This window comes from Brucella pseudogrignonensis, from assembly GCF_002252525.1.
GTDB lineage: Bacteria > Pseudomonadota > Alphaproteobacteria > Rhizobiales > Rhizobiaceae > Brucella > Brucella pseudogrignonensis.
Window position 1 is genome coordinate 1 of the sequence record NZ_NNRM01000003.1, and the last position, 57,507, is coordinate 57,507.

The window sequence follows — 57,507 nt, forward strand, 5'->3', positions numbered from 1 at the left end:
ATTGTTATCATTTGCAAGTCGCACTTCAAACTAGAACCCACCTAAACCGAACACTTCGATTGCATAAGATAGATTATGGAACGCAACTCTGTGATTTGGAGCCAGCATACGCCGATATTATCGGCGCTGAGCGATATATAAATGTCCTGGAACTGGCGAACCTTGCTCGCTACGGACGACAATATCCTCACAACGTATGCATTCCATGCCATGCGCAGATAAAAGCGCACGCACATAGGATTGTGCATGAGCAAAGCGCTGATAATCACCCACCATGAAATCACGTCCAGCAAAACGCTCGTCAGGCTGCGTTTCACTGGAGAAGCCGAAATAGCCTCCGGCTTGCAGATGATTGGCTACGCCTGAAAAGAACTGATCCAGCCCGCCCATATAAGGCAGCACGTCAGTCGCAACGATCAGATCCCAATTGTCTTCTTCAGTGGTCTCAAGAAAGCGAACAGCTTCTCCGACGAACAGCGCGTCGTAATCGCCTTTTTCATACGACACTTCGATCATGTTTTCAGAAATGTCGACGCCCGTTTTGTGGTCTGCCATGTCGTCCAGCGCATCGGCAGAAAGGCCAGTACCGCAGCCAAGATCAAGCATACGCTCAGCCTGAAACTCTTCGTCCATTTCAAGAAGCATTTCGCGCAGCTGCAATGGCACATCGTAACCAAGCTGATCGACAAGGATCGTGTCAAACATCTCGGCGTGTTGATCAAACAGCGTTGCAACATAAGCGTCTGGCGCTTTTGGCGGCACGTTTCCGCGCCCCATGCTGGCAAGACGCACAGCAGCGCCACCATGGTCTTCCGGGTCGAGTTCCAGAACGGCCTGATATGCCTTTTCAGCGGCATCCAGATCACCGGCTTTTTCCAGCGCAAGCGCATGGTTGTAAGCCTCGGCCAAAGCCTCCTGATCAAATGAATCCGTCGTGCCGGATTTGCCGTTCTGCTTGGACATATCAATTGCCTTTTCTTGAGCCCTTAGTGAACGCGGATAGCCACTAGAAAGCAAATAACTGGGTTAGGGCCGTCTGCTCCATAAAAGGAAAGGGCGAGGCGAAACCACTCGCCTGCCCTCCTACCCTCATATGAGGATCACAGCAAGAACCAGTTCTATTCAGCTGCTGCACTCGCCGTATTTGCAGCAGGCTTATGATCGGCAAGTTTACGCGCAATCACTGCGCAAGCCATCAGCTGGATTTGGTGGAAAAGCATCAGCGGCAACACCACGCTACCGACATTTGCGCCTGCAAATATAGCGCTGGCCATCGGCGCACCGCTGGCAAGGCTCTTCTTGGAGCCACAGAACATGATCGTGATACGGTCGGCGTGATTAAAGCCCAGCGCCTTGCTGCCATACCAGGTCGCCAACATGACAATCACCAGAAGCAGAATATTCACGCCGATCATTACACCGAGATCGTTCCAGGAAACTGTATGCCACAGACCTTCGACAATCGCTTCACTGAACGCCAGATAGACAACCATCAGGATAGAGCCCCGATCGACAAATCCGAGCGATTTGTTGTGACGACGCATGAAATTACCGATCCATGGCTGCAAAATTTGCCCAAGAACAAACGGTGCCAGCAATTGAAGCAGAATAGATTCAAGCGCATCGACAGAAATACCGCCGCCACCTTTCACTGCGAAAAGCAGGCCGACAAGCAATGGCGTCAGGAACATACCGAAAATGTTGGATGCAGATGCCGAAACAATGGCAGCGGAAACATTACCGCCTGCCATCGAGGTAAAGGCGATTGACGATTGAACCGTAGAAGGCAGAACGCAGAGATAGAGAATGCCGAGATAGAACGGCGATTGCGCCAGTCCCGGAATTGTCCAGCCTGCGGCCAGTCCCAAAATCGGGAACAGGACAAATGTCGAGCATACGACCGCCAAATGCAGTCGCCAGTGCGTAACACCCGCAACAACCGCTTCACGCGACAAACGTGCGCCATGCAGGAAGAACAGAAGCCCCACAGCGATTTTAGTAGCAATCCCGAACCATTCAGCGAAATCGCCCTGCACCGGAAGAAATGACGCAAGCAAAATGGTTGCAATCAACATGCAAGTGAACTTATCGGGCAGAAAACGCATTATCTCGGTAGTCCTTCATTACTTCGGGCCGTAAACCGGCCAGCCATCCCTCCAGTTGTAATAGTCCAATCAGACTTTGGTACAATACTTAAGGATAGGTGGCGCATATAGCCGGTTCACTTTTCCGGGAGAACAGGACTGAAATACAACAGCCCTACTCTACGGCTTTATTCATATCCGTTTGGATTTTTAGACTGCCAGTTCCACATGTCCTGACACATTTCACGAAGGTCTTTTTCAGCGGTCCAGCCCAGAAAATCACGCGCGAAAGCAGGATCGGCATAGCATTCGGCAATATCACCTGGGCGGCGCGGCGCGATCTCGTATTTGATCTCACGGTTTGACACATGCTCGAAAGCCTTGACCACATCAAGAACGCTGTAGCCCTGCCCTGTACCCAGATTGACTGAAAAGCACTTCGGTTCATCAAGCTTTTTAAGCGCTTTCAGATGCCCGGCTGCAAGATCAACAACATGGATATAATCGCGGACACCTGTGCCATCCGGCGTATCATAATCATTGCCCCAGATGTTGAGCTTCTCGCGACGGCCCGTCGCAACCTGCGCGATGATTGGCATCAGATTGTTTGGGATACCCTTTGGATCTTCCCCAATCAGACCGCTTTCATGTGCGCCGACTGGATTGAAATAGCGCAGGATCGCAATTTTCCAGCTGTTATCGCTGTTATAGAGATCGCGCAGCATATCTTCGATGACGAGCTTCGTGCGGCCATAAGGATTTGTTGCGGACAGTGGCTGGTCTTCGGTGATGGGGAGTTTTTCCGGATCGCCATAAACCGTGGCCGAAGAGCTGAAAACCAGCGTTTTGACGCCTGTGGTTTCCATCGCCTGCAACAAGCGTAGCGTACCTAGCACATTGCAATCATAGTAATGCAGCGGCTTTTCGCTCGACTCACCTACGGCTTTCAGCCCGGCAAAATGAATAACAGCCGTGCATTTGTGACGTGTAATGATCTGTTCCAGCAGGGTACGGTCGCGAATATCACCTGGTTCGCGAATTGGCGCACGCCCCGTAATCTTTTCCACGCGATGGAGGGCTTCCGGATTACTATTATCAAAATTATCGACCACAACCACGTCGTGGCCAGCCTCAATCAGCTGTACGCATGTATGAGAACCGATATATCCGGCACCACCGGTTACGAGAATCGTCATTCTTTAATTACCTGCTTGTTGAACATACTGGCCCGATGTGCGATCCCAAGGGCGTTTTCCAACTGACTATGCAAAAACCATAGCGGACTGCAACCCAAACCCTTCGATTCTCGCAGATTGCCTCAACAATGCGACATCAATTTAATGGAGCGAAGATGGAACCCTCCCGCAATATCGACCGTCTTCTCGAAATCATGGTCGCTCTGCGCGATCCTGAAACCGGCTGCCCATGGGATGTCGAGCAGACCTCAAAATCCATCGCACCTTATACGCTTGAAGAAGTCTATGAGGTTCTGGATGCCATTGAACGTGACGATGTGGATGATCTGCGAGAAGAGCTTGGCGATCTTTTGCTACAAGTCGTATTTCACGCACGTATGTCGGAAGAACAGGGAAAGTTCGGTTTTGGTGATGTCGTGGAAGCCATCACGCACAAAATGATCCGCCGTCATCCGCATGTCTTTGGCGATACTGAGGCCAGAAGCGCTGGCATGGCGAAGGGCTCGTGGAATCGCATCAAGGCGGAAGAGAAGGCCGAGCGTGCAGAACGCCGCGCTAAACTTGGTTTGGAAACTGTTGAGAAAACACGTTATCTCGATGATATTCCAAACGCCTTCCCTGCCCTTCTACGCGCGCTGAAACTCCAGCAGAAAGCCGCCAAGGTGGGGTTCGACTGGTCGGAAGCAGCGCCGATTCTCGACAAGATCGCTGAAGAAACTGCCGAGCTCAAAGAAGCAATGGCCGCTGAAGACAAAGCTAATATCGCCGAAGAATACGGTGATCTGCTTTTCGCGATGGTCAATCTCGGTCGACATCTGGAAATAGATGCCGAAACAGCCCTGATCGCGGCGAATGACAAATTCAAGCGCCGCTTTGATTTCATTGAGAAATCCTTGAAGGATACAGGCAGCAGTCTTGAGGCCGCAGAACTCGACGAGATGGAAAATATCTGGATCGAAGCAAAGAAAAAGGGGCTGTAATCAGCCCCCTCAAATCTGCAGCATAATTTTATGTCTATCTTTGCGCGCCTAGCAGGGTGATCGGCGCTCTAATCTTCCCACCTCGGTCGGAACATCTGATAGACGTCCTCGGTCGTCGCATAATCCATATAGCCAAGCCGTGTGACGGGCTTGGCTTTTCTTATGTCAAACAGTCCATCAGTCAGCACGCTTTCATCGATGTGAACGCCGACAACTTCACCGATGACCATATAATTGTCGGTCGGCCGGCCCTCTTTGTCCTGTAGACGTTTGGTCTCGACTGCAACGCATTCGAGTGCTGCATAGGCTTCTTTCACATATGGCGCTGCAATGACCTTGCTGTGGGCAATACCAAGGCCTGCATATTCAAACTCGCTCACACTGCGTGGCGCATTGACCGAAGAAGCATTCATCTTCTCTTTCAGATGGTCACTGACCAGACTGGCGGTAAACTCACCCGTTTCCTCGATGAATGTCACGCTATCTTTCACACCTGAAGACGAAAACATCACCATAGGTGGCGTATCGCAGACGGCATTGAAAAACGAGTACGGAGCCAGATTGACGCTTCCTGATGCCGAACGCGTACCGATCCAGCCAATCGGACGCGGAGCGACAATTGCCTTGAACGGATTGTGGGGCAGTCCGTGACCATCTTCTGGCTTATAAAACATCTTGTTTTCCGTAGTTTATCAGAGAAAACTAACCTAGTTTATTCAGTCCAAGGTCCACTATAAACGGAAACGATCTTTTCCATATCGGCGCGCGGACGCTCAGGCATCTTGTTTTCTGCTGTCCCGATATGCACGAAACCGGCAACCCGTTCATTCGGAGCAATCCCCAGATAAGCGCGTGCAGGCGCATCGTTGGAATACCAATTGGTGATCCAGTTGGTGGCATAACCAAGCGCATTTGCTGCGGTGCAAAGGTTCATTGCAGCAGCGCCTGCCGACAGAAACTGCTCCCATTCCGGAATGCGCTCGTGAGCGACCGGCGAAGAAACCACACCGATTACCAGTGGTGCGCGCGCAAAACGCGCCCTCTCCTGATCCTTGCGACTGTCCGGCAATGGGCCTTCCCGCTCTTCTGCGCGCTTGGCGAGATATTCACCAACCTTGTGACGAACATCACCACGATAAAGAATGAAACGCCAAGGTGTCAGACGACCATGATCCGGCACGCGTGCTGCCACTTTCAGCAATTCGTCCAGTTCAGCGCCTTCGGGTGCTGGTTCTGAAATAGCCGAAATAGGTGTGGAGCTGCGCTGAGCCAGAAAATCAAACACCGGATGTGTCACGGGGGGAAACCTCATCGCTAAAATCTGCATATGTCACTCCACTTAAAGCATAATGCGACCAGAGTGAAATGGAGATCGCCAAGAATATGCTGGAAATGGAATGGGACTGCTTCTCACCTGTCATTGTTGGCCTGTAAAGCCAAGAATCTGTGACAACGCATGGAGCGCCCATATAAATTGCCATGTCTATGGTCGATTTGGCCTTGAATTCGCCACCCGCTTGGGGTCAAAACATGTCCATGTCAGATACTATGGGTCTGTTTCGAGCAAACAGTGCAAAATCATCGCGCAGCAAGTCACTTGCCGCGACCCTTTCTTTTGTCCTGATTGCTTCGTCTGCTCTAGCGCAAGGCCCCGGTGGCCCGGGCGGACCAGGTGGTCCCGGCGGCGGAATGGGCGGGGGATTTGGCGGTGGTCCGCAGGGAGGTCCCGGCGGCGGCTTCAAATTACCGAATTTCCAGCTTGAGCCACCAGCACCGGCACCAGCTGCCCCACCTGCCATGCAGGCCCCTTCCGGCGGAAATGGATCAGTTCAGATTAACAGCACTAGCGGCTTGCCAAATTTTCCAGAGCCAAAGCTTAATTTGCCAACGCTCAGCCCCTACGCAAGCCCAATAAGCCCTGAAAACAATCCTCTTGTGAAAACAAGCGAACTGGATCTCAAGGCACGTCTCAAACAAGACGGTCCGGATATTTCGACCGGGCTTGTCTGGCGCGTCTTCGCACCTGAGGTTGGGGCAGACGGACAACTCGCGCTCATCGCTTCTTCAAAGGGCGGCAGCACAGTTTTCAATCTTCCTGAAGGTAGTTATCTCGTACACGCCGCCTATGGCCGTGCGGGAGCAACCAAGCGCATCACACTGACCAATGCCAGCCGCCATGAAGTAATGACCCTCGATGCAGGCGGCATGAAGCTCAGTGCAGTTCTGCCAGATGAAGGCAAAATCAAAAGCGACCTGGTGCGATTCTCGATTTATGCCGACGAAGACAACAATGACCGCTCGCTCATCGTGCCGGATGTAAAACCAGACACGATCATCCGTCTGAACAGCGGCACCTATCATGTCGTTTCCAACTACGGTTCTGCAAATGCCATCATTCGCGCAGATATTCGCGTCGAAGCAGGCAAACTGACGGAAGCCACCGTTCAGCATCGTGCGGCCGAAGTTGTGCTGAAGCTTGTTCGCGAAAAAGGTGGCGAAGCGCTCGCCGATACCTCCTGGTCAATCTTGAACGCTTCCGGTGACGTCGTTCGCGAAAGCGCCGGCGCCTATTCTTCACTCGTTCTCATCGAGGGTGACTATGTCGCCGTCGCCAAGAATAAGGACCGGATTTATCAGCGTGACTTCAAGGTTTCATCGGGCAAAAATGAAGATGTCGAGGTCGTCACAAGCAAGGAATTCGAAGCATCCGACGACACTGTAGATTGATTTCTCACCCATCTATAGCGCATTGCTTCCCTACGCCTGTCAAATTCAGCCCGTAAGAATTATCGTTCTGCGTATGGATGCATAAAAAAACCGCGCCTAAGCGCGGTTTTATTTGATTATTTCTTCAGACGAAGAAGATCTGGCGGTGTCGCCTCTTCCGTCAGACGAGCAATAGCTTCGTCCAGCGTCATGGCTTCCTGATCGCGGGATCCGAGACGGCGCATATTGACCGTCTTTTCCTCTGCTTCACGCATACCGCAGACGAGAATGACCGGAACCTTCTGCAACGAATGTTCGCGAACCTTGTAGTTGATCTTCTCGTTACGAACGTCAGTCACGACCTGGAGGCCAGCAGCCTTGAGCTTTGCTGCAACTTCAGCAGCATAACCATCGGCTTCCGAGGTAATCGTCGCAACGACAACCTGAATCGGAGCAAACCACAGCGGCATGTGACCGGCGAAGTTTTCGATCAGAATGCCAAGGAAGCGTTCCATCGAACCGCAGATCGCGCGATGGATCATCACCGGCTGCGTCTTTTCCGAATTGCTGTCGATATAGAATGCGCCGAAACGTTCCGGCAGGTTGAAGTCAACCTGTGTCGTTCCGCACTGCCATTCACGGCCGATCGCATCCTTCAGCGTGTATTCGAACTTAGGACCGTAGAACGCACCTTCGCCGGGCAGAATACCGGTCTTGATGTCTTCCGACTGTTCCGCGATTTGCTCCAGAACCGTCATCATCACGCTTTCAGCGCGATCCCACAATTCATCCGAACCCACACGCTTTTCAGGGCGGGTTGAAAGCTTGATCGTGATCCCTTTAAAGCCGAAATCCTTATAGACCGACAGGATAAGATCATTGATGCGAAGGCATTCGGCAGCCATCTGCTCTTCGGTGCAGAACACATGCGCGTCGTCCTGCGTGAAGCCACGCACACGCATCAGACCATGCAATGCGCCCGATGGTTCGTAACGATGCACATTACCAAATTCTGCAAGCTTTATAGGCAGATCGCGGTAAGACTTAAGACCATGCTTAAATATCTGAACGTGACCTGGGCAGTTCATCGGCTTCAACGCGAACACGCGATCATCGTCGGTATCGTCACCGGCAACAGTCACCTTGAACATGTTGTCGCGATACCAGCCCCAGTGACCGGATGTCTCCCAAAGGGACTTGTCCAGAACCTGTGGTGCATTGACTTCCTGATAGCCGTGGCTGTCGAGACGACGACGCATATAGGCGACCAACGTCTGGAACATGCGCCAACCCTTGGCGTGCCAGAAAACAACGCCCGGACCTTCTTCCTGAAAATGGAACAGGTCCATTTCACGACCCAAACGGCGGTGATCGCGCTTCTCAGCTTCTTCAAGCATATGAAGATAAGCGTTGAGATCGGCATCATTGGCAAATGCCGTGCCGTAGATTCGGGTCAGCATCGGGTTGTTGGCATCACCGCGCCAGTAAGCGCCGGCAACCTTCATCAGCTTGAATGAATTGCCGATCTGGCCAGTGGACGCCATATGCGGGCCACGGCAAAGATCGAACCATTCGCCCTGATTGTAGATTTTCAGGTCCTGACCTTCAGGGATCGCATCAACGAGTTCGACCTTATAGCTCTCGCCTTTATCGGCAAAAACCTGCTTGGTCTTCTCACGCGACCATACCTGCTTGGTGAACGGCTTATTGCGCTGAATGATTTCGCGCATCTTCTTTTCGATCACCGGCAGATCATCGGGCGTAAAAGGCTCATTACGTGCAAAGTCGTAATAGAAACCGTTCTCGATGACTGGGCCGATTGTTACCTGCGTTCCCGGAAAGAGTTCCTGCACAGCTTCAGCGAGAACGTGAGCCGTGTCGTGACGGATCAGTTCCAGCGCGCGCGGGTCTTCGCGGGTCAGAATTTCGATTGCACCGGAAGCGCCAAGCGGATCGGAGAGATCGCGCACGGTACCGTCAACGGCGTAAGCCACGGCCTTCTTTGCAAGTGATTTGGAGATTGATTCAGCTAATTCGGCACCGGTTGTTGCGGCATCATATTCGCGCACCGAGCCATCAGGAAACTGCATAGATACATTCGACATCATTTTCTTCCTTATCCAGTCCCGCCAACGATTGCGGGTGGTTTTGCATGAAACGATCCTGCTCAAGCTGTCAGAACCGCCTATATGTTGCTTGCACAACAGGAATTATAGCAGTCCAGCAAAAGCGCAAAGCGGTTCTGCGTCGGATACTGCGTAGAAACAAACAGTTACAGCGGCTCCAAAGATTCAGTCTTAACTGGAGCCGCTGTAACGTTTGGGTATTAATCTTTTTTGATTAATAGGTAAAGCAAAAGCGCCGTGGCAAACTGCATCACGGCGCCTTCGGCATTCTGGAAACTGGATGAACTCAGTTGCGGATGGCGAGGCAGGGAACGCCCTGCTGCTTGAGCTTCGCACAAGTCTTTTCAGCTGCATCCGAATCCTTAAATCCGGAGAAGCGAACGCGGTACATCTTGCGACCACGCGGAGCGGTCGAAATCTCAGCCTTTGTACCCGGCACCAGGCTGCTTACAACCGGCAAATACTTGGCTTGCAGCTCGTCTGCGCCCTTGCGGGATGGCGTTACACCAACCTGAACACGCCATGCAGACATGGCAGACTTCACCAGAAAGCCGCCGTCGCCCTGCTCGATCTTGTTGTCGTCGATCATATCGGCAACAGCATCAACCTTTGGCTTCTGTGGCTTAAGCGGCGAGATAACGGGCAAAGGTGTCTGAACCGAAGCTGTAACGATTTCGTCTGTGGACTTTCCAGCGCCTTCCGTGCCGAAGCGCGTCAGGAGTTTCGCCATGCGGTCATCACGCTCGCGCGATGAGCCAGCGCCAAGCACAACGCCCACGAGATGCTTGTCATTGATGATTGCCGACGAAACGAGGTTATAGCCGGAAACATCTGTATAGCCGGTCTTGATGCCGTCTACGCCCTGATAGCGATACATCAGATTGTTGTGGCCGTTGAACGGACGGCCTTTATAGGTAAAGGAGCGCTCCGAAAACAGCGCATACTCTTTTGGAAAATCGCGACGCAGCGACATGCCAAGCACGGCCATATCGCGCGCGGTTGTCAGCTGGGTCATCTTCGCCGTCAAACCCGATGGATTAGCGAAATAAGTGCTTTTCATGCCGAGGTTTCGGGCTCTTTGCGTCATCAGGCGGCCAAAGCCCGCTTCCGATCCACCGAGATATTCGCCAACAACCGTTGCGGCATCATTTGCCGAAACGATAACCATACCCATGACGGCATCACGAACTGAAATTGTTTCGCCTGCTTTCAGATACAGCTTCATTCTGACTTTGGCAGATGCGTTCTTGGAGATCGGCATTTGATCATCCCAATTCAGCCTGCCAGTCTTGAGAGCCTCAAAGGTCAGATAGAGCGTCATCATCTTGGCCAATGAAGCAGGCGCGTGCTGCTCGGTTGCATCGTCTTGTCCCAAAACGACGCCAGTATCGGCATCAAAAACCACCCATGAAACATTCGCCATGGCGTTGGTAGCGCAGAAGATGCTGGCACCAAGCGCAACACCGGCAATCAGCTGGGAGGTGCGGGACAACGATTTATGCATATTGGCTCACATGAAAAGAAAACTAGATGCAAATGAAGCCGAATTGCGGCGCGAAAAAGACGCCGGGCCGACCTGATTTCCTTTTCCCGATAAAACAGAATTATCATTAACGAATTCTAATCAACGGGCAATAAACTAACAGATTTGTTGCAATCTTTTAAAAACAAACACTTAGCTTGTGGGTGACGAGACCCGCCAGTAGCGCCAAGGCAAATACCAGCGATAATAAGCCGACAATTCTCGCGGAACAGGATCGAATCCGTGAGTTCCCATGGGGCCGCAACGCATTATCCGGAACAGTCCCATCCAGCTGCCGTTCCACAATCCGTAACGGGCCACAGATTCGTAGGTATATTCAGAACAGGTCGGCATATGTCGGCAGGAATTGCCGATAAAGGAGGACAGCGTGAGCTGATAAAGCCTTATCAGACTGGTGCCGAGCACCCTGCCCGGCGTTTTGCGCCATGGATCGGTAAAATTGCGGGTCTGGCGCTTTCCGGTTGCCGTCGCACCGCCCGAATGATCTTTCCCGCAACTGCACATATGCTATCCTAAGCCGCCTGCACCTTTTCTTCGATCTGGCGAATGCAATCGATAACCGCGTCGAATGTCAGAAGCGTCGATGCATGACGGGCTTTATATTCACGAACCGGTTCAAAATATTTGAGATCGTCAAAACGGCCTTCCGGCGCAGGGCCGTTTTCCTTGAGCATCTTATACATCGAATCGCGCACGGCGCGCAGCTCTTCCGACGTGCAGCCAACCACATTGCGCGCCATGACCGACGATGAAGCCTGTCCCAATGCGCAGGCCTTCACCTCATGCGCGAAGTCTGTAACCACGCCGTCTGACATGCGCAGATAGACCGTAACTTTGGACCCACATAATTTGGAGTGAACAGTTGCGACCGCATCGGGGTCAGCAATTCGTCCGAGTCTTTCAATATTCCCTGCAAATTCAAGGATACGTTTGTTATAAACATCGTCGATCATTGAGGGAAACCTTCCGCTTTTCCGGAGAAAAATGTAAAATTGTCGTCCGGTTACGGTTTGAAGTTGCAATTTCCTGTCTATATAATAGGCAAGTAGCGACTGCGCCATGGGTAGATTATCACATGGTGATGAGTAGCCGCGGAAATGCCCGTCCGGCAGCTTGGTGTTGCCGGATCAATACATCGCACGCTCGCAAATCAGACTATGGGGCGCATCGTTGTATTGTCCGTTTAACTCGTCTCCTCCTTGAAGGAGACTACTGGAGAATACTGATGGACGCTCGCATCCTCAAGATTGATGACGAATCCAATCCGTCTGCAGACCTGCCACGGCCAACTCAGGCCGACGCAGAAGCTGCTGTGCGCACTCTTCTTCTTTGGGCAGGAGACAATCCTGACCGCGAAGGCCTGCTGGATACACCAAAGCGCGTTGCCAAATCCTACAGCGAACTTTTCGGCGGCTATGCCGAAAGCCCGGAGGATGTGCTTGGCACCACTTTTGAAGAAGTATCCGGCTATAATGACATGGTGCTGGTGAAGGACATTTCCTTCTTCTCGCATTGTGAACATCATATGGTTCCGATCATCGGCAAAGCGCATGTCGCTTATCTGCCAGATGGTAAGGTGCTTGGCCTGTCGAAGATTGCACGCGTTGTTGATATTTTTGCGCGTCGCCTGCAAACGCAGGAAAGCATCACTGCCCAGATCGCTGAAAGCATTCAGCGCATTCTGAAACCGCGCGGCGTTGCAGTAATGATTGATGCAGAACATATGTGTATGGCGATGCGTGGCATTCGCAAGCAGGGTTCAAGCACAATCACGACGACCTTTACCGGCACGTTTCAGGAAGAAGTGAACGAACAGGTTCGCTTCATGAGCCTTATCCGCCAGTAAAAAGACAACCAGGCGCAACAATGAGCATTTTCCCCGTCCAGCCTTCTGACAAGAAGGCGATTGAAGAAGGCGCGGTTTTCATGCCGCGCTTTGACGCATCAGGTTTGATCACGGCAGTCGTCACCGACGAACGTGATGGCGAGTTGCTGATGGTCGCTCATATGAACGAGGAAGCACTGCGCCTGACGCTCGAAACCGGGATCGCGCATTACTGGTCGCGCTCCCGCAATACGCTTTGGAAAAAGGGCGAAACCTCTGGCAATCTGCAAAGCGTGATCGAGCTGCGTACAGACTGCGATCAGGATGCGCTTTGGCTGAAAGTCCGTGTTGCTGGTGATGGTCCAACTTGCCACACCGGTCGGCGCTCGTGTTTTTACCGACAGGTTCAGTCAGAAGATGGTCAAGTTAGCCTGTCTCTGAATGGTTCCTGCGACCACGATCACTAAATTCTCTCACGATCTGTGACCCATCTCAAATCGATGTGAAGGCGTGATTTTCTCTCGCGCCTTCAATTTGCAGCATTTATTGTTTCGATACAGTGTTTTGATACACTCGCCGAAATGAAAGGTGCTTGGTCGATATGCTCGCATGGGGTCAAAGGCGCAAGGCAGCCAATACGCAACCCTTGAAGCCGGAAGAAGAAGTCATCGAACTGCCGCAGGTACGGCATGAACCACGCCGCATTGCGCTTGCGCTTGGCGGCGGTGCGGCGCGTGGCTGGGCACATATCGGTGTGCTGCGAGCGCTTGATGAAGCGGGCATCGAAATCGAAATGATTGCCGGCACCTCAATCGGCGCACTGGTTGGCGGCTGCTATCTTGCGGGCAAGCTCGATCAGCTTGAAGAATTTGCGCGCAGCCTCACACGCCGCCGCATGTTCAACCTTCTCGACATCACATTTCGCGGCAGCGGCCTGTTTGGCGGCATGAAGCTTGATAGCCGTATGCGCGAGCACCTCGACGGCTTGCGTCTTGAAGATCTGGATCGCCCATTCGTCGCCGTTTGTACCGAACTGCGCACAGGCCACGAAATCTGGCTTTCGACAGGTCCACTGGTTGAAGCCATGCGGGCATCCTACGCCCTGCCCGGCGTGTTTGAACCCGTTCGCTGGCAGGAGCGCGTGCTGGTCGATGGTGCGCTGGTCAATCCAGTTCCGGTCTCGGTCTGCCGCGCCTATGAGCAACGCCTCGTTCTGGCTGTAAACCTGCATTACGACCAGTTCGGGCGCGCTGCCGTCATCAAACACGCTCAGTCTCGTCAGGATACCTTGAGCGAAACGATTCACGGTGAGAAGGAAAGCCGCCTCGGTATTACCGGCGTGATGATGGAAGCCTTCAACATCATTCAGGACCGTATTTCCCGCGCGCGTATGGCTGGCGACCCACCCGATGTTTCGCTGATGCCCACTGTCGGGCAAATCGGCCTTGCCGACTTTCACCGGGCATCAGAAGCAATCGATATTGGCTATGCGGAAACCGTAAAGCGGCTGGAAGACATTAAAAGACTGCAGGGAATAAGCGGTTAATGGGTGCAGCAGATTCGGCGTCAATCTATGGCAAATCCGCATAGATTGACGCCGAAAGCCGCAGAATGGCCACAATCTTGACACCAAGAAGCCAGGAAAGTTGAAGTTTTAAGCGCCTTATATTGCAGTATTACGACTTTTAGGCACTCTTTTTTGAAAAAGATCGGCAGAAGCACAAGATCGGGCTTGTGCCTGTCTGATCGATTTGCTAGATGCCTCCTCGCTGACAAGTTCAGCTTCTACCACACAGTGCGGTCGTGGCGGAATTGGTAGACGCGCAGCGTTGAGGTCGCTGTGGGGCAACCCGTGGAAGTTCGAGTCTTCTCGACCGCACCATTCTCTTCCCCTTAAAAATTTGATTTTTTTGCGCTGCAGCAATGAATAGCTTCTCGAATTTGGGATGTTATCCAACCTGTTAAAATGCTTTATTGCATCATGCAGGCGCCAATCAACGACGGGAAGAAACAATGAAAATCAGCGCACGCAATCGCCTCAAAGGCACAATCGTCGATGTCACCAAAGGTGCAACCACGGCGCATATCCGCATTGATATCGGACATGGTGTCGTTGTTACCTCATCCATCACCAATGAAGCCGTGGATGAACTTGACCTCAAGGTTGGCAAGACAGCCTATGCAGTGGTTAAAGCATCAGACGTGATGGTCGCCACCGACGACTGACCTACTAAAAACCCCGCTTAAAGCGGGGTTTTTGTTATATATCATTCTTATGCTCGCCCAGTTTCGGTGATCGCCTGTCGAGCTTCAGTTCGGCGTCCGAGAATCGGATTGGCGTACGTAAGCCTGGCACACCATCGGGATCGATTCTCATCTGCCGCGCGATGAATTGCGGATCGGCAAACACATCTTCAACCGTGTTGATCGGCCCGGCGGGCACCCCTGCCTTAGCAAGCGCTGCCAGAAGATCATCCCGTAACCATTGCGTTGTACGCTCTTCAAGTATTGCTGTCAGTGCATCGCGATTGGCGACGCGCGATGCATTGGTGAGGAAGCGGGAATCGCGCGCGATTTCACCGATTCCCAGCAAAGCCGTCAGTTTTGCAAACTGCCCGTCATTGCCGCAGGCGATAATGAAATAACCGTCCGATACAGGCAGCGTCTGATAAGGCGCAATATTGGGATGCGCATTGCCCATACGCTTGGGCGAAACGCCGGACGCCAGATAATTCATCGCCTGATTGGCAAGTACCGCCGACATGCAATCAAACAGCGCCATATCGATATGCTGACCCTTACCCGTGCGCTCACGCATGATGAGTGCCGACTGGATAGCGATGACGCTGTAAAGCCCGGTGAAAATGTCTGCGAAAGCCACACCGATCTTCTGCGGTTGCCCGTCCGGCTCGCCAGTCAGATCCATGATGCCGCCCATGCCCTGGATCATGAAATCATAACCCGCACGTTCTGCATAAGGCCCGGTGTGGCCAAAACCCGTAATTGAGCAATAGATCAGCCGCGGATTGATCGCTTTCAGGCTTTCATAGTCGAGGCCGTATTTATCAAGACCGCCGAGCTTGAAATTCTCAATCACCACGTCCGCATCGGCAACCAGCTTGCGCACAAGCTCCCTGCCGTCATCAGAGCGAAAATCAGCAATAATCGATTGCTTGCCACGATTACAGGCGTGGAAATAGGCTGCCGACTTTTCGCCTTCAACCTCGATAAATGGCGGCCCCCATGTGCGGGTATCGTCACCTTCAGGGCTTTCGACCTTGATGACGTCGGCACCAAGGTCGGACAGTGTCTGTCCGACCCATGGACCTGCCAGAATGCGGGCCAGCTCAATGACTTTAAGACCCGCAAGCGGTGTATTCTGCATTTCTCAAAACCTTTCCGGCGATCAGAGCGTGTTGCGCTTAATTGTAGCCACCACGCTCGCTCTATTCCTTTGTTTTGAAGCATGTCTTTATCCCAAAACCGGTTCCCACTTTTGGGAGACATGCTTTAGAAGAACGCCTGAATGCCGGTCTGCGCACGTCCGAGAATCAGCGCATGAACATCATGCGTACCCTCATAGGTGTTGACGGTTTCAAGATTCTGCGCGTGGCGCATGACGTGATATTCGATCTGAATGCCGTTACCGCCATGCATGTCGCGAGCTTGACGCGCAATATCGAGCGCCTTACCGCAATTGTTGCGCTTGACGATGGAAATCATTTCGGGCGCCATTTTGCCTTCGTCAAACAGACGACCAACGCGTAAGCTTGCCTGCAAGCCCAGCGCTATTTCTGTCTGCATATCGGCGAGCTTCTTCTGATAAAGCTGTGTTCCAGCCAGCGGCTTGTCGAACTGCTTGCGATCAAGACCATACTGACGTGCGCGGAACCAGCAATCTTCCGCCGCGCCCAGCACACCCCATGAAATGCCATAGCGCGCACGGTTGAGACAGCCGAACGGACCCTTGAGGCCCGATACATTCGGCAACAATGCATCTTCCGAAACTTCCACGCCATCCATGACGATTTCGCCAGTGATGGAAGCACGCAACGAAAGCTTTCCGCCAATCTTGGGGGCAGAAAGGCCCTTCATGCCCTTTTCAAGCACAAAGCCACGGATCGCACCGTCATGGGAAGTCGACTTGGCCCAGACCACAAAAACGTCGGCAATCGGCGAATTGGAAATCCACATTTTTGAACCGCTGATGCGATAGCCGCCATCGATCTTATCGGCGCGGGTTTTCATGCCAGCAGGGTCGGAACCGGCATCAGGCTCAGTGAGACCAAAGCAGCCGATCAATTCGCCGGAAACAAGACCCGGCAGATATTTTTTGCGCTGTTCGTCCGAGCCATAAGCATAGATCGGATACATGACGAGCGACGACTGAACGCTCATCATCGAACGATAGCCGGAATCGATGCGCTCGACTTCGCGTGCCACCAGACCATAGGCAACATAGCCAGCATTGGCTGCGCCGTATTCTTCGGGAAGCGTTACACCAAGAAGGCCAGCCTGCCCCATCAGACGAAACAAGTCCGGATCTGTCGTTTCATCAAGATAAGCTTTTTCAATGCGCGGCAGCAGAACATCGCTCGCGAAAGCCTGCGCCGAGTCGCGGATCATCCGCTCGTCCTCGGTCAGTTGCTCATCAAGCAGAAACGGATCTTCCCAGTTAAATGCGGCACGCGACATGAATAATCTCCTCAAATTCAGGTGCCCAAATGTGACTGGAAAAGCGGAATCATGCAATGAACGTTTACTCATCGATCTATTCCGTTTAGTAATAGATGATGACATCACTATCGAGACGCCTGCTTCCTTCGACAAGCGCGCTTGCTGCCTTTGATGCAGTGGCGCGACACGAAAGCTTTTCGAGTGCGGCGGAAGAGCTGTCTCTGACGCAAGGGGCTGTCAGCCGTCAAATAGCAGCATTGGAAGAACAGCTTGGCGCTGCTCTGTTTGACCGCACCAGCCGCCATGTTTTACTGACCGATGCCGGACGTGCCTATCTGAGTGGGATCAGCCCTGCCCTTGCCTCCATTCGCGCGGCCTCATTGCAGGTCATGTCGCAAATGCGTGGGACAACGCTCAATCTTGCATTTCTACCGACCTTCGGCACCCGCTGGCTGATCCCGAGAATTCCGCGTTTCGTCGCGCAATATCCGGATATTATTCTGAATTTTGCCACCCGCATTGGCCAGTTCGACTTTGAACGCGAGGGCCTTGATGCGGCAATCCATATTGGCCAACCGGACTGGCCGAATGCCGATTGCACATTTCTGATGGAGGAAACGGTTGCGCCTGTTTGCAGTCCAGCTTTTCTGAAACAGCACGCCATCACCGAGCCGAATGACCTGTTGCGCCTGCCGCTTTTCAACATGGCATCACGCCCCGGCGCATGGAGCCACTGGTTCAAAAGCCTCGACATTGCAGCACCTGTTGCGGGCGGAATGCGCTTTGAGCAGTTCTCAAATGTTTCTCAGGCTTGTGTCGCAGGTCTTGGGATTGCACTGATGCCGCTATTTTTGATCAGTGCGGAAATTGAAAGCGGGCAGCTTGTGGTGGCCTATCAGCACACTGTCAAAAGCCCGAGCAGCTATTACTTTGTGACACCGCAGGCGCGTGCAAATACGCCTGCGGTCAAAGCTTTTCGCGATTGGCTTCTTACTGAGGTCAATCGCGAGTTCGATCCTCACGCCATCGAGTTGCTGACGATCTCATAAGAACGAAGACGCTTCTGATGGTCATAGATCATGCCCGTCACCATCAATTCGTCCGCACCAGTGCGTTCGGCAAATTCGCGAATGCCCTTGTCGACGGTTTCAGGACCGCCCACCACACGACATGATAGCATCTGGCGAACCAGTGCCTGTGCGGAAGGATCAAGCTGCTCCTGATAGCCCACAACGGGCGCTGGCAACTTGCCCGGACGGCCGCTGCGCAAGTTCACAAATGCCTGCAATTGCGACGTGAACAGATGATGTGCTTCTTCATCCGTATCCGCTGCAATGACGTTAAGCCCAAGCATGACATAAGGCTTCTGCAAATATTGGGACGGCTCAAATCGTTCGCGATAAAGCTCTACAGCGCGTTCCATGTCAGCCGGTGCGAAATGGGAGGCGAAGCCATATGGCAGTCCCAGCATCGCAGCCAGTTGCGCGCCAAACAGGCTCGAACCGAGAATCCAGACCGGGACATTCAGCCCCGCGCCCGGCACGGCCTGAACGCGCTGTGCAGGATCGGCCGGCTTGAAATAATTGAGAAGCTCCACGACATCACGCGGAAAATCATTGGCGCTGCTTTCCAGATTCCGGCGAAGCGCATGAGCTGTCATCTGATCGGTGCCGGGCGCACGACCAAGGCCCAGATCGATACGCCCCGGAAACAGCGAAGCCAGTGTGCCGAACTGTTCGGCGATCACCAATGGCGAATGGTTCGGCAACATGATGCCGCCCGCACCAACGCGAATGGTGGACGTGCCCGCTGCCACATGGCCGATAACGACCGAGGTAGCCGCACTGGCAATACCGGGCATGTTGTGATGCTCCGCCAGCCAATAGCGCGTAAAGCCCAGTTTTTCAGCCTGCTGGGCCAATTCGAGCGTGTTGCGCAGAGACTGTCCTGCATCGCTGCCTTCAGGGACGGGTGAGAGATCGAGTACGGATAAAGGTATCATGCCTGCTCATATGGTGTGGAACGGTTGGAATGCAACAGAGCGTAATCCGACCGGAGTGAAACGAGGATCGACAAGATTATGCTGGAAAGAAATCAGAGCGCCGATCTGATAAAATCAGATCGAAAAGCGATTAATTCCCAACAAAAAGGGCGGCCCACATGTGGCCGCCCTTAATCTGATTATTCAATACAAGTTTCAGTGATGGGCAAGTTTCAGTGATGGGCTGCTGCCGCAGGCTCCTTGCCATCTTCCTGCGATGGTACGAACTCGCCTTCCACGTCTTTCTTGGCGATGAACGTATAGAACATCGGAACCACAAAGAGCGTGAAGACTGTACCGATGGTGATACCGGTGAAGATCACCAGACCCATCGAGTAACGAGCCGCCGCCCCCGCACCACTCGCGATGATCAGCGGAACAACGCCAAGCGCCATTGCAGCCGTGGTCATCAGAATCGGACGCAGACGGGTTTCTGCCGAGAGGATGATGGCCTCACGACGCGAATGCCCATGCAGGCGACGCTGCTGATTGGCAAACTCCACCATCAGAATACCGTGCTTGGTTATCAACCCGACAAGCGTAATCATACCAACCTGCGTATAGATGTTGAGCGTGCCAAGTCCCAGGTTCAGCGGAACGATAGCACCGAAGATCGAAAGCGGAACCGACATCATGATGATGAACGGATCGCGGAAGCTTTCGAACTGCGCCGCAAGCACCAGATAGATCACGATAACGGCAAGGCCGAAGGCGATCATGATCGTGTTGCCCTGCTCGACTTCCAGACGCGACTGACCGGAATAGTCAAGGAAGAAGCCTTCCGGCATCTTCTGCTGCGCCAGATTGACGAGTGTTTGCAGGCCCTGACCTGTGGTGACACTCGGCATTGGCAGAGCGGAAATCGTCGCCGAATTCAGCTGGTTGAACTGCTCGATAGCAGCAGGCGAAGAGTTCGTCTTGATCTGGATGACAGAAGACAGAGGAACCATCTCGCCCGAAACACTGCGAACATAGAAATCACCGAGCTTTTCAGGATTGGAACGATAGATGTCCGGCACCTGACTGATGATGTCATAGCTGTTTGAATCGCGGTCGAACTGAGCAATCTTTGCACCACCGGTCAAAAGACCGAGCGTCGAGCCAATATCACTCACCTGCACACCCAGCGTTGCAGCCCGGTCACGATCAATTGTGATGGTGGTCTGCGGTGCATTATAGGACATGGAGTTCTGAACGATAATGAACTGGCCAGTCGCCTGAGCTTCGTTTTTGATTTCCTCAGCAAGTTCGAACACCTGACTTGATGGCCCCGTCGACTGAAGAGCAATCGAAATCGGCAAGCCACCACCAGCACCCGGCAGCGACGGAGGCGCAAAGATGAAAGCGTCAACGCCGGCAACCTTGGTCAGTCGGGCAGTCAGGTCTTCCTGAATCTGCTTCTGCGAACGCGTGCGCTCAGACCAGTCCTTCAGCACCCAGAGAGCGATACCGGAGGTTGTGCCACCATCCATGCCGACGATCTGGAAGCGTGTGTCGAGCTCCGGCAGATCCTTGGTCAGACCATCGATCTGCTCGGCATAGAGGTTGGTATAGGCAGAGGTTGCATATTGCGGCGCCTGGAACATCGAGAACAATGCGCCTGAATCTTCTTCCGGTGCCAGTTCGCTCGATGTGTTCACAAACAGGAAGCCTGTGAGACCAACCAGAGCAATAACGATCATCAGCGTAATCGGGCGATAATTAAGCGACCCCGATACCAGACGATGATATCCCTTTTCGAGCTTCTTGAAGTTCGTATCAATGAACTTCTGGAAGCGCGATGCCTCGCCATGTTTCAACATACGCGCGCACATCATCGGCGAGATTGTCAAAGCGGCAACGCCGGAAATGATAACCGCACCTGCAAGCGTGAAGGCAAATTCGCGGAACAGCGATCCGGTCAAACCACCCGTAAATCCGAGAGGTGCAAACACCGCAGCCAGCGTGATCGTCATCGCGATAATGGAGCCGGTGATTTCCTTCATACCCTTGAAGGCCGCATCCATAGGACGCAATCCCTCTTCAATATGCCGGTGAATATTCTCCAGAACCACGATGGCGTCATCCACCACCAGACCAATCGCCAGAACCATTGCCAGAAGCGACAGAAGGTTGATCGAGAAGCCCAGAATATACAGGAAGAAACAGACGCCAATCAGCGAAATCGGGATTGTTACAATCGGGATAAGCACCGACCGGAACGAACCCAGGAACACGATGATGACCAGAATAACGATAGCGACCGCTTCGCCGATGGTCGTGAACACTTCGTTGATCGACGAGCTGATCTGCTCGGTCGCATCATAGACCAGATCAAGCGTCATGCCTTCAGGTAAGGATGCCTGAATGGCCGGAAGCTCTTTCCGGAACGCTGTCGCAACATCGATAGGGTTCGCTGAAGGCGTTGGGTAGATTGCAAGGAATGTACCCGCAGAACCATTGAACGAAACGATCGTGTCCTTGCTTTTCGCCGCCAGTTCCACCTTTGCAACATCGCGCAGACGAACGACTTCATCGCCGGAAGTCTTGATCGGCATCGCACCGAAAGCTTCCGGTGTCTGCAAGGTCGATTCAAGTGTAATCGAAGAGGCAACAAACTGGTTTTTGGTCGTACCCGGTGCCGACAGGAAGTTCGACGCATTGATCGCAGCCAGAACTTCCGGTGCGGTAATCTGACGAGCGGCGAGCTGAATTGGATCAAGCCACACGCGCATCGAATAGACCTGACCACCCAGAATTTCGGCCTTAGCCACACCCTGCACCGTGGAGATGCGCGGCTGCATGACGCGTTCCAGATATTCAGTAATCTGCTCGCTCGTCATGTTCGGGTTCTGTGCTGCCAGATACATGGTAGCAAAGCTCTGGCCCGTTCCCTTGACGATTACAGGGTCATCAGATTCAGACGGCAGATTGCCGCGAACCTGATTAACCTTTGCAATCACCTCGGTCAGTGCCGCATCAGGATTTGCGCCAAGCTTCATCTGCACCGTCACCGTGCTCGACGATGGACGGCTGGATGACGTGACGTAATCGATGTTTTCAGTGGTCGCCACGGATTCCGCGATTGGCGATGTGATAAAGCCCTGAATAAGCTCCGCACTCGCACCTGCATAAGCAGTGGTGACGGTAATAACGGTTTCATCGACCTTTGGATATTCACGCACCGAAAGCTGCGCGATACCCTGAAGGCCAAGGAGAATGATCATGAGAGCGACCACGGTAGCAAGTACGGGTCGCCGGATGAAAATATCGGAAAAACTCATCTTGCTCGCCTATTACTTGTCAGCCGCAGGCAGCGGATTGACTGTGTTGTCGATCGTAACAGCAGCACCCGGCGAAAGCCGGTTCTGACCTGCAGTGATCACGATATCACCAGCCTTCAGGCCATCGGTGATTTCAGCAACGCCGCCATAACGACGACCGACCTTGACGAAAACCTGCTGCGCGACCTGCTTTGCAGCCTGTCCTTCAGGAGCTTTTTCGCCTTCTTTTGGCTGCTCGGGACGAACAGCATAAACATAGTCACCGTAAAGGCTTGTCACGATTGTCGTTTGTGGCAAAGCCAGAATATTGTCTTCCTGTGGAAGCTCAACGCGAACCTGAACGAACTGACCAGGCGTCAAGCGTGGTTCATCATTCTGCACTTCGGCACGCACGGAGACCAGACGGCTTGCAGGGTCGATCTTTGGATCAATACCAACAATCGTGCCGTTATATTTCAGTGCGTCCATGTTTGGTCCGACCTTCACAGGCTGACCAAGCTTCAGGGAAGAAAGCGACTGCTCCGGTACAGAGAAGTCGATACGCATCTTGTCGGTTTCCTGCAAAGTGCCGATAACGGTGCCCGGCGTCAGGTACTGACCGAGATCGACCTTGGAAATACCGATAACACCGTCAAATGGCGCCGTTACGGTCTTCTGATCAAGCACTGCCTGCATCTTGGCAACAGCGGCCTTCTTGGCGCTGGCAGCAGCAGCAGTTGTGTCAACGTCAGAAACTGCACCCACGCCACGCGTGCGCAAGGTTTCAGCACGCTTCAGGTTCTGATCAGCAAGCACAGCTTCAGCCTGAGCAGCCACCAGATCGGCAGTCTCAATGCTGTTTTCCAGCTGAAGAAGGACAGTGCCCTTCTTTACTTCCTGATTGGCGGTGAATTCGATTTTATCAACGATACCATTGACCTGAACTGTCAGATCGACACCATTGATCGCATTGGCAGAACCAATCGCTTCAATGCCTGGAGTCCAGACGCCCGGCTCAAGCGTGACAGTCGAAACCGTCTTGGCAGGCTGCTGCATATTCGCGAAGAAATCCTTGATCGCCTGCGTTCTGAACAGGTTGAAACCAACGAGCCCCCCCACGACGATCACGAGGAAAATTATTGCCAGAATGAGGCGTTTGATCATTGCGGATGCACTCCAGGGTGTCGTTGGCGTGCTTCCTTTATGTTCCTCACAATTTGGTCGCACGTATTTTACTTGAATATCAGAGGGAAATAACTGTACCGTCTGGACGGTATTGTCAACTATCGAACTGTCAGGAGACCATAGGAATTGCACACAAAGAATAAGGTCTCTTCGCGAGAGCGCATTTTGCGCGCAGCAGTGGAACTCGCCCAAGAGGTCGGACCAGCACATATATCTCTCGACGCGGTTGCCGCCCGCGCGGGCCTCTCAAAAGGAGGATTGCTTTACTCGTTTCCAACGAAAGCAAAGCTGCTTGAGGGCGTGGTCGAAGAGTATATGAAAGAGCATGAACGTGCGATGGAGGTTCAGGAACGCCTGCAGAGCGGAGATAAAAACCGTGTCGCGCGTGCTTTTTTTGATGTTTATCGCGTTCAGGCTGACGATGAGCCCCCAGCCAGCGGAATTCTTGCAGCGTTGGTCGAGAACCCGGATTTCATGATCCCGGTCAGACATTATCACCGGGCCGTACTTGATCGGATGCTAAAAGACGCTTCCGACTCCAATCTCGTTTTGATTACTTATCTTGCGCTTTCCGGACTTGAATGCGGCCGCTTGCTTGATTGTGACATCGTAAGCGAAGAAGAGCGCCATTCCGTTATCTGTCGTCTGGAAAAGCTGCTCGAAGCTGGATAGGTTTATAGCATTTCCAGCAAAAATGCGAAGTAGTTTTGCGTCGGATAATGCGTAAAAACAAACAGTTACAGCGGTTCCAACGATTCATTTTTAACTGGAACCGCTGTAATAGACACAAAAAACGCGCCTAAAAGGCGCGTTTTACAACTCTAACAGAGATGAAAATCAAAGGGCTGGTATATCGCCCCTCTGCCATCCGGCTGTCGTTTCAGCCGCGAAGTCTTCAAAACGACCTTCAGCGATTGCCGCCCGAATGCCCTGCATGAGATACTGGTAATAGGCCAGATTGTTCCATGTCAGCAGCATCCCGCCCAGTGCTTCACCCGATTTGACCAGATGATGCAGATAAGCGCGGCTGTAATCACGCGTCGCCGGGCAGTTTGATTCTGGATCAAGCGGACGATGATCATCGGCATGACGCGCATTGCGCAGGTTCACCTTGCCAAAGCGCGTGAACGCCAGACCATGGCGGCCAGCACGTGTCGGCATCACGCAATCAAACATGTCGATACCGCGGGCGACCGATTTCAGAATGTCATCCGGCGTGCCGACGCCCATCAGATAGCGTGGCTTTTCTGTAGGCAGGATCGGGCAAACCACTTCGAGCATCTCGAGCATGACGTTCTGCGGCTCACCAACCGCCAGACCACCAACGGAATAGCCTTTGAGGTCCATCGCCTTCAATGCTTCAGCCGAGCGCTCACGCAGGCGCGCATTGTCACCGCCCTGCACGATGCCGAACATCGCCTTTCCAGCCTGTGTGCCGAACGCCACCTTGCAGCGTTCTGCCCAGCGCAGCGACAATTCCATTGCGCGCTCGGTGTTCTTTTCAGGCGATGGCAGCGCTACGCATTCATCGAGCTGCATCTGAATATCGCTATCAAGCAGCCCCTGGATTTCGATGGAACGCTCCGGCGTCATTTCATAAGGCTTGCCGTCGATATGCGAGCGGAAAGTCACACCGTTTTCGTTAAGCTTGCGGAGCTGCGCGAGCGACATGACCTGAAAGCCGCCGGAATCGGTCAGAATCGGGCCTTTCCAGCCGCCGAATTCATGCAGACCACCAAGACGAGCAACGCGTTCCGCACCCGGACGCAGCATCAGATGATAGGTGTTGCCGAGAATGATGTCGGCGCCCAAATCCTTCACCTGATCCATATACATGGCCTTGACGGTTCCGGCTGTGCCAACTGGCATGAAGGCAGGCGTACGCACCACGCCGCGCGGCATGGAGATTTCGCCCTGACGGGCTGCGCCATCACGCGCAAGCACTTTGAATTCAAAATTTTCGCTGGTCATGCCGTGTCTCTAATGAATTATGCCGAAAAAGGGAACCGTTTCATTTCCTCTCAAGAAGACTGGAATCTCCATAGGAATAGAAGCGATACCCGGTTTCAATGGCGCGTTTATAAGCGTCCTGCATCGTCTCAAAGCCACTAAAGGCCGAAACAAGCATGAAGAGCGTCGAGCGCGGCAGATGGAAATTAGTCATTAGCAGATCGACTGTACGGAACTTATAGCCCGGTGTGATGAAAATATCGGTTGGACCCGCCCATGGGCGAATGATGCCATCTTCACCGGCAGCGCTCTCAATCAGGCGCAGCGATGTGGTGCCGACACAGATCACCCGGCCACCTCGAGCATGAACGGCATTCAACGCATCGGCGGTTTCCTGCGAAACGTAACCGATCTCGGAATGCATCTTATGGTCTGTGGTGTCGTCGGCTTTGACAGGCAGGAACGTGCCTGCCCCCACGTGCAGCGTCACGAAATGTTCTTCGATGCCACGCTCGCGGATTTTTTTGAGCAGATCGGGTGTGAAATGCAACCCGGCAGTCGGGGCAGCAACAGCCCCTTCCTCACGCGCATAAACAGTCTGATAATCGCTGCGGTCGCGCTCATCTTCTGCGCGCTTGGATGCGATATAAGGCGGCAAAGGAATATGGCCGACCGAAGCAATGGCTTCATCCAGCATCGCGCCAGAAAGGTCGAACACCAGCAGAACTTCACCAGCGTCACCCTTCTCGGCCACGGTTGCATCGAGTGTTCCGAGGAAGCAGCTTGAACCGGAATGACCGAAACGGATGCGGTCGCCTTCCTTCACGCGCTTGGCAGGACGCAGGAATGCCTTCCAGCGATCAGGGCCGGTACGCATGTGAAGTGTCGCACTGACCTGCGAAATATTGCCATCGCGCTCGCGCATACCTTCAAGCTGCGCAGGAATGACTTTTGTATCGTTGAAAACGAGCGCATCGCCCGGCTGCAACAGATCAGGCAGCTCGAATACCTGTCGATCTTCGAATGGCTGACCGGGACGCACTCGCAAAAGCTTCGCATGGTCGCGCGGTTCGGCTGGACGCAGAGCAATGCTCTCTTCCGGCAAATCGAAATCGAAAAGATCAACACGCATCATAAACCTCATCAGAGCATTTCAAATTTCAGAAATGCATCAAAGCAAGAGCGGCCCCGGCAAAACCGGAGCCGCTATATTTCTATAGAAACGACTGAATTAGATGTCTGCAGCGATGCGTGCAGTTACGATCACGTCTGGATCGGTAACAGGTTCGCCGCGCTTGATCTTGTCGACATTGTCCATGCCTTCGATAACCTGACCCCATACGGAGTACTGACGGTCAAGCCATGGAGCGTCGGTGAAGCAGATGAAGAACTGCGAATTTGCCGAGTTCGGGTTCTGCGAACGAGCCATCGAAGCAGTGCCGCGCTTGTGCGAGGTGTTCGAGAATTCAGCCTTGAGGTCAGGCTTGTCCGAACCGCCCATGCCAGCACGCGAGCCATTGAAATGCGCGCCGCCCGTCTTGCCGAACTTCACGTCGCCGGTCTGCGCCATGAAACCGTCGATAACGCGGTGGAACACAACGCCGTCATAAGCGCCTTCGCGTGCCAGTTCCTTGATGCGTTCGACATGGCCAGGAGCCAGATCAGGGAAGAGTTCGAGAACGACATTGCCCTTGGTGGTTTCAAGAACGAGCGTGTTTTCCGGGTCTTTGTAAGCCATCGGGCCTCTCCTATTGAGCGTATCCCCAAAAGTTTGAATCATTTTTTGGGACAGGGATACGTGTTGAATTTAGAGCGCATCCCGAAAAGTGTGAAACGGTTTTCGGATAAGATGCGCGTTAAAACAGATATTTAGAGCGCCGATCTGTTTCAATCAGATCGAAAAGCGCTCTAAAACTCATTTCTTTTCGATCGTGGCTTTGATGATCTTGTCAGGGCTTTCGACCGAACCATTATCGGATTCACTTCCCTTTTTGATCTTATCAACCACGTCCATGCCACTGACAACCTTGCCAACAACCGTGTACTGGCCGTTCAGGAATGCGCCATCATTGAACATGATGAAGAACTGCGAGTTGGCGGAATTCGGGTCCTGGCTGCGCGCCATACCAACCGTGCCACGCACAAATGGTTCCTGCGAGAATTCAGCCGGAATGTTCGGCAGTTCAGAACCACCGGTGCCAACGCGCGATGCATTGAAGCCCTTGTCAACGTTACCGAACTTCACATCACCGGTCTGAGCCATGAAGCCGGGAATCACGCGATGGAAAGCCACGCCGTTGTAAGCGCCTTCCTGAGCCAGCTTTTCAATCTGTGCGACATGCTTTGGCGCAAGGTTTGGGCTCAGCTCAATAGCGACATTGCCGTCTTTGAGCTGCAGATTGAGGATGTCAGCAGCAAAGGCCGCACCTTGAGAAAACGCAACAATGCTGGCTGCGACAAGCGCCGAACGAACGAATGACATAATCGAGAAACTCCCTGAATCAGGATTTGAATTTTGCTTCCAGCGCAGCCGCAACAGCTGCAGGAACGAAGGGCTTTATATCGCCTCCCATTGAGGCAATCTGGCGAACCAATGTGGCAGTAATCGTGCGCACAGCAGGATCGGCTGGCAGAAAGACGGTTTGCAATTCCGGCGCCATCGTTCCATTCATGCCCGCCATCTGCATTTCATAATCGAGATCGGTGCCATCGCGCAGACCACGCACCATGAGCTTGGCGCCATGCTTGCGCGCAGCATCAATGACAAGGGCATCAAACGAAATCACGGAAACGCGCTTTGCGTCAGCCCCAAGCAAAGCCTTGGCGCTTGCATTGATAAGCTCGACACGTTCTTCAAAACTGAACAGCGGCTTCTTGCCCGGATGCACGCCAATAGCGACGATAACCTGATCGGCAAGACGCAGCGTGCCTTTCAGAACATCCATATGGCCATTGGTGACCGGGTCGAATGAACCCGCATAAATCGCGATCGTCATTTCTTCCAGCTAGCCTTTTCTAATCAGATTTTCAACAACAACCACAATTGAAAGAAATCAGAAACCAAGAAAACAGATGAATGCGATATGAACAACGATTTCACGAGAAGTTCACAACCGATTTACCAAGATAGGCGCAAGTTTGGTGCAACCTTTTCGCTTCTGAAGCGTATCTATAACGAAAGGATACCGCGATGATGATATTTCTTCTGGCATTATCCATGATGGTAGCAATGGCTGCATCGGCGATTGTTTTGCTTCTGGAAGAGAATGAAGCGAAGCGCCAACGCGTACGTCCCGCCGCTTTTAGTCTAAGCGCCATGCGTAAACTGAGTTCGCATTAAGTACAGTTTTGAGTTTCCAGAGATCGCCAGTTCCCTCCAGTCCTGGCATCTGAAAAAGGCCGATGGTGAACCATCGGCCTTTTTATTTGGAACATGAAATCCCCTGATACTGCTTGCATCAGGGAATTTCCTTTATTCTTCGCCACCAGCTGCAGGTGCATCACCTTCAGCTGCGGTTTCATCAACCTCGGCAGCGCCATTCTCTTCATCGCTTTCGGTTTCCGAAATGCGCTCGACCGAGACGACCTTTTCGCCGTCAGCCGTATTGAAGATCGTGACACCCTTGGTCGAGCGTCCAGCGATACGAATGCCGCCAACCGGCACGCGGATCAGCTGACCACCATCGGAAACCAGCAGGATCTGATCGCTTGCTTCGACCGGGAACAGAGCTACCAGCTTGCCGATTTCGTCGGTCTTCGACGTATCGGTTGCACGGATACCCTTACCACCACGGCCAGAAACACGGAACTCATAAGACGAGGAACGCTTGCCGTAGCCATACTCACTAACCGTGAGAACGGTCTGCTCGCGAGCCTTGAGTTCCTGATAGAGCTCTTCGGAAAGATCGGCTTCCACCGCAACTTCTTCACCGACAACAACAATATCATCGGCGTCGTCTGCACCCTGTGCCCGACGTTCAGCAATCGAGCGCTTGAGATAAGCGGCGCGCTGCGAAGCGTCTGCATCAACGTGGTGCAGAATTGCCATAGAGATGACCTTATCGCCTTCCGCCAGATTGATACCGCGTACGCCGATCGAGTTACGACCAGCAAAGACGCGAACATCCGTGACAGGGAAGCGAATGCACTGGCCACCAGCACAGGTCAGAAGCACGTCGTCGAATTCCGTACAGGTATCGACCGAGAGGATTTCATCGCCCTCGTCTTCGAGCTTCATCGCGATCTTGCCGTTGCGGTTGACCTGAACGAAGTCCGACAGCTTGTTACGGCGAACCGTACCGCGCGTGGTCGAGAACATGACGTCGAGGTTTGCCCAGGATTCTTCATCCTCCGGCAGCGGCATGATCGTGGTAATGCGCTCGCCCTGCTGCAATGGCAGCATATTGATGAGTGCCTTGCCGCGCGACTGCGGATTACCGACTGGCAGACGCCAGACTTTTTCCTTGTAGACGATGCCGCGCGAGGAGAAGAACAGCACCGGCGTATGCGTATTGGCGACGAACAGACGGGTTACGAAATCCTCGTCCTTCGTTGCCATGCCGGAGCGGCCTTTGCCGCCACGACGCTGCGCACGATAGGTCGCCAGCGGTACACGCTTGATATAACCGGCATGGCTGACGGTGACGACCATATCTTCGCGAGCGATGAGGTCTTCATCGTCCATTTCGGCGCCGCCAAGACCAAACTCGGTACGGCGCGGCGTGGCGAACTCGTCACGAACGGCAATCATCTCTTCCTTGACGATTGTCATAACGCGAATGCGCGAGCCAAGAATCTCCAGATAATCGCGGATTTCTTCGCCGATCTTGTTCAGCTCGTCCGCAACTTCATCGCGTCCAAGTGCTGTCAGGCGCTGCAAGCGAAGATCAAGAATAGCACGCGCCTGCTCTTCCGAGAGGTTATACGTGTTATCGTCGTTGATCGCATGACGCGGATCATCGATGAGGCGGATCAGCGGTGCCACATCGGCGGCAGGCCAACGACGTTCCATCAACTGCTCACGCGCGGTTGCCGGGTCCGGCGCACGACGAATGAGAGCGATAATCTCGTCAATATTGGCAACTGCAATCGCAAGACCAACCAACACATGCGCGCGATCACGCGCCTTGTTGAGCAGGAACTTGGTGCGGCGCGTTACCACTTCTTCACGGAACGCCACGAAAGCGCGCAGCATGTCAAGAAGATTGAGCTGTTCCGGCTTGCCGCCATTCAGCGCCACCATGTTGCAGCCAAACGAGGTCTGCAGCGGCGTGTAGCGATAAAGCTGGTTCAGTACGACATCGGCAACAGCATCGCGCTTGAGTTCGACGACAACGCGATAGCCATCGCGATCCGATTCATCGCGCAGATCAGAAATGCCCTCGATACGCTTGTCGCGCACCAGTTCGGCCATTTTCTCGATCATCGAAGCCTTGTTCACCTGATACGGTATCTCGGTGATGATGATAGCTTCACGGTCGCCGCGCATTGGCTCAATCGCCACGCGACCACGCATAATAACGGAACCACGACCCGTGCTGTAGGCCGAGTTGATGCCGGCACGACCAAGGATAATACCACCGGTCGGGAAATCCGGACCAGGAATGATTTCCATGACTTCTTCCAGCTCAAGAGCCGGATTGTCGATCAGCGCTACGCAGCCATCAATGACTTCGCCAAGATTGTGCGGCGGAATATTGGTTGCCATACCAACCGCAATACCGCCTGAACCATTGACAAGCAGGTTTGGAAAGCGGGCAGGCAGAACCATAGGTTCCCGCTCGCGGCCATCATAGTTGTCCTGAAAATCAACCGTATCCTTGTCGATATCCGACAGAAGGGATTCGGTGACTTTTTCCAGACGGCATTCGGTGTAACGCATCGCCGCTGGCGGATCGCCATCGATGGAACCGAAATTACCCTGTCCGTCCACAAGTGGATCGCGCAAGGAGAAGTCCTGCGCCATACGCACCAAGGCGTCATAAATAGAATAGTCGCCGTGTGGATGGTATTTACCCATCACTTCACCGATCACACCTGCCGACTTTCGGTAGGGGCGATTGTAAGCGAGGTTCATCTCGTTCATGGCGTGGAGAATACGGCGATGTACGGGCTTCAAGCCATCGCGCACATCAGGCAGAGCACGGCTCACGATAACGCTCATTGCGTAATCGAGATAGGAGCGCTGCATCTCCTCAATAATGGAAATCGGTTCGATACCTGTAGGGCCGCTTGGGCCGCCATCCATATCTTCGGAACCGGGTGGAGGTGTTTGATCTGACACTATTCAGATATCTTTCTCAACAGAATCGATAAAGTCACTTTATAGAATAAAACGTCACAAAACGCCAATTTCGGGGCCATTTCAACCGGCGAATTTCATTCATCGAATCAATAACTTGAAAGATATTCACATAAAGATCGCGCAATGATGTTGCCTGAGCGTGCGCTTTGCGTCGACCGAGCGCCACTCATCGGCTACAATCCGTTTCACAAATCAGGCAGAGAATACCAACAAAAGGGGCGAGTTTAGCATGGGGTTCTACGATACGGTTTTCAGCGCCTTCGTCACCCTCCTCGTCACCATTGATCCGCCCGGCCTCGCGCCGCTGTTTCTGGCACTCACACCTGGCATGGATCGCAACCATCGCGGACAGGTCGCGCTGCGCGCATCCATTATCGGCTTCATCGTTATGGCGCTGTTTGCGATTGCTGGCGCGCAGATACTCGGTATGTTTGGTATCAGCATCGGCGCCTTCCGTGTCGCAGGTGGCCTGCTTCTCTTCTGGATCGCTTTCGAAATGATTTTCGAAAAGCGAACCGAGCGTAAGGAAAAGAGCGCCGAAGTTGCCATTACCAAGGACCATATCCGCAACATCGCGGCATTCCCGCTGGCCATTCCGCTGATCGCAGGTCCGGGTGCTATTTCGGCTATCGTGCTGACATCAGATTCTTTTGACGGCATCGGTCCCCGTGCCGCCCTTCTCGGCGTCATAGCCGTCTGTTTGCTGATTACCTATTTCGTGTTGCTGCTCGCAGAACGGGTCGACCGGTTTCTTGGCGAAACCGGCCGTTCTATTCTGACCCGCCTGCTCGGTGTGATCCTCGCAGCGCTTGCGGTTCAGTTTGTGGCAGATGGCGTTAAGACACTCATCAATGGTTAGAGCGCATCGCGAAAAGTACGAAGCGGTTTTCGGGATGTGCTTTAAGCCGATTTCATCGCCTTCTTTCCAATCATCGCGTGGCGAAGCTTGGACGAGAACCAGTCGATAACAGCGACAGCGATCAGGATCATGATGATCAGGAAGGAAACGTCCTGAAGATTGAGAACCTTGATCTGCTCAGCCAGATGCGCGCCGATGCCGCCTGCCCCAACGATGCCGATGATGGTTGCCGAACGGGTATTTGACTCAAAGAAGTAAAGCACCTGACTGCCGATCAGCGGCAGAACCTGCGGCAGCACGCCGAAGCGATAGCCGTGCAGTTTGCTCCCGCCCGATGAGACAACGCCCTCGACCGGCTTCTTGTCTGCGCCTTCAATGGCTTCCGAGAACAACTTGCCGAATGCCCCGAAATCCGAACAGGCAATTGCGAGAATACCGGCAAACGGTCCGAGACCCACAACCGACACCCAGATCAGTGCCCAGATCAGCGTATCGACGCCACGAATGGTATCGAGGAAGCGACGGATGCCGAAATGCAGGAACACATTCGGGATGATGTTCCTGGCAGCCAGAAAGCCGAATGGGAAAGCAAGAATTGCCGCCAGCAATGTGCCGAGATAGGCGATTGCCAGCGTTTCCATCATCGACCACAGATAAAGGCTGAAACGCCCACCGGACGAAGGCGGCATCATCATCAGCGTGAAATCGCCGAGGCGACCCAGGCCATTGAGAATGCGCAGCAGCGAAAAATCGAGCCAGTAGAAAGCGAACCAGACGGAAGCAATCAAAGCTACGGTTAAAATCGCCAGATTTCGCCAGGCACGCGCGTTTCCAAACAATTCGGTATGTTCTGCCCGAAGTTCCTTTTCATGCGCATGCGCCTCACGGGAGAGACTTTGTGCAATATCGGTCATAATTCTCTCTTTTGTTTGAGCATGATCTTTTCCGAAAACCGGTTCCCACCTTTCGGGATCACGCTCCTCAACCAATGCGGCCCAGAAGCGCATGGCGAATACGCTGTGTAATGAGATCGATGGCAACAATGGTCACGATAATCAAAAGCAGAATGGCGCTGACATCGCTGTAATAGAACTGGCGGATCGAAGTCAGCAGTTCCTGCCCGATACCGCCCGCACCCACAAAGCCCATAACCGAAGCACCGCGCACGTTGATTTCAAAGCGCAGCAGGCCATAGGACGCAAAATTTGCGGCCACTTGTGGAAGCACGGCAAAGCGGATGACCTGAAAGCCGGAACCACCCGATGCACGAATGCCTTCCACCGGACGCATATCGATGTTCTCAACAACTTCGGAGAACAATTTGCCCAGCGCTCCCGTTGTATGAAGCATCAGCGCCAGCACACCGGCCATCGGCCCAAGACCAAAAGCGATGACGAAAAGCAGCGCGAAGACGATTTCGGGAACCGTACGCAGCAGCTCCAGCCCGCGGCGAACGACGAAACGCACCGTCGAATTGGGAGCCATGTTGGATGACGCCGCAAATGACGCGGCAAAAGCGATGATGCCGCCGATCAATGTTGCCAGATAGGCAATGAGCAGCGTCTCAAACAGCATCTTGAGCCAGCCGCCGAGATTCCAGTACCAGGCAGCGAGATCGCCCCAGAAATTGGCAATCGTCAGATCTGGCAGGATGCGGCCAAGATAGCTTGTAAAGCGAAAGAGATTTTCGACCAGAGTGCCCGGCCGAACATCGGCAACGACGGAGGCAGCAATGGCGACAACGACGAGCGCAAGGAGGAGCGCGATACCGTAGAGACGCCGTTTGCCGACTTCTCTCCGATAATCGGCAGGCAGGCTTTTTGCTCCGTTGCCGTCGAGTGAGGATACCGTCATGCGATCTTTCCTATAAAAATGCCCGGAACGGGTTACGTTCCGGGCACTTCAATTGTTCTACGGATTAAGACTTGCGAGCCTTGTCGTTGAACTTGAGCATCTCGATGATTGGCTCATATTCCTTCGCTTCGGTCGCTACGAATTCCTTATCCTTGCCGTCGGAAAGAGCGTCAAAGCCAGCCTTGTCCTTGGTTGGCATGTCGAGGAAAGCCTGCTTGATGTCGGCCTTAAGCTGATCTGGCAGGGTGCTGAGAACCGCAAATGGGCCTTCTGGAAGGAAGTCCGACTTGAAGATGATGCGGAAATCATCCTTCGTCATTGCCTTGCCGTTTGCATCCTTGAGAACGCCGCGGCTGACCATGCGGGTCAGGTTGGAATCGTCTTCCGAGTTCCAGGAGTTTGCAGCAGCGTCTGCGGTGCCCTGTGCGAGAGCGAGAACTGCATTTTCGTGGCTGCCAGCAAAGAAGTTCTTACCAAAGAACGTATCAACGCTATAGCCATCGCGGTTCAAGAAGAAGCGTGGCGCGTTGTTGCCCGATGTCGAGTTAGGATCGACGAGAGCAATTGCTTTGCCCTTGAGGTCATCCATCTTCTGGTAAGGGCTGTCGGCGCGAACATAAACAACCGAATAATAGCCGTTTACGCCGGTGTCATGACGCTGATTGACGAGCGGAGTGGTTTCAACGCCAGTCATCACAGCGCGGGCGTAGGAAGCCGGGCCATAGAATGCGATCTGAATGTTGCCAGCGCGCTGACCTTCGATAACAGCCGCATAGTCGTTAGCAACGCGCAGCGTAACCTTCGTGCCGAGTTCCTTGCCGAGATAAGCTGCCAGAGGCGCATAACGGTCGGAAGTGGTCGAAGCGTTTTCAGCTGGGATCACGCCCAGAACGATTTCTGGATAATCCTTGCTCCAGTCTGCAGCCTGTGCAGTGGAAGCCATCATCGGCATGGTCAGCGTAGCGGTAAGCGCAGCAGCCGCCAGAAAGTTTCTACGGTTAAGCATAGGTATCTCCTGTTAATCCCTGATTTTGGAGCGTAATTTTTTCCGGAGCTTTGTGCGCTCAGGCGGAAAGCTGACGCAGAACGGCTTCGGCCGACTGCGGAACTGGCATTGGCATTGTTTCAGCCTGTTCATCGGTATCGATGACGTCATCGGCTTCCATGCCGTAAAGGTCGCGTGATGCCATATCGGTCAGCATCGACGGTGTGCCGCGGAATACGATCTTGCCGGCAGACATGCCGACGAGGCGGTCGCAATAGCTGCGCGCAATATCGAGCGAGTGCAGATTGCAGAGAACCGTGATGCCATATTCGCGATTGATGCGACGCAAAGCGTCCATGACGCTGCGGGTATTGCGCGGATCGAGCGATGCAATCGGCTCGTCTGCGAGAATGATGCGCGGCTGCTGAACAAGCGCACGGGCAATGGCCACGCGCTGCTGCTGACCACCCGAAAGCTCATCAGCGCGATGCGCTGCAAGATGCGCAATATCGAACTGCTGCAACGCCGAAAGAGCGATCAGACGCTCTTCATCGCTCCAGATACGCAGGAGCGACTTAGGCGTCGAAACATAATTGAGACGCCCCATCAGAACATTGGTCAGAACATCAAGACGATCAACCAGATTGAAATGCTGGAAAATCATCGCGCATTGTGCGCGCCAATCGCGCAATCCCGAACCCTTGAGCCCGGTAACGTCGCGACCATCCCAGTGAATTGTTCCCTCTGAAGGTTCAACAAGGCGATTGATCATACGCAGCAGCGTCGACTTTCCCGCGCCCGAGCGACCAATAATTCCAACAAACGAGCCCGGCTCGATCTCGAGGTCAACACCCGAAACCGCCACCTTATCATTATAGCGGCGCGTTACGTTTTTTAGTTGAAGCATGAATTCGTCTCCATTCATGCTCACTATTGATCCGTTCAATGACACTGCAATGAACGGACCATGACGTTTGTGTAAACTTACATTCCGCTTTAAGATTTTAATTTAGGCAATTGTTTTAATGCTCATTTCCTGCAGGTGACGCAGGAAGGCATCTGTGGAAGCAGCCACTTCACCCGAATTGTCTATTATGACGACATCGTCTGCACCGTCATCGAAGCTCACTTCGCGCTTAAGTCGCAAAGCGATTTCTTCTCGACTTTCACGTCCGCGCGATGCAAGCCGCTCTGCAAGTACTTCCGGCCTAGCCGAAATGACGACCACGGACCGTTCCGAATAAAGCCTGCGGATATCGCCAAGTACACGCCGCGAGACATTGGCAATCACGACGATACCGTCGGCGATTTCATCATCAAGCGATTTAGGCAATCCATAGCTCAGGCCATGCGCCTGCCAGTGCAGCGCGAAAGCACCCTCGCCTGCGGCTTTTGTAAATGCTGCTTCATCCAAACTGTCGTGATCTTCCGTGCCCGGCATTTGCGGACGCGTGATGATCCGGCGCACAAAATGAAACCGCGTGTCGCCCGCAAGAGCCACACGCGCTGCATCCATAATCGTGTCTTTGCCGGCCCCACTGGGGCCGACAACGGCAACGAAACAGCCTTTCGGCGTATCGGATTGCATCTGCATCAAAGCACCCGTTCGCCTTCGCGCCAGACAGTGCGCACAACCGGAATTGCACCTTTCGGGCGCACGCGAACCAGATCGGCACGCTTTCCGATAGCGATTTCGCCGCGATCATCCATAGCCATGGCATCAGCCGGGTTCTTGGTTACGAGGCGGACAGCCTGTGGCAGCGCAATCGGACGCTCCCCCGAAGCAAGGCCGAAAGCCGACTGAATGAGGCTGAACGGAATGTAATCCGAGGACAGAATGTCGAGGCTGCCATTATCGACGAGATCGCGTGCAGCGATATTGCCGGAATGCGAGCCACCACGCACAATATTGGGGGCGCCCATCAGAATGGAAAGGCCTGCACCTTTTGAAGCACTGGCTGCTTCCATCGTGGTCGGAAACTCGGCGATCCGCACACCATGGTCAAGTGATTCATCGACATGCGCGCTGGTCGCATCATCATGGCTGGCCAGCACGATGCTGCGCGCTGCTGCCAGTTCGGCAATGGCGCGACGATGTTTGGCCGAATAGGCGTCCGAATCCGCCATACGCTTCTCACAATGCACCCGGAACTCCTCATCCGTGAGCTTCATCTTGCGCATGTAATAAGTGCGATACGTATTAAGATCAACGAATTGACGCTGTCCCGGTGCATGATCCATCAGCGAAGCGAGTTTAACGCGGTCATCACCTGCGAAAAGCTCGAATGTTTCAAGGCAATCTGCTGAGGATACTTCGCAGCGCAGGTGCAGAAAGTGGTCTGCACGCAGGCGATTTTCCCGAACACCGCTTTCGATGGCGTCAGCAAGCATCCGCATATCCTTGCCCACGAAGTCACGGTCATAATCAGAACCAACGCGCATCGCATCGAAAACTGTCGTGATGCCCGATGCTGCAACCTGTGCATCATGCGCCTGAACCGCTGCATCGACATTCCAGCGCACCTTTGGACGCGGCGCGTAATGGCTTTCCAGCTGATCGGTATGCAGCTCGATGAGGCCCGGAATGACATAATCGCCATCCATGTCATCGCCGCCATTGGTATTGCCCTGATCGATGGCGGCAATTTTGCCATCACGGATCAGGATAGAACCGGAAACGATCTCATCAGCAAGCACGATCTGCGCATTTTTCAGAACGGTTTCATTAGCCATTGGATAGCTCTTTCATGACCGCATTCGCATTGGCGGCCGTTTCATATTTCGAGAGGAATGCTTCGATATCGAGCGCGCGGAAATCATCGAGCGCCTGGCGCAGGCGATCATGGCTCCAGTCCCACCAGGCCAGTCGATCCAGACGATTGCCGGTCGCAGCGTCGAAGCGTTCGCGAATGAGACGCGCCGGAACCCCACCAACAATTGTATAGGGCGCCACGTCCCTGCTCACGACAGCTCCGGCACCGACAACAGAACCGTTGCCAACCGTCACACCCGGCAAGATGGTAGAGCCATGGCCAAGCCATGTGTCGTGACCGATTTTCACGGCATTGCCGCGACGCCAATCAAAGAACTCCGTCTCATCCTTTTCTTCCGGCCAGTAATCACCGGCGCGATAGGTGAAATGATGCAACGTCGGACGCCATGTCGGATGATTGGTGGCATTAATACGCACATGGCTGGCGATATTGGAAAACTTGCCGATCTCAGCACACCAGATTTCGCAATCGATACCGAGATAGGAATAGTCGTCCAGCACAGTCTCCGAAACACGGCTGCGCGCGCCGATCTCGGTATATCGACCAAGCTTGCTACCGTTTACTTCAGCCGTTTCGTGAACCAGTGGTTCTACCGAGAGCTTGGTCATGCTGCTGCCCTCGGCGAGAAAGCGGTTACGTCGATAATGCGATCAGCAACCTGTTCACGCACATCTTCATCGTGGAAAATGCCAAGCATTGCGACGCCTTGCGCCTTCTTGGCCTTGATGAGATCAACAACGACTGCCCTGTTTTTGGCATCGAGCGAAGCGGTCGGCTCATCGAGAAGCAACACCGGATGATCCGTGATGAAACCGCGCGCAATATTTACGCGCTGCTGCTCACCGCCAGAGAAGGTTGCAGGTGGCAATACCCAGAGCCGTTCCGGCAGGTTGAGCTGCGCGAGCAATTCACTTGCACGATTGCGAGCAGCATCGCGATCAACACCGCGAGCCACCAATGGCTCCGCAACGACATCGATTGCCGCCACGCGTGGCAATGTGCGCAGGAACTGGCTGACATAACCAATCGTATCACGCCGAACGGCCAGCACTTCGCGCGGATCGGCTGTTGCCAGATCCACCATACGGTCTTCGTGACGAATAAGGATAGAACCTGCATTCACGGCGTAATTGCCATAGACCATCTTGAGAATGGAGCTTTTACCAGCACCGGAAGGTCCGCCAAGCACGGCGCATTCGCCTGCTTCCAGATTGAAGTCCACACCACTTACGACTGGCAACTGAATGCCACCCTGCAAGTGCATCGTGAACGTCTTCGCCAGACCCGACACGGCCAGCGGAGAGGATGTTCTAACTTGTGTCATTTCTCACCTCACGCATGAAGTTTCGCTAATTTACGAACAACACGCTGCAAACATCTGTTTTAATTTACTAAACCTGCAGAATAGACGACACGAGCAGCTGCGTGTAAGGCGCTTGCGGGTCATCCAGAACGCGGTCGGTCAGGCCCTGTTCGACAATATGGCCGTCTTTCATGACCATGATGCGATGGGACAGAAGACGCGCCACTGCGAGATCGTGGGTCACGATGACAACCGAAAGGCCGAGATCGCTCACCAGACCGCGCAGCAGGTCGAGAAGGCGTGCCTGCACGGACACGTCGAGACCGCCGGTCGGTTCATCCATGAAAACAAGACGCGGAGCCGTGACGAGATTGCGAGCAATCTGGAGACGCTGACGCATACCGCCGGAGAAAGCGCGGGGCTGGTCGTCGATGCGGTCAGCAGCGATTTCGACACGTCCGAGCCATTCAGTTGCCGTGTTGCGAATATTGCCATAATGGCGCTCGCCAACAGCCATCAGCCGTTCACCGACATTGGCACCCGCCGAAACGGTCATGCGCAGACCATCCGAAGGATTCTGATGCACAAAGCCCCAGTCGGTACGCATCAGGAAGCGACGTTCAGCCTCTCCGATCTTGTAAAGATCACGGAACTCGCCATCACGCATCCGGTATTCCACACTGCCCGATGTCGGTTCCAGACGTGTCGCCAGGCAGTTGAGCAAAGTCGTCTTGCCCGAACCCGATTCACCGACGATGGCCAGCACTTCGCCCGGCCACAGCGAGAAATCGATATCCGCACAACCGCGACGACTGCCATAAAACTTCGAGAGATTGCTGACTTTCAGCAGAGGTTCGACGCTCATTTCAATACTCATTTCAGGGCTCCCTTGGCTGCGGCCTCATTGTTCGCTGCCAGATGGCCAAAGTGGCCATTCGCCTGACGATCTTCACAATAATCGGTGTCGGAGCAGACAAACATCGAGCCGCCACGGTCATCGAGCACGACTTCGTCGAGATAGACGCCGCGAGCGCCACACAATGCGCAAGGCTGTTTGAATTTCTGCACTTCAAATGGATGATCCTCGAAATCGAGGCTCACGACATCCGTATAAGGCGGTACGGCATAGATGCGCTTTTCACGACCAGCACCAAAAAGCTGCAAAGCAGGCGACATATGCATCTTTGGATTGTCGAACTTGGGCGTCGGCGACGGTGCCATGACATAGCGCCCTTCGATCATCACCGGATAATCATAGGTCTTGGCGATATGGCCGTGGCGCGCGATATCTTCGTAAAGCTTCACATGCATGAGGCCATATTCGGCAAGCGCGTGCATCTTGCGCGTTTCGGTTTCACGCGGTTCCAGAAAACGCAGCGGCTCAGGAATTGGCACCTGATAGACAATCACCTGCCCTTCAGTTAGCGGATATTCCGGAATGCGGTGACGTGTCTGGATGATAGTCGCCTCACCCGTATGGGTGGTCACGGCAACATCGGCAGTTTTCTGGAAGAATGCCCGGATGGAAACGGCATTGGTCGTATCATCAGCGCCCTGATCGATAACTTTGAGCACATCATCCTGACCGAGAATTGCCGCCGTCACCTGCACGCCGCCTGTGCCCCAGCCATAAGGCATCGGCATTTCACGGCTTGCGAACGGAACCTGATAGCCCGGAATAGCAATGGCTTTCAGGATAGCACGACGGATCATCCGCTTTGTCTGCTCGTCCAGATAGGCGAAATTGTAATTGGCTAGATCGCTCATTCTGCTGCTTCCTTGCCTGCGGCAATATTGGCTGCTGCTTCCTTGCCTGTGCCGATATTGGCTGCTGCTTCGGTTGCCAAAACTTCAGTCTCGTTGTTCGCTTGTTCATATTCCGCACGCATACGGCGGATGAGATCGAGCTCGGCCTGAAAGTCCACGTAATGGGGCAATTTCAGATGCTCGACGAAGCCCGTCGACTGCACATTATCGGAATGGGAGATGACAAATTCTTCGTCCTGCGCGGGTGCTGTCACATCCGCATCGAATTCGCGGACACGCAGCGCCCGGTCGCAAAGCGACATCGACATGGCTTTGCGCTCGCTTTGTCCGAACACCAGACCGTAGCCACGGGTGAACTGTGGTGCCTGCTTGGACGAGCCTTTGAACTGGCTCACCATCTGGCATTCGGTCAGCTGAACACGGCCAAGCGAAACGGAAAAGCCGAGCTCAGGCACATCAAACTCAACCTCCACCTCGCCAATGCGGATTTCACCGACAAATGGATGCGTGTTGCCATAACCGCGTTGCGTGGAATAACCCAGAGCCAGCAGGAAGCCTTCATCACCGCGCGCCAAAGCCTGCAAGCGCAGATCACGCGGCATCGGGAACGTCCAAGGTTCGCGGGTAAGATCGCCCGGCTCATGCCCCTCCGGCATCGCACCGTCTTCTTCGATCATGCCGTTGACACCGAGAATATCGGTCACGCGTGGCGTTTCTTCAGGCTCAGTCGCACGCGCTTCCGGCTCGGGAACACTGACATCACCCGCCAGTTCCGGATCAAGCAGACGATGCGTGTAGTCAAATGTCGGCCCCAACAGCTGCCCGCCGGGGAGGTCTTTATAGGTGGCCGAAATGCGGCGTTCGATAAGCATATTCGCGGTCTCAAGGGGTAGCGAATAGCCAAAACGCGGCAGGGTTGTGCGGTAGGCACGAACCAGAAAGATTGCCTCAATCAGATCGCCCCGCGACTGGCGCACGGCAAGTGCTGCGAGTTCTCGGTCATAAAGCGAACCTTCGGCCATGACGCGATCAACGGCGAGACCCAGCTGTTCGGCAATCTGGTCAAGACGCAACGCCGGAACCGAACGGTCGCCACGACGGCGATCATCAAGCAGACGGTGGGCATTGCGGATGGCGGTTTCACCGCCCTTTACAGCAACATACATGGATTAGCCCTCAATCTTTTCGACAGCATGATCTTTTCCGAAAACCGGTTCCCACTTTTCGGGATCATGCTCCAAACTTGCTATACGCGTGGTGCGGGGAAGCGCTGCGACTTTGCCATCAGCGACAAGCACCAGATCGATACCCAGCGGAAACAACGCGCCATTTTCACGCCATTGCGCAGCAAAATCCTGCGGCAAACCATCAACGGTGAGCACAGTTTCATCCTTGATGCCCGGGCCTTTGAGGCTGAAACCCTGCCCGCTCGTCAGAGACGAAACTGCTAGAACAACAGTCGTCGAACGATCCGGAAATTCAGGGTCTCCCTGCGCGAAGGAAGAAAGTGCCGGCAACGATTGCGTATCCGTTACAAGTGCGAACTGCGCTTTCGACTGATCGCCGACGATTGGTGCACCAGTATGGAATGTCAGCCATGCCGTCGCATCCTGATTGGCTGCAATTTCAGCATCGACCCAGACGCTTGCGTCGTGATCAAGAAGCGTTGCTGCGATCAGGCCAAGCTCAGGCGTAAGCGGCTTTGGTGGCACAGCCGCACTAGGCAGCGAATGGATACGACCAGGATTGGCCATTGCGTGCATAACTGCATGAAACGCCGACTGCGCTTCATTGACTGGATCAGCCAGTCCGCCTTCAAATGCAGAAGAAGAATGGAGCATCAGTTATCTCCCCGAACCATTGTGAAGAAATCGACCTTCGTGGCAGCAGCTTCGCCGCGCCGTTTTGCATCCGCAGTATCGACACGACCACGCAATGCGTTGAGCACACTGCTTTCGATCGCATCGCGGGTGGCCTCATCGAGCCAAAGCGCATCAAACAATGCAGCGAGCTTCGCCTTTTCCTGATCACGTCCCAGCGCATAGGAATGCCCAACCGAGCCATTCGCCAGACGAACAGTTGCGCGGGTGACGGTTGCCTCGCCAACATTGAACGGAGCACCGCCACCGCCAATACGACCGCGCATCATAACAAGTCCGGTTTCCGGACCACGCAAAACTTCAAATTCAGGCTTGTCTGCCCAGTTCTGCCAGAACGTTTTCAATTCTTCGCCGCTTGCGCGAGCGAGGAGCGCCATACTGGCCTGACGTGCTGCTTGACGTGCTGCCTGCGTTGCATCCGGCGCCAAATTGCTTCCAGCGATGGAGCCACCTCCACTTTCAACTGTGCTGTGCCGCGTAGTATGCTCCGTCGTGTTCATGAGCTTATCCGCCCTATCTAATCCGGTTGACTTGATCGCCTTAATTGTCTATTCATATAGACAACTATACAATACCAGAATGAATACACCCTGCCAATGACAGGACGATGACAATTGATGACAAAGGCGCAGATGAAAAAGAGCGGACGGATTGAGAGAAACAGCGGTGTAGCCATCTGGCGGCAGATTGCCGACGAGATACGCGGCGACATCATGGCCGGGAAACTTGCTACGGGCGCGCGTATGCCAGCCGAAATGGACCTGGCAGAACGATTTGGCGTCAATCGCCATACGGTGCGCAGCGCAATTGCGGCTCTTACGCAGGAAGGCGTATTGCGCGCGGAACAAGGACGCGGCACTTTTATCGCCAATGCAAAACGCCTTACCTACCAGATCGGACGCCGCACGCGTATTTCGCAATCGCTGGCTTCGCAGGTACGCGACATGAAGGGCGCATTGCTCGCTTCCGACACAGTGCCCGCTTCTCAAGACATAGCCGAAGCTCTTGCGATTGAGATCGGTTCACCTGTTACGCAACTGGAAACCTTACACAGTGCCGACGGACGCCCTGTGTCGCGCGCTACACTTTGGATTAGCGCCGAAAAATTTCCGGAAATCACCACGGACTATGCAGAGAGTGGTTCTGTCACCGTGGCGTTCAGAAAAGCAGGTCTTACGGATTATTTCCGCAAATCGACAATCATTTCCGCCCGACATGCAGATTCGGATGATCTGAAACATTTAAAACTTTCGCCAGGCGCCATTGTGCTGACAGCCAAAGCTATCAATGTGAACACGGATGGGGAACCGATCCAATATTCGCTCACCCGGTTCTCTGCAGACAATATGGAATTCTCAATCGAGACTTATCCCGGCGATCCTCAGATGAATGACATGAACTAGATCATACTAATTCAGATACTGCTAAAAGCGGCCCAGAAGCGGCTTTAATCACGCACTGGTGGTCTGATTCTAACATTTGCTCAGCATAAGTGTCAGCCGGGATTCAAACGACAAACTCAATCCACTAGGGCGCCGTGCGCCCTTTTTGGCACACAAAAGTCGCTCTAACACTTTATATTTACAGCATAGTTTTACCTTAAACTGATTCAATTTTAAGGAATTATGCTGTAACTAATTCAAGCAGGAAAACGCCGATGGCAGTGACTATTTTTCACAATCCGAAATGCGGCACTTCGCGCAATACGCTGGCAATCATCCGCGCCAGCGGTGAAGAACCAGTCATCATCGAATATGTACAAAACCCGCCTACACGGGAACGTCTGACAGGGCTTCTGGCGGCCATGAATGTAAAGCCGCGGGAATTGTTGCGCGAGAAAGGCACACCTTATGTCGAACTCAACTTGTCTGACCCGAAATGGAGCGATGACGCGCTGATCGACTTCATGATAGCTCATCCAATCCTGATCAATCGGCCTATTGTAGAAACACCGCTCGGCACGAGACTATGCCGCCCTTCAGAACTGGTTCTGCCTCTTCTGGAAAATCCCGTTGCTTCATTCACGAAAGAAGACGGCGAGCAGATCACATATCCGGATAGACCACACTGATAAGCCTCTTTAGAGCGGTTTCTGTTAAAGCCGAATCATTGGAACTGCTCTATCTCTTTGTTTTTACGCGCACCTTGTTCCGAAAACCGGTTCGCATTTGTGAGGATGCGCTTTAAATGCGCTCCTAGTTTGGCTTTCTCTGATTTTAGCAGCTAACAACCAATAGAAAAGGCGCTGTAAAAACAGCGCCTTATCGTGTTTATCTTATAAAGCAGATTATATCCGCTCTTAGAATGGAATTTCGTCGTCGAGATCGCGGGAGAAACCACCGCCGCCGCCACTCTGATTGGATGGGCCGGAGGAACCGAAATCACCACCGCCGCCGGAATAATCCGACATCTGGTTGCGATTGCCACCGCCACCACCGCCGAATGAGCGACCTTCGCCGCCGCCTTCACCACGGCCATCGAGCATCTGAAGCTCGCCGCGGAACTTCTGCAACACGATTTCAGTGCTGTAGCGGTCGTTTCCGTTCTGGTCCTGCCACTTGCGGGTCTGGAGCGCGCCTTCGATATAAACCTTGGCACCCTTTTTCAGATACTGCTCGGCAACCTTGGCAAGATTTTCGTTGAAAATGACAACGCTGTGCCATTCGGTACGATCCTTGCGTTCGCCGGTCTGACGGTCGCGCCAGCTTTCCGAAGTTGCAATGCGCAGATTGGCGATCTGATCGCCTGAATTGAGGCGACGAATTTCAGGATCGGCACCAAGATTGCCGACCAGAATGACTTTGTTGACGCTACCAGCCATCGAAAACTTACTCCGGGTCTCGCAAGCACGCCTTCCCGCACGTCTTCATCCAGACTTCATCCAGATTTATCCAGACAAGGGGTGCTTTCCAAAATAAAGATCAGGCGCAACCATGCGCCATCACCAGAAACTCAGCAAACACTCTACAACAGCCACTCTCCATGCGCTCTCATTGGAGGGGCTATTTTAATAGTGTTCCACAGAAGTTATGTTCTTGTTTTGTTCAAAATGCAATAACTACTGACAATTTTCAGCAGATAATTCCTGAGAGAACAGAGATAAGCCCTGCCGCTCACTGTTTATTAGGCGCGCAGGGCTTGGGGTTGAGCAATGCTCTTATATCGACAGTACTTCGCCGATAAATCTAATCGGAAATCTGAGGTGCGACACCATATTTCCGCGCATGTTTTAAATTTTCTGCAATTACCTGTTTCAATCAAAAATGCATCATTCCTTGCAGATGAGGCAGCTATGACCGCAGGCAATTGTGCTTTCATCAATATGAAAGCTAGGCAACGTAGTCAGGTGGACTCATGCTCCTTTACCTCCCTGTTGCGTTGGCTCGACTGACTGGGACCTCTTGTCGATATCGTTTCATCCCTTCCGATATCTCCCCATTCAGCGAGTAAATGTAGTCTGCTCCTGTCAGGAGTAACAGTCAACGCTCTTGCGTTCACATTTCGTATCGCCTATCAGAAGGCTGGTTGTTCGATCTTTGTTCTGGTGCTAAACCTGCATCGAACGATTGACCGGCCCCCTTTCCCTGGAAGGGGTTCATCCCCATATTATGGAGCGGCGCGACGTATATCGGCGCCCGAACACTCCATGACATGACCAAACAGGCAGGACGCGGAATGAGCGATCAGAAATTCATTTCCATACGTGGCGCGCGTGAACACAATCTGAAAAATGTCGACCTAGATCTGCCACGCGACAAGCTGATCGTGATGACAGGCCTTTCAGGCTCCGGCAAATCATCGCTGGCCTTCGATACGATCTATGCGGAAGGTCAGCGCCGCTATGTCGAAAGCCTTTCGGCTTATGCGCGCCAGTTCCTTGAAATGATGCAGAAGCCGGATGTCGATCAGATCGACGGTCTGTCCCCTGCCATCTCCATCGAACAGAAGACGACAAGCCGCAATCCGCGCTCTACCGTCGGCACCGTCACTGAAATCTACGACTATATGCGCCTGCTTTTCGCGCGTGTGGGTGTGCCTTATTCGCCAGCCACCGGCCTGCCGATTGAGAGCCAGACAGTCAGCCAGATGGTTGATCGGGTTTTGACATTTGAGGAAGGCACGCGACTTTATATCCTCGCGCCTATCGTTCGCGGTCGTAAAGGCGAATACAAGAAAGAGCTGGCCGAGCTTCAGAAAAAGGGGTTTCAGCGTGTGAAGGTCGATGGCACCTTCTATGAAATCGCTGACGTTCCAGCCCTCGACAAGAAGTACAAGCACGATATTGATGTGGTCGTGGACCGTGTTGTGGTACGCGCTGATCTCTCGACCCGCCTCGCCGACAGCCTTGAAACCTGCCTCAAGCTCGCTGAAGGTCTGGCGATCGCCGAATTTGCCGACAAGCCGCTGCCGCCTGAAGAAACTGCCGAAGGTGGTGCCGCGAACAAATCGGCCAACGAGACACATGAACGCGTAATGTTCTCGGAAAAATTCGCCTGCCCTGTTTCCGGCTTTACAATCCCGGAAATCGAGCCGCGCCTGTTTTCCTTCAACAATCCGTTTGGCGCCTGTCCGACCTGTGACGGCCTGGGAACCCAGCAGGCAATCGATCCAAACCTGATTGTTCCAGATGTGAATGCTGCCCTGAAAGATGGAGCGATTGCGCCCTGGGCTCGCTCATCTTCGCCTTATTATAATCAGACGCTCGAAGCGCTCGGCAAAGCCTATGGTTTTAAGGTCAGTGCCAAGTGGTCGGATCTTTCCGGTGAAGCTCAGGACGCCATTCTCTATGGCACCAAGGGCAAGGAAATCACCTTCCAGTATGATGATGGCCTGCGTTCCTATCAGACCACCAAAGCTTTTGAAGGTGTGATTCCCAATCTCGAGCGCCGCTGGAAAGAAACCGATTCGGCATGGTCGCGTGAGGAAATCGAACGCTTCATGTCTTCGACGCCCTGCCCGGCCTGTAAAGGCTTTCGCCTGAAGCCGGAAGCGCTGGCGGTGAAGGTTGGCATGAAGCATATCGGTGAAATCACCAGCATGTCGATCCGTAATGCGGATCAGTGGTTCCGCGATGTCGATGGCACATTCAACGACAAGCAGCGCGAAATTGCTGCCCGTATTCTCAAGGAAATCCGCGAACGTCTGGAATTCCTCAACGATGTTGGTCTCGATTATCTGACACTGGCACGCAATTCCGGCACGCTGTCGGGTGGTGAAAGCCAGCGTATTCGCCTTGCCTCACAAATCGGCTCCGGTCTGACTGGCGTGCTTTACGTGCTCGATGAGCCGTCCATTGGCTTGCATCAGCGCGACAATGCCCGCCTTCTCGACACGCTCCGTCACCTACGCGATCTCGGCAATACCGTTATCGTCGTCGAACACGATGAAGATGCGATCCTGACAGCAGACTATGTGGTCGATATCGGCCCGGCTGCTGGTGTTCATGGCGGCAAGATCATCGCGCAGGGCACGCCGAAAGACGTTATGTCCAACCCGAATTCGCTCACCGGCAAATATCTGTCGGGTGCGATGGAAGTAGCTGTTCCCGCTGAGCGCCGCAAGCTCACCAAGAACAAGCGCATCCGCGTTGTCGGCGCGCGTGGCAACAATCTGAAGGATGTTTCAGCGGATATTCCGCTTGGCACATTTACAGCCGTTACCGGTGTCTCGGGTGGTGGTAAATCAACCTTCCTGATCGAAACGCTGTTCAAGGCCGCTTCGCGCCGTATCATGGGCTCGCGCGAACATCCGGCGGAGCATGACCGCATCGAAGGGCTCGAATTCCTTGATAAAGTCATCGACATCGATCAGTCGCCGATTGGCCGCACGCCGCGTTCCAACCCGGCGACCTATACCGGCGCGTTTACACCGATGCGCGATTGGTTCGCCGGCCTGCCGGAAGCCAAGGCTCGCGGTTATCAGCCCGGACGCTTCTCGTTCAACGTGAAAGGTGGACGCTGTGAGGCCTGCCAAGGCGATGGCGTCATCAAGATTGAGATGCACTTCCTGCCGGATGTCTATGTCACCTGTGATGTCTGTCACGGCAAGCGCTACAACCGCGAAACGCTGGAAGTGCAGTTCAAAGGCAAGTCGATTGCCGATGTTCTCGACATGACGGTTGAGGAAGGCGCTGAGTTCTTCTCCGCAGTTCCAGCCGTGCGTGACAAGCTTGAAACGCTGGTGAAGGTTGGCCTCGGCTATATCAAGGTCGGCCAGCAGGCAACGACACTTTCGGGTGGTGAGGCGCAGCGCGTGAAACTCGCCAAGGAACTGTCGCGCCGCGCAACGGGGCGCACGCTCTATATTCTTGACGAGCCGACAACCGGCCTGCATTTCCACGACGTTGCAAAGCTTCTCGAAGTGCTGCACGAGCTGGTCGAACAGGGCAATACGGTTGTGGTCATCGAGCACAATCTCGAAGTCATCAAGACTGCCGACTGGGTTATCGACCTTGGTCCGGAAGGTGGTGATGGCGGAGGCGAGATCGTGGCCGTTGGACGTCCGGAAGACATCGTGAAGGAAAAGCGCTCTTATACAGGCCAGTTCCTGAAAGAACTGCTGGAGCGGCGCCCAAAGGGCAAAGCAGAAGCTGCTGAGTAAGTGTATATATCAGAGCCGGGCCCTAGTGCCCGGCTTTTTGCTATTCAACAAATCCCACAATCGGGCCATATCCGCCATGCCACGAGATATCGTTTCTCCCCATGGCTGGATTGTAAATTCCAGCACCGCCACCACCGTCGAGGAACAGTGCGTTCGCGCATTTCAGCTCATCTCGAAACAGTGACGCGAAATCATAGAAATTCACCGCATCTTCGCTGATGGCAAAGCGGATGGTCTCATCGGCGCAAACACCAACGCCGCTTCTGCGGGCCCGGTCCGTCGATCCTTTGATCAGAATCGGATTGAGCTTGTTCTGAATGACCAGCATCGGTCCGGATTGAGTCGCAAAGCGCGCCTGCGGCCGACGTTTCAAAAACCTGTCAGTCGAAACAATGCCGGCGCTGTCATTATCAAAATAGAAAACACCATTGGGCTTTTTATAGAAGTTCGGAATTGGGCCAGATGCGCGCTGAGGCACTTTCGTATCGGCAGCAACCAGTTCCTGCCAGTCCTCGACAAAAAGCCCCATAGGCGCAAAATCTTCCCTGTACATTCCCGCATTAAACGCGAACGACAGCGTTTTGCCTTTTGCAGCCACAGCATCCGCAACTTTCGAGAAATTGCGATAAGGCTCGCCATCTGCGCCCTTCCAGAACAGACGCAGGTTTTCTTTGGCCTTCACCGTGCAGATGATGAATTTGGTGTCCTGAAAGACCTGCTCGCCACAGCTTTCCGCCTGCGCGGATTGGATACCCAAAAGCAGCCCTGCAAAGCCAATAACCGGGAGAGCCATACTCATTTTACGAAAGCGCATCGCGAAACCTCCCAATCAAAATTATAGACCGTAGAAATGAAAAAAGCCCGGTCAAACCGGGCCTTCTCGCATAACTGATCGCGATCATGCCGCGCCAGTTCATAAGGATTAGCCGTTAACGGCATCCTTCAGGCCCTTGCCAGCCGAGAACTTCGGCACGTTGCGGGCAGGAATAGCAACTTCCATACCGGTCGAAGGGTTACGGCCAGTCGAAGCTGCGCGATGCGAAACGGAGAAAACGCCGAAGCCTGGCAGGCGTACTTCTTCGCCAGCCTTGAGAGCACCGGTGACAGCTGCGAGTACAGCGTCAACAGCAGTTCCTGCGTCGGCCTTAGTCAAACCGCCCTTTTCCGCTACTGCGGCGACCAATTCGTTCTTGTTCATAGGCATTTCCTTTCTTTATCTACCGGAACGAATAACGCGACCGGATTGGGTGCAGTTTATTCAAATCGGTTGACAAACCAAGCCTGTCAACACGAAAAACCCCCGGAAAACCGGGGTTAAACACAGAAATGCCGGGCATTTAGCCCGGCATTGTATGCTTATTAGCCACTAGCAATGACTAATGTGCTGTTGAAACACCTGCATCGTCGTCCACAGGAGCGGATGCAACAGGCGTTTCAGGCTCTGTCCACTCGATCGGCTGCGGCTCACGAACCAGTGCATGTTTCAGCACTTCACCGACTCGCGACACTGGAACGATCTCAAGATTGTTCTTCACATTGTCCGGAATATCCGCCAGATCCTTGGCGTTTTCTTCCGGGATCAGAACCTTCTTGATGCCGCCACGCAATGCAGCAAGCAGCTTTTCCTTGAGACCGCCGATAGGAAGCACACGGCCACGCAACGTCACTTCACCGGTCATCGCAACGTCCTTACGAACCGGGATACCGGTCATAACAGAGACAATTGCCGTGACCATGGCGATACCAGCCGACGGGCCATCCTTTGGCGTCGCACCTTCCGGTACGTGAACGTGGATGTCGCGCTTGTCGAACAACGGAGGTTCGATGCCGAAATCAACCGCACGCGAGCGAACATAAGATGCCGCCGCAGAAATCGATTCCTTCATCACATCGCGGAGATTACCCGTGACAGTCATGCGGCCCTTACCAGGCATCATGACACCTTCGATGGTCAGCAATTCGCCGCCCACTTCAGTCCATGCCAGGCCTGTGACGACACCGACCTGATCTTCGCCATCAATCTGACCATAACGGAAGCGCTCGACACCGAGATAATCGGAGAGGTTCTTGTCAGTGATCTTCACCGACTTCTTCTTCGACTTCAGAATCTCGGTCACGGCCTTACGTGCCAGAGTCATCATCTCGCGTTCGAGGCTACGAACACCGGCTTCACGCGTGTAAAGACGGATAACGTTACGCAGGGCATCGTCCGTAACCGAAAACTCCTTCGGCTGCAGAGCATGGTCCTTGATCGCCTTTGGCAGCAGGTGCCGCTTGGCAATCTCGAGCTTTTCATCTTCGGTGTAACCGGCAATACGGATGACTTCCATACGGTCCAGAAGCGGACCAGGAATGTTCAGCGTATTGGCGGTCGTCACGAACATGACGTTCGACAGATCATATTCAACCTCAAGGTAATGATCCATGAAGGTTGAGTTCTGTTCTGGGTCCAGTACCTCAAGCATTGCCGATGACGGATCGCCGCGGAAATCCTGGCCCATCTTGTCGATTTCATCGAGCAGGAAGAGCGGGTTGGACTTCTTCGCCTTCTTCATCGACTGGATGACCTTGCCGGGCATCGAGCCGATATAGGTGCGGCGATGACCGCGGATTTCAGCCTCGTCACGCACGCCGCCGAGCGACATACGGACATATTCACGGCCGGTAGCCTTGGCAATCGAACGAGCAAGCGAGGTCTTACCAACGCCGGGAGGTCCAACGAGGCAAAGGATCGGACCCTTGATCTTGGTCGAGCGAGCCTGCACCGCGAGATACTCGACAATGCGCTCCTTGACCTTTTCCAGACCAAAGTGATCGTCACCGAGTACGCCTTCGGCAAAGTTCAGATCCTGCTTGATCTTCGACTTCTTGCCCCAAGGAATAGACAGCAGCCAGTCCAGATAGTTGCGAACAACAGTCGCTTCCGCCGACATCGGGCTCATGCTGCGCAGCTTCTTCAGCTCAGCCTGTGCCTTTTCGCGAGCTTCCTTGGAAAGCTTGGTCTTGTTGATGCGTTCTTCGAGTTCAGCCGCTTCATCGCGACCATCCTCACCATCACCAAGTTCCTTCTGGATCGCCTTCATCTGTTCGTTGAGGTAGTATTCGCGCTGCGTCTTTTCCATCTGGCGCTTAACGCGGCCACGGATGCGCTTCTCAACCTGCAGAACCGAAATCTCGGATTCCATGAAGGCAAGTGCCTTCTCAAGACGCTCACGCACCGAGAGAATCGACAGCATTTCCTGCTTTTCAGGAATCTTGATAGCGAGATGCGAAGCAACCGTATCGGCGAGCTTGGAATAGTCGTCGATCTGGCTGGCAGCGCCAACCACTTCCGGCGAAATCTTCTTGTTCAGCTTGACGTAGTTTTCGAAGTCGGAAACCACCGAGCGGGCCAGAGCCTCAACTTCAACAGCATCTTCTTCCGGCTCAGGCAGAGCCGTTGCGTAAGCTTCGTGATAATCCTCACGATCGGTAAACTTGGAAACCTTGGCGCGCGCAGTGCCTTCGACGAGAACCTTTACAGTACCGTCTGGCAGCTTGAGGAGCTGCAGCACATTGGCGATCGTGCCGATTTCATAGATTGCATCCGGTGCCGGATCGTCGTCAGCCGCATTCTTCTGCGTTGCGAGCAGAATCTGCTTGTCGACACCCATCACTTCTTCAAGTGCTTTGATCGACTTTTCACGTCCAACAAACAGCGGAACAATCATATGGGGGAAGACTACGATATCGCGCAACGGCAGAACGGCATACAGCCCGTCTTCGCCACCCGCTGGGGTCTTCTGTTCAATACCCGTCATTATTCAGTCCTTTCTCAGGTCATTCGACCCGATTGCCACAGGCTGTGGCCCCTTTCATTATGAGGCAGTCCACAACCAGTGCTTCGGTCCATAATTGGAGTGTCGAACTCCTTAATTCAAGCTGCTTTAAGGGGCAGCATTCATAGAATCGTCATCTATCCTGCGCCGTCACGGGAATTTGTACAATAACAAGCGCTCGTTGTATTCAGCATCAGCCAAGACATAGACAAGAAAAAGGCCGCTTGCGCGGCCTTTTCCAAAAGTTCTCGCAATCGTCAGGCCGACGCATTGCCCTTTTCTTCCTGCCGCTCAGCGTAGATATAGAGCGGACGAGCGCTTCCATCCACAACATCACCGGAAATGACCACTTCCTGCACGCCTTCCAGCGTTGGAAGCTCGAACATCGTGTCGAGCAGGATCTTTTCCATGATCGAGCGCAGGCCGCGAGCGCCGGTCTTGCGTTCAACTGCCTTGTTGGCAATCGCGCGCAGAGCGTCGTCGTGGAAGCTCAGCTCGACACTTTCCATGTCGAACAGACGCTGATACTGCTTCACGAGCGCGTTCTTTGGCTCGGTCAGGATCTGTACCAGTGCATCGACATCCAGATCTTCCAGAGTAGCGATAACAGGCAGACGACCGACGAATTCCGGAATGAGACCGAATTTCAGCAGATCTTCGGGTTCCAGTTCCTTGAACACGTCACCGATGCGACGCTCATCAACCGACTTCACGTTTGCACCGAAACCAATCGATGTCTTCTCGCCGCGTGCCGAGATGATCTTGTCGAGACCAGCAAAAGCGCCACCACAGATGAACAGAATGTTCGTCGTATCCACCTGCAGGAATTCCTGCTGCGGATGCTTGCGACCGCCCTGCGGCGGTACGGAAGCAACGGTGCCTTCCATGATCTTCAGAAGCGCCTGCTGAACGCCTTCGCCCGACACGTCGCGGGTGATCGAAGGATTGTCCGACTTGCGGCTAATCTTATCGACTTCGTCGATGTAAACGATGCCGCGCTGCGCGCGTTCAACGTTGTAATCAGCCGACTGAAGCAGCTTCAGAATGATGTTTTCGACGTCTTCACCGACATAGCCGGCTTCTGTGAGCGTCGTGGCATCAGCCATGGTGAACGGAACATCGATAATGCGTGCGAGTGTCTGAGCAAGATAGGTCTTGCCGCAACCCGTAGGGCCAACCAACAGAATGTTGGACTTTGCCAGTTCGATGTCGCTGCTCTTCGTCTGATGCGCGAGACGCTTGTAGTGATTGTGCACGGCTACAGCGAGAACGCGCTTGGCGCCCTTCTGGCCGATGACATAATCGTCAAGAACGTCCATAATTTCCTGCGGCGTAGGTACACCTTCGCGCGACTTCACCATCGAGGTTTTGTTTTCCTCGCGGATGATGTCCATGCAAAGTTCGACGCACTCGTCGCAGATAAATACGGTCGGGCCTGCAATCAGCTTACGAACTTCATGCTGGCTTTTGCCACAGAACGAGCAATAAAGCGTATTCTTTGAATCGCCGCCGCTGTTGCTGACTTTGCTCATTGCAGTTTCCTTTCAATTGACCGAATTGAACGCCATTCCGCGATGCGCCCACTTCAATCGTTTCTTCCGGTTCGGATCCAATTGAGGGAACAATACACCGCCGCCTCAATGGTCGTATCAGCAGTCAAAACGCACTGCTTACATTCTCTGGATTCCAGTCACCGCAGGCTTCCCGACCGAAGAAGCCTGTTTTGGCGACTTTTGCAGAACCTTAGGCGGGGAACAATTGAAAAATCGCCATTCCTGCCAGTTTCTGCACAATCTGAGCGATTTTAGCGCCCTGAACCCCAACAGATGCTTAACGCCACTCGTTAACCTTCAGGTACGAACAACAAATAAGCCGCTTTTGTGGCAAAGAGCACCAAAATATGGAGAGGCAGTCAAACTGCCTCCCCAAAATTACTTGGCTTCTTCAGTGCCTGCGTCGCGCGATTCGATCACCTTATCGATCAAACCGAACTCAAGAGCTTCCTGTGCGGTCATGAAATGATCGCGATCAAGGGTACGCTCAATCGTCTCATAATCGCGACCGGTGTGCTTGACGTAGGTTTCGTTCAGACGGCGCTTCATCTTGATGATGTCCTGCGCATGACGTTCGATATCCGACGCCTGCCCCTGGAAGCCGCCCGAAGGCTGGTGAACCATGATGCGGGCATTTGGCAACGCATAACGCTGGCCAGTGGCGCCTGCAGTCAGAAGCAGCGAGCCCATGGAAGCAGCCTGGCCCATGCAGAGCGTGGAAACAGGAGGCTTGATGAACTGCATCGTGTCGTAGATCGCCATGCCGGACGTAACAACGCCACCTGGCGAATTGATGTACATGTTGATCTCTTTCTTCGGGTTTTCAGACTCGAGGAAGAGCAACTGCGCGCAAATCAGCATCGACATGCCATCTTCGACAGGACCGTTGACGAAGATAATGCGTTCTTTCAGCAAGCGCGAGAAGATATCATAGGCCCGCTCGCCACGGTTGGTCTGCTCGACCACCATCGGCACGAGGTTCATGACGGTTTCAATGGGATCTCTCATAATGGGCCTCTGCATATTTATGGCGAATATGAATCGTACGGATGTTCCATACATAGGGCTTTGCAGCCCTGTTCCGCAAGATGCCGATCAATCCCAGTCGGAATCCTGTTCGACAGGCTTAATGCCGCGTTTCTCATCGAGCATTTTGCGTGCCGTTTCAGTCAGGCGGGCCTGAATACGAACAGAGCCATCTTCCAGATCTTCGCGCTTCACGTCGCTGCCATGCTGGTACATCCAGTCGAGGATACGAAGCTCGGATGGAGAAAGCACAACATCAACAGTACCAAGCGCGCCTGCAATGCGGGTCTCGATCAAAGAAAGCAACCTGTCAACGCCTTCACCGGTCCAGGCTGAAAGCGGGATCGGACGCCCCTCCTCGCTGCCTGCAGCAGCCAGACGGGAAGCCGCTTCACGGCCAGCTTCGTCCAGATTGTCGATCTTGTTCCAAATCTGGATCACGCGCTTATGATCATGCGGCTCAACGTCGAGACCAGCCAGAATGCTTTCGACATCCTCGGCCTGTGCTGCATTATCGGGATCGGAAATGTCGCGAACATGCAGAATCAGATCAGCCTCAACCACTTCTTCCAGCGTTGCACGGAATGCAGCAACCAGATGGTGTGGAAGGTTCGAAATGAAACCCACAGTATCCGACAGAATGACCGTCTCGCCATGCGGCAAACGAATACGACGCAATGTCGGGTCGAGCGTGGCAAACAGCATATCTTCCGCCAGCACATCCGCGCCCGTCATACGATTGAACAGCGTTGATTTGCCCGCATTCGTATAACCAACGAGCGCAACAACCGGATGCGGCACCTTGCGGCGCTTCTGCCGGTGCAGCGTACGTGTACGCACAACCGTTTCAAGCTCGCGCTTGATCTTCAAAATCTTGTCTTGAAGCATACGTCTGTCGGCTTCGATCTGCGTTTCACCCGGACCACCGAGGAAGCCGCTACCGCCGCGCTGACGCTCAAGGTGGGTCCAGCTACGTACCAGACGGCCCTTCTGATAGTTCAGATGCGCAAGCTCAACCTGCAACGCACCTTCCTTGGTGCGCGCTCTCTCGCCAAAAATCTCGAGAATGAGGCCGGTACGGTCAATAACCTTGACGTTCCACTCTTTTTCAAGATTGCGCTGCTGCACAGGCGTCAGCGCATGATCAACGATAACAAGGCCAATCGCCTTTTCTTTGACGATTTCAGCAACAGCCTCAACCTTGCCGGTTCCCAGAAGGGTCGCAGGCC

53 protein-coding genes and 1 tRNA gene (1 of these 54 only partly in view) are annotated in these 57,507 nt (G+C 53.7%); 14 read left to right on the plus strand and 40 right to left on the minus strand.

The genetic code is table 11. The features are described from left to right. Positions 1-117: 117 nt before the first annotated feature. The 3 genes from CEV34_RS00385 to galE form a co-directional block, all read right to left on the minus strand. Positions 118-963, minus strand: a complete 846-nt coding sequence (locus CEV34_RS00385; RefSeq protein ID WP_007875024.1) for a class I SAM-dependent DNA methyltransferase — start codon at positions 961-963, stop codon at positions 118-120. A 155-nt stretch (positions 964-1,118) separates the two neighbouring features. Then, positions 1,119-2,105 carry a bile acid:sodium symporter family protein gene (locus CEV34_RS00390; RefSeq protein ID WP_094543114.1) on the minus strand — a complete coding sequence of 329 codons (987 nt, stop codon included), beginning with the start codon at positions 2,103-2,105 and terminating at the stop codon, positions 1,119-1,121. A 167-nt stretch (positions 2,106-2,272) separates the two neighbouring features. Next, positions 2,273-3,280, minus strand: coding sequence for a UDP-glucose 4-epimerase GalE (galE, locus tag CEV34_RS00395; RefSeq protein ID WP_007875034.1), 1,008 nt, complete (start codon positions 3,278-3,280; stop codon positions 2,273-2,275). A 155-nt stretch (positions 3,281-3,435) separates the two neighbouring features. Here galE and mazG point away from each other — a divergent pair, with 155 nt between their 5' ends. Next, the gene (mazG, locus tag CEV34_RS00400; RefSeq protein ID WP_007875035.1) at positions 3,436-4,260 is read left to right on the plus strand and encodes a nucleoside triphosphate pyrophosphohydrolase; all 825 of its coding nucleotides are present in this window, start codon (positions 3,436-3,438) and stop codon (positions 4,258-4,260) included. A 68-nt stretch (positions 4,261-4,328) separates the two neighbouring features. Here the strand turns inward: mazG and CEV34_RS00405 are convergent, their stop codons facing one another. Both CEV34_RS00405 and CEV34_RS00410 read right to left on the minus strand, forming a co-directional pair. Further along, positions 4,329-4,934 (minus strand): flavin reductase family protein, encoded by a 606-nt coding sequence (locus CEV34_RS00405; RefSeq protein ID WP_007875036.1) that lies wholly within the window; start codon positions 4,932-4,934, stop codon positions 4,329-4,331. 38 nt (positions 4,935-4,972) lie between these two features. Then, entirely contained in the window at positions 4,973-5,557 is a 585-nt protein-coding gene (locus tag CEV34_RS00410) for a nitroreductase family protein (RefSeq protein ID WP_094543116.1), read from the minus strand. Positions 5,558-6,057: 500 nt separating this feature from the next. On the opposite strand from CEV34_RS00410, the gene CEV34_RS00420 reads away from it, so the two are divergent. Continuing rightward, positions 6,058-6,987: a hypothetical protein gene (locus CEV34_RS00420; RefSeq protein WP_039859787.1), complete on the plus strand. Its 930-nt coding sequence runs from the start codon at positions 6,058-6,060 to the stop codon at positions 6,985-6,987. A gap of 116 nt (positions 6,988-7,103) precedes the next feature. On the opposite strand, the gene thrS is transcribed toward CEV34_RS00420, so the two are convergent. From thrS to CEV34_RS00440, 4 genes are all read right to left on the minus strand, one after another. Beyond that, on the minus strand, positions 7,104-9,074 hold the full coding sequence (gene thrS, locus CEV34_RS00425) for a threonine--tRNA ligase (RefSeq protein WP_094543117.1): 1,971 nt from the start codon (positions 9,072-9,074) through the stop codon (positions 7,104-7,106). Positions 9,075-9,378: 304 nt separating this feature from the next. Further along, a complete protein-coding gene (locus CEV34_RS00430; protein WP_007875041.1) occupies positions 9,379-10,596 on the minus strand; it encodes a D-alanyl-D-alanine carboxypeptidase in 1,218 nt (405 codons plus the stop codon). 171 nt (positions 10,597-10,767) lie between these two features. Then, the gene (gene yidD, locus CEV34_RS00435; protein ID WP_007875042.1) at positions 10,768-11,139 is read right to left on the minus strand and encodes a membrane protein insertion efficiency factor YidD; all 372 of its coding nucleotides are present in this window, start codon (positions 11,137-11,139) and stop codon (positions 10,768-10,770) included. A gap of 8 nt (positions 11,140-11,147) precedes the next feature. Further along, a complete protein-coding gene (locus tag CEV34_RS00440) occupies positions 11,148-11,588 on the minus strand; it encodes an iron-sulfur cluster assembly scaffold protein (protein WP_007875044.1) in 441 nt (146 codons plus the stop codon). A gap of 272 nt (positions 11,589-11,860) precedes the next feature. Here CEV34_RS00440 and folE point away from each other — a divergent pair, with 272 nt between their 5' ends. From folE to CEV34_RS00465, 5 genes are all read left to right on the plus strand, one after another. Next, positions 11,861-12,481, plus strand: a complete 621-nt coding sequence (folE, locus tag CEV34_RS00445) for a GTP cyclohydrolase I FolE (RefSeq protein WP_007875046.1) — start codon at positions 11,861-11,863, stop codon at positions 12,479-12,481. A gap of 20 nt (positions 12,482-12,501) precedes the next feature. Continuing rightward, a complete protein-coding gene (gene hisI, locus CEV34_RS00450) occupies positions 12,502-12,927 on the plus strand; it encodes a phosphoribosyl-AMP cyclohydrolase (RefSeq protein WP_007875047.1) in 426 nt (141 codons plus the stop codon). Between the two features lie 134 nt (positions 12,928-13,061). Further along, positions 13,062-14,006: a patatin-like phospholipase family protein gene (locus CEV34_RS00455; RefSeq protein WP_007875048.1), complete on the plus strand. Its 945-nt coding sequence runs from the start codon at positions 13,062-13,064 to the stop codon at positions 14,004-14,006. 251 nt (positions 14,007-14,257) lie between these two features. Then, positions 14,258-14,342: transfer RNA gene (locus CEV34_RS00460), tRNA-Leu, on the plus strand. A 131-nt stretch (positions 14,343-14,473) separates the two neighbouring features. Beyond that, positions 14,474-14,686, plus strand: a complete 213-nt coding sequence (locus CEV34_RS00465; protein WP_007875049.1) for a TOBE domain-containing protein — start codon at positions 14,474-14,476, stop codon at positions 14,684-14,686. A gap of 34 nt (positions 14,687-14,720) precedes the next feature. Here CEV34_RS00465 and CEV34_RS00470 read toward each other — a convergent pair whose 3' ends face one another. Continuing rightward, the gene (locus CEV34_RS00470) at positions 14,721-15,845 is read right to left on the minus strand and encodes a CaiB/BaiF CoA transferase family protein (protein WP_007875050.1); all 1,125 of its coding nucleotides are present in this window, start codon (positions 15,843-15,845) and stop codon (positions 14,721-14,723) included. A 125-nt stretch (positions 15,846-15,970) separates the two neighbouring features. Further along, positions 15,971-17,155, minus strand: a complete 1,185-nt coding sequence (locus CEV34_RS00475) for an acyl-CoA dehydrogenase (protein ID WP_007875051.1) — start codon at positions 17,153-17,155, stop codon at positions 15,971-15,973. Positions 17,156-17,253: 98 nt separating this feature from the next. On the opposite strand from CEV34_RS00475, the gene CEV34_RS00480 reads away from it, so the two are divergent. Further along, the gene (locus CEV34_RS00480; protein ID WP_007875052.1) at positions 17,254-18,186 is read left to right on the plus strand and encodes a LysR family transcriptional regulator; all 933 of its coding nucleotides are present in this window, start codon (positions 17,254-17,256) and stop codon (positions 18,184-18,186) included. On the opposite strand, the gene CEV34_RS00485 is transcribed toward CEV34_RS00480, so the two are convergent. The 3 genes from CEV34_RS00485 to CEV34_RS00495 all read right to left on the minus strand — a co-directional run bounded on the left by CEV34_RS00485 (position 18,156) and on the right by CEV34_RS00495 (position 23,584). Further along, positions 18,156-19,139: an LLM class flavin-dependent oxidoreductase gene (locus CEV34_RS00485; RefSeq protein WP_007875053.1), complete on the minus strand. Its 984-nt coding sequence runs from the start codon at positions 19,137-19,139 to the stop codon at positions 18,156-18,158. The genes CEV34_RS00480 and CEV34_RS00485 overlap by 31 nt on opposite strands. A gap of 212 nt (positions 19,140-19,351) precedes the next feature. Then, positions 19,352-22,441, minus strand: coding sequence for an efflux RND transporter permease subunit (locus CEV34_RS00490; RefSeq protein ID WP_007875054.1), 3,090 nt, complete (start codon positions 22,439-22,441; stop codon positions 19,352-19,354). Between the two features lie 12 nt (positions 22,442-22,453). Beyond that, entirely contained in the window at positions 22,454-23,584 is a 1,131-nt protein-coding gene (locus CEV34_RS00495; protein WP_007875055.1) for an efflux RND transporter periplasmic adaptor subunit, read from the minus strand. Between the two features lie 147 nt (positions 23,585-23,731). Between CEV34_RS00495 and CEV34_RS00500 the strand changes: the two genes are divergently transcribed. Continuing rightward, positions 23,732-24,277, plus strand: a complete 546-nt coding sequence (locus tag CEV34_RS00500) for a TetR/AcrR family transcriptional regulator (protein WP_007875056.1) — start codon at positions 23,732-23,734, stop codon at positions 24,275-24,277. A gap of 165 nt (positions 24,278-24,442) precedes the next feature. On the opposite strand, the gene tgt is transcribed toward CEV34_RS00500, so the two are convergent. The 5 genes from tgt to coaD form a co-directional block, all read right to left on the minus strand. Next, positions 24,443-25,576, minus strand: coding sequence for a tRNA guanosine(34) transglycosylase Tgt (gene tgt, locus CEV34_RS00505; RefSeq protein ID WP_007875057.1), 1,134 nt, complete (start codon positions 25,574-25,576; stop codon positions 24,443-24,445). Positions 25,577-25,616: 40 nt separating this feature from the next. Then, entirely contained in the window at positions 25,617-26,687 is a 1,071-nt protein-coding gene (queA, locus tag CEV34_RS00510) for a tRNA preQ1(34) S-adenosylmethionine ribosyltransferase-isomerase QueA (RefSeq protein WP_007875064.1), read from the minus strand. Positions 26,688-26,786: 99 nt separating this feature from the next. Further along, on the minus strand, positions 26,787-27,293 hold the full coding sequence (locus tag CEV34_RS00515; RefSeq protein ID WP_007875065.1) for a peptidylprolyl isomerase: 507 nt from the start codon (positions 27,291-27,293) through the stop codon (positions 26,787-26,789). A gap of 177 nt (positions 27,294-27,470) precedes the next feature. Further along, a complete protein-coding gene (locus tag CEV34_RS00520; RefSeq protein ID WP_007875066.1) occupies positions 27,471-28,037 on the minus strand; it encodes a peptidylprolyl isomerase in 567 nt (188 codons plus the stop codon). A gap of 19 nt (positions 28,038-28,056) precedes the next feature. Beyond that, a complete protein-coding gene (gene coaD, locus CEV34_RS00525) occupies positions 28,057-28,551 on the minus strand; it encodes a pantetheine-phosphate adenylyltransferase (protein WP_007875067.1) in 495 nt (164 codons plus the stop codon). Positions 28,552-28,745: 194 nt separating this feature from the next. Between coaD and CEV34_RS26905 the strand changes: the two genes are divergently transcribed. Continuing rightward, positions 28,746-28,895, plus strand: a complete 150-nt coding sequence (locus CEV34_RS26905; RefSeq protein ID WP_007875068.1) for a hypothetical protein — start codon at positions 28,746-28,748, stop codon at positions 28,893-28,895. A gap of 132 nt (positions 28,896-29,027) precedes the next feature. On the opposite strand, the gene gyrA is transcribed toward CEV34_RS26905, so the two are convergent. Then, positions 29,028-31,802 carry a DNA gyrase subunit A gene (gene gyrA, locus CEV34_RS00530; RefSeq protein WP_094543119.1) on the minus strand — a complete coding sequence of 925 codons (2,775 nt, stop codon included), beginning with the start codon at positions 31,800-31,802 and terminating at the stop codon, positions 29,028-29,030. A 286-nt stretch (positions 31,803-32,088) separates the two neighbouring features. On the opposite strand from gyrA, the gene CEV34_RS00535 reads away from it, so the two are divergent. After that, a complete protein-coding gene (locus CEV34_RS00535; RefSeq protein WP_007875070.1) occupies positions 32,089-32,718 on the plus strand; it encodes a MarC family protein in 630 nt (209 codons plus the stop codon). Between the two features lie 41 nt (positions 32,719-32,759). On the opposite strand, the gene phnE (CEV34_RS00540) is transcribed toward CEV34_RS00535, so the two are convergent. From phnE (CEV34_RS00540) to phnG, 13 genes are all read right to left on the minus strand, one after another. Then, entirely contained in the window at positions 32,760-33,632 is an 873-nt protein-coding gene (gene phnE, locus CEV34_RS00540) for a phosphonate ABC transporter, permease protein PhnE (protein WP_039859785.1), read from the minus strand. Positions 33,633-33,699: 67 nt separating this feature from the next. Then, positions 33,700-34,572 (minus strand): phosphonate ABC transporter, permease protein PhnE, encoded by an 873-nt coding sequence (phnE, locus tag CEV34_RS00545; RefSeq protein WP_094543121.1) that lies wholly within the window; start codon positions 34,570-34,572, stop codon positions 33,700-33,702. 64 nt (positions 34,573-34,636) lie between these two features. Then, positions 34,637-35,578, minus strand: coding sequence for a phosphonate ABC transporter substrate-binding protein (phnD, locus tag CEV34_RS00550; RefSeq protein ID WP_007875077.1), 942 nt, complete (start codon positions 35,576-35,578; stop codon positions 34,637-34,639). 58 nt (positions 35,579-35,636) lie between these two features. Beyond that, complete coding sequence (phnC, locus tag CEV34_RS00555; RefSeq protein ID WP_007875084.1) at positions 35,637-36,464, minus strand: phosphonate ABC transporter ATP-binding protein; 828 nt, start codon at positions 36,462-36,464, stop codon at positions 35,637-35,639. A 102-nt stretch (positions 36,465-36,566) separates the two neighbouring features. Continuing rightward, positions 36,567-37,145: a phosphonate metabolism protein/1,5-bisphosphokinase (PRPP-forming) PhnN gene (phnN, locus tag CEV34_RS00560; RefSeq protein WP_007875085.1), complete on the minus strand. Its 579-nt coding sequence runs from the start codon at positions 37,143-37,145 to the stop codon at positions 36,567-36,569. A gap of 5 nt (positions 37,146-37,150) precedes the next feature. After that, the gene (locus CEV34_RS00565; RefSeq protein ID WP_007875087.1) at positions 37,151-38,290 is read right to left on the minus strand and encodes an alpha-D-ribose 1-methylphosphonate 5-triphosphate diphosphatase; all 1,140 of its coding nucleotides are present in this window, start codon (positions 38,288-38,290) and stop codon (positions 37,151-37,153) included. Then, positions 38,283-38,939, minus strand: a complete 657-nt coding sequence (locus CEV34_RS00570) for a DapH/DapD/GlmU-related protein (protein WP_007875089.1) — start codon at positions 38,937-38,939, stop codon at positions 38,283-38,285. The genes CEV34_RS00565 and CEV34_RS00570 overlap by 8 nt, the downstream gene beginning before the upstream one ends. Then, a complete protein-coding gene (phnL, locus tag CEV34_RS00575) occupies positions 38,936-39,655 on the minus strand; it encodes a phosphonate C-P lyase system protein PhnL (protein WP_039859789.1) in 720 nt (239 codons plus the stop codon). Before phnL ends, CEV34_RS00570 begins: the two co-directional genes overlap by 4 nt. A gap of 67 nt (positions 39,656-39,722) precedes the next feature. After that, positions 39,723-40,499: a phosphonate C-P lyase system protein PhnK gene (gene phnK, locus CEV34_RS00580; protein WP_007875095.1), complete on the minus strand. Its 777-nt coding sequence runs from the start codon at positions 40,497-40,499 to the stop codon at positions 39,723-39,725. A gap of 8 nt (positions 40,500-40,507) precedes the next feature. Then, on the minus strand, positions 40,508-41,401 hold the full coding sequence (locus CEV34_RS00585; protein ID WP_007875096.1) for an alpha-D-ribose 1-methylphosphonate 5-phosphate C-P-lyase PhnJ: 894 nt from the start codon (positions 41,399-41,401) through the stop codon (positions 40,508-40,510). Further along, positions 41,398-42,567: a carbon-phosphorus lyase complex subunit gene (locus tag CEV34_RS00590; RefSeq protein WP_007875098.1), complete on the minus strand. Its 1,170-nt coding sequence runs from the start codon at positions 42,565-42,567 to the stop codon at positions 41,398-41,400. Before CEV34_RS00590 ends, CEV34_RS00585 begins: the two co-directional genes overlap by 4 nt. Before the next feature lie 3 nt (positions 42,568-42,570). Next, on the minus strand, positions 42,571-43,242 hold the full coding sequence (gene phnH / locus CEV34_RS00595; RefSeq protein ID WP_094543123.1) for a phosphonate C-P lyase system protein PhnH: 672 nt from the start codon (positions 43,240-43,242) through the stop codon (positions 42,571-42,573). Continuing rightward, a complete protein-coding gene (gene phnG, locus CEV34_RS00600) occupies positions 43,242-43,781 on the minus strand; it encodes a phosphonate C-P lyase system protein PhnG (protein WP_007875100.1) in 540 nt (179 codons plus the stop codon). Before phnG ends, phnH begins: the two co-directional genes overlap by 1 nt. A gap of 132 nt (positions 43,782-43,913) precedes the next feature. Here phnG and phnF point away from each other — a divergent pair, with 132 nt between their 5' ends. Together phnF and arsC are read left to right on the plus strand one after the other, a co-directional pair. Beyond that, positions 43,914-44,684 carry a phosphonate metabolism transcriptional regulator PhnF gene (gene phnF, locus CEV34_RS00605; protein ID WP_039859800.1) on the plus strand — a complete coding sequence of 257 codons (771 nt, stop codon included), beginning with the start codon at positions 43,914-43,916 and terminating at the stop codon, positions 44,682-44,684. Between the two features lie 254 nt (positions 44,685-44,938). Then, entirely contained in the window at positions 44,939-45,352 is a 414-nt protein-coding gene (gene arsC / locus CEV34_RS00610; RefSeq protein WP_007875102.1) for an arsenate reductase (glutaredoxin), read from the plus strand. 228 nt (positions 45,353-45,580) lie between these two features. Here arsC and CEV34_RS00615 read toward each other — a convergent pair whose 3' ends face one another. Then, on the minus strand, positions 45,581-46,102 hold the full coding sequence (locus tag CEV34_RS00615; RefSeq protein ID WP_007875103.1) for a single-stranded DNA-binding protein: 522 nt from the start codon (positions 46,100-46,102) through the stop codon (positions 45,581-45,583). Between the two features lie 854 nt (positions 46,103-46,956). On the opposite strand from CEV34_RS00615, the gene uvrA reads away from it, so the two are divergent. Then, a complete protein-coding gene (gene uvrA, locus CEV34_RS00620; protein ID WP_007875104.1) occupies positions 46,957-49,881 on the plus strand; it encodes an excinuclease ABC subunit UvrA in 2,925 nt (974 codons plus the stop codon). A 40-nt stretch (positions 49,882-49,921) separates the two neighbouring features. On the opposite strand, the gene CEV34_RS00625 is transcribed toward uvrA, so the two are convergent. The 6 genes from CEV34_RS00625 to hflX form a co-directional block, all read right to left on the minus strand. Further along, positions 49,922-50,695: a phosphodiester glycosidase family protein gene (locus CEV34_RS00625; RefSeq protein WP_094543125.1), complete on the minus strand. Its 774-nt coding sequence runs from the start codon at positions 50,693-50,695 to the stop codon at positions 49,922-49,924. Between the two features lie 108 nt (positions 50,696-50,803). After that, positions 50,804-51,079, minus strand: coding sequence for an HU family DNA-binding protein (locus tag CEV34_RS00630; RefSeq protein ID WP_007875106.1), 276 nt, complete (start codon positions 51,077-51,079; stop codon positions 50,804-50,806). A 178-nt stretch (positions 51,080-51,257) separates the two neighbouring features. Continuing rightward, positions 51,258-53,681, minus strand: a complete 2,424-nt coding sequence (gene lon, locus CEV34_RS00635) for an endopeptidase La (RefSeq protein WP_007875107.1) — start codon at positions 53,679-53,681, stop codon at positions 51,258-51,260. A 275-nt stretch (positions 53,682-53,956) separates the two neighbouring features. Beyond that, positions 53,957-55,231 carry an ATP-dependent Clp protease ATP-binding subunit ClpX gene (gene clpX / locus CEV34_RS00640; protein ID WP_007875108.1) on the minus strand — a complete coding sequence of 425 codons (1,275 nt, stop codon included), beginning with the start codon at positions 55,229-55,231 and terminating at the stop codon, positions 53,957-53,959. A 399-nt stretch (positions 55,232-55,630) separates the two neighbouring features. Beyond that, positions 55,631-56,260 (minus strand): ATP-dependent Clp endopeptidase proteolytic subunit ClpP, encoded by a 630-nt coding sequence (clpP, locus tag CEV34_RS00645; protein ID WP_007875110.1) that lies wholly within the window; start codon positions 56,258-56,260, stop codon positions 55,631-55,633. Positions 56,261-56,347: 87 nt separating this feature from the next. Next, positions 56,348-57,507, minus strand: partial view of a GTPase HflX gene (hflX, locus tag CEV34_RS00650; RefSeq protein ID WP_007875112.1) — the 3' portion only. It continues 259 nt past the right edge of the window; 1,160 of the gene's 1,419 nt are visible here — the last part of the coding sequence; its start codon lies off the right edge, out of view; its stop codon occupies positions 56,348-56,350.

What these genes read in the sequence shown, in the direction of transcription:
- CEV34_RS00385 (WP_007875024.1), bottom strand. Translation starts at nt 963, where the DNA reads ATGTCCAAGCAGAACGGCAAATCCGGCACGACGGATTCATTTGATCAG.
- CEV34_RS00390 (WP_094543114.1), bottom strand. Translation starts at nt 2,105, where the DNA reads ATGCGTTTTCTGCCCGATAAGTTCACTTGCATGTTGATTGCAACCATT.
- galE (WP_007875034.1), bottom strand. Translation starts at nt 3,280, where the DNA reads ATGACGATTCTCGTAACCGGTGGTGCCGGATATATCGGTTCTCATACA.
- mazG (WP_007875035.1), top strand. Translation starts at nt 3,436, where the DNA reads ATGGAACCCTCCCGCAATATCGACCGTCTTCTCGAAATCATGGTCGCT.
- CEV34_RS00405 (WP_007875036.1), bottom strand. Translation starts at nt 4,934, where the DNA reads ATGTTTTATAAGCCAGAAGATGGTCACGGACTGCCCCACAATCCGTTC.
- CEV34_RS00420 (WP_039859787.1), top strand. Translation starts at nt 6,058, where the DNA reads ATGCAGGCCCCTTCCGGCGGAAATGGATCAGTTCAGATTAACAGCACT.
- thrS (WP_094543117.1), bottom strand. Translation starts at nt 9,074, where the DNA reads ATGATGTCGAATGTATCTATGCAGTTTCCTGATGGCTCGGTGCGCGAA.
- CEV34_RS00430 (WP_007875041.1), bottom strand. Translation starts at nt 10,596, where the DNA reads ATGCATAAATCGTTGTCCCGCACCTCCCAGCTGATTGCCGGTGTTGCG.
- yidD (WP_007875042.1), bottom strand. Translation starts at nt 11,139, where the DNA reads ATGTGCAGTTGCGGGAAAGATCATTCGGGCGGTGCGACGGCAACCGGA.
- CEV34_RS00440 (WP_007875044.1), bottom strand. Translation starts at nt 11,588, where the DNA reads ATGATCGACGATGTTTATAACAAACGTATCCTTGAATTTGCAGGGAAT.
- folE (WP_007875046.1), top strand. Translation starts at nt 11,861, where the DNA reads ATGGACGCTCGCATCCTCAAGATTGATGACGAATCCAATCCGTCTGCA.
- hisI (WP_007875047.1), top strand. Translation starts at nt 12,502, where the DNA reads ATGAGCATTTTCCCCGTCCAGCCTTCTGACAAGAAGGCGATTGAAGAA.
- CEV34_RS00455 (WP_007875048.1), top strand. Translation starts at nt 13,062, where the DNA reads ATGCTCGCATGGGGTCAAAGGCGCAAGGCAGCCAATACGCAACCCTTG.
- CEV34_RS00465 (WP_007875049.1), top strand. Translation starts at nt 14,474, where the DNA reads ATGAAAATCAGCGCACGCAATCGCCTCAAAGGCACAATCGTCGATGTC.
- CEV34_RS00470 (WP_007875050.1), bottom strand. Translation starts at nt 15,845, where the DNA reads ATGCAGAATACACCGCTTGCGGGTCTTAAAGTCATTGAGCTGGCCCGC.
- CEV34_RS00475 (WP_007875051.1), bottom strand. Translation starts at nt 17,155, where the DNA reads ATGTCGCGTGCCGCATTTAACTGGGAAGATCCGTTTCTGCTTGATGAG.
- CEV34_RS00480 (WP_007875052.1), top strand. Translation starts at nt 17,254, where the DNA reads ATGACATCACTATCGAGACGCCTGCTTCCTTCGACAAGCGCGCTTGCT.
- CEV34_RS00485 (WP_007875053.1), bottom strand. Translation starts at nt 19,139, where the DNA reads ATGATACCTTTATCCGTACTCGATCTCTCACCCGTCCCTGAAGGCAGC.
- CEV34_RS00490 (WP_007875054.1), bottom strand. Translation starts at nt 22,441, where the DNA reads ATGAGTTTTTCCGATATTTTCATCCGGCGACCCGTACTTGCTACCGTG.
- CEV34_RS00495 (WP_007875055.1), bottom strand. Translation starts at nt 23,584, where the DNA reads ATGATCAAACGCCTCATTCTGGCAATAATTTTCCTCGTGATCGTCGTG.
- tgt (WP_007875057.1), bottom strand. Translation starts at nt 25,576, where the DNA reads ATGACCAGCGAAAATTTTGAATTCAAAGTGCTTGCGCGTGATGGCGCA.
- queA (WP_007875064.1), bottom strand. Translation starts at nt 26,687, where the DNA reads ATGCGTGTTGATCTTTTCGATTTCGATTTGCCGGAAGAGAGCATTGCT.
- CEV34_RS00515 (WP_007875065.1), bottom strand. Translation starts at nt 27,293, where the DNA reads ATGGCTTACAAAGACCCGGAAAACACGCTCGTTCTTGAAACCACCAAG.
- CEV34_RS00520 (WP_007875066.1), bottom strand. Translation starts at nt 28,037, where the DNA reads ATGTCATTCGTTCGTTCGGCGCTTGTCGCAGCCAGCATTGTTGCGTTT.
- coaD (WP_007875067.1), bottom strand. Translation starts at nt 28,551, where the DNA reads ATGACGATCGCGATTTATGCGGGTTCATTCGACCCGGTCACCAATGGC.
- CEV34_RS26905 (WP_007875068.1), top strand. Translation starts at nt 28,746, where the DNA reads ATGATGATATTTCTTCTGGCATTATCCATGATGGTAGCAATGGCTGCA.
- gyrA (WP_094543119.1), bottom strand. Translation starts at nt 31,802, where the DNA reads ATGGATGGCGGCCCAAGCGGCCCTACAGGTATCGAACCGATTTCCATT.
- CEV34_RS00535 (WP_007875070.1), top strand. Translation starts at nt 32,089, where the DNA reads ATGGGGTTCTACGATACGGTTTTCAGCGCCTTCGTCACCCTCCTCGTC.
- phnE (WP_039859785.1), bottom strand. Translation starts at nt 33,632, where the DNA reads ATGACCGATATTGCACAAAGTCTCTCCCGTGAGGCGCATGCGCATGAA.
- phnE (WP_094543121.1), bottom strand. Translation starts at nt 34,572, where the DNA reads ATGACGGTATCCTCACTCGACGGCAACGGAGCAAAAAGCCTGCCTGCC.
- phnD (WP_007875077.1), bottom strand. Translation starts at nt 35,578, where the DNA reads ATGCTTAACCGTAGAAACTTTCTGGCGGCTGCTGCGCTTACCGCTACG.
- phnC (WP_007875084.1), bottom strand. Translation starts at nt 36,464, where the DNA reads ATGCTTCAACTAAAAAACGTAACGCGCCGCTATAATGATAAGGTGGCG.
- phnN (WP_007875085.1), bottom strand. Translation starts at nt 37,145, where the DNA reads ATGCAATCCGATACGCCGAAAGGCTGTTTCGTTGCCGTTGTCGGCCCC.
- CEV34_RS00565 (WP_007875087.1), bottom strand. Translation starts at nt 38,290, where the DNA reads ATGGCTAATGAAACCGTTCTGAAAAATGCGCAGATCGTGCTTGCTGAT.
- CEV34_RS00570 (WP_007875089.1), bottom strand. Translation starts at nt 38,939, where the DNA reads ATGACCAAGCTCTCGGTAGAACCACTGGTTCACGAAACGGCTGAAGTA.
- phnL (WP_039859789.1), bottom strand. Translation starts at nt 39,655, where the DNA reads ATGACACAAGTTAGAACATCCTCTCCGCTGGCCGTGTCGGGTCTGGCG.
- phnK (WP_007875095.1), bottom strand. Translation starts at nt 40,499, where the DNA reads ATGAGCGTCGAACCTCTGCTGAAAGTCAGCAATCTCTCGAAGTTTTAT.
- CEV34_RS00585 (WP_007875096.1), bottom strand. Translation starts at nt 41,401, where the DNA reads ATGAGCGATCTAGCCAATTACAATTTCGCCTATCTGGACGAGCAGACA.
- CEV34_RS00590 (WP_007875098.1), bottom strand. Translation starts at nt 42,567, where the DNA reads ATGTATGTTGCTGTAAAGGGCGGTGAAACCGCCATCCGCAATGCCCAC.
- phnH (WP_094543123.1), bottom strand. Translation starts at nt 43,242, where the DNA reads ATGCTCCATTCTTCTTCTGCATTTGAAGGCGGACTGGCTGATCCAGTC.
- phnG (WP_007875100.1), bottom strand. Translation starts at nt 43,781, where the DNA reads ATGAACACGACGGAGCATACTACGCGGCACAGCACAGTTGAAAGTGGA.
- phnF (WP_039859800.1), top strand. Translation starts at nt 43,914, where the DNA reads ATGAAAAAGAGCGGACGGATTGAGAGAAACAGCGGTGTAGCCATCTGG.
- arsC (WP_007875102.1), top strand. Translation starts at nt 44,939, where the DNA reads ATGGCAGTGACTATTTTTCACAATCCGAAATGCGGCACTTCGCGCAAT.
- CEV34_RS00615 (WP_007875103.1), bottom strand. Translation starts at nt 46,102, where the DNA reads ATGGCTGGTAGCGTCAACAAAGTCATTCTGGTCGGCAATCTTGGTGCC.
- uvrA (WP_007875104.1), top strand. Translation starts at nt 46,957, where the DNA reads ATGAGCGATCAGAAATTCATTTCCATACGTGGCGCGCGTGAACACAAT.
- CEV34_RS00625 (WP_094543125.1), bottom strand. Translation starts at nt 50,695, where the DNA reads ATGCGCTTTCGTAAAATGAGTATGGCTCTCCCGGTTATTGGCTTTGCA.
- CEV34_RS00630 (WP_007875106.1), bottom strand. Translation starts at nt 51,079, where the DNA reads ATGAACAAGAACGAATTGGTCGCCGCAGTAGCGGAAAAGGGCGGTTTG.
- lon (WP_007875107.1), bottom strand. Translation starts at nt 53,681, where the DNA reads ATGACGGGTATTGAACAGAAGACCCCAGCGGGTGGCGAAGACGGGCTG.
- clpX (WP_007875108.1), bottom strand. Translation starts at nt 55,231, where the DNA reads ATGAGCAAAGTCAGCAACAGCGGCGGCGATTCAAAGAATACGCTTTAT.
- clpP (WP_007875110.1), bottom strand. Translation starts at nt 56,260, where the DNA reads ATGAGAGATCCCATTGAAACCGTCATGAACCTCGTGCCGATGGTGGTC.